The organism is Pseudoduganella sp. jia 12, assembly GCF_055502675.1.
In genome coordinates this window covers 574,246-631,916 of the sequence record NZ_JBUXKP010000002.1, presented here as the reverse complement: position 1 = coordinate 631,916, position 57,671 = coordinate 574,246, and the positions used below count along the sequence as shown (strand labels likewise).

Genomic DNA, 57,671 nt, shown 5'->3' with positions numbered 1-57,671 from the left:
TTTGGTTTCCTATTAGCGAACACTTCAATAGCTGTCCGCTTCACGTCACCCCGCGAGTTCACATGTTCGTATTCAACGAACGCCATGCTCGCTTAAAATAAGTCTAAGGTAAATCAATGCAAGATCTGGATGTCAGCGAAAATTTTGTCCGTACGAGGGATTCATTGCATACGCTGCAGATCGTTGTACCTTGCTATAACGAAGAGGCTGTGCTGGCTGAATCATGCCGCCAGTTTGAGAACCTGCTGGTACGGCTTATCGAAGCTGGGAAAATAGCTCCTGCGAGCCAGATCGTGTTTGTCGACGACGGAAGCAGGGACAAAACATGGCTTCTGATAGAAGAAGAGGCGGCAAAAAGAACGCATGTGGCAGGAATCAAGCTTTCCCGGAATCGCGGGCACCAGAATGCAGTGCTTGCCGGGCTGATGTGGACCACTGCGGACATGGTCATTACGATCGATGCCGACCTGCAGGACGACATCAACGTTATCGAGACAATGATCGATAAATACCTTCAAGGTAATGAAGTCGTCTATGGCGTTCGCAACGATCGATCCAGTGATTCGGTATTCAAGCGAAACAGTGCGGAATATTTCTACAAACTGTTAGCCTGGTTTGGCGTTGATCTCATCCACAATCATGCCGACTTCAGGTTGATGAGCCGCAAGGTGCTTGACGCATTGCGGGAGTACACCGAGGTCAATCTTTATCTGCGCGGCATCATTCCCCTGATTGGATTCAAGGCAGCGACCGTCGAGTATGTCAGGAAAGAACGATTTGCCGGCGAGACAAAATACCCTCTGAAAAAAATGCTCAAGCTGGCGGGCGAAGCGATTACATCGTTTTCAACGGTTCCTCTCCAGATGATTACCATGCTGGGATTCGTCGTGTTCGGATGCTCCTTGCTCGTCGGGGCATGGGTAATCTGGATAGCTCTTTTCACCAAGAATGCAGTTCCGGGCTGGGCATCGACAGTATTCCCGCTGACGCTTCTTGGCGGGATTCAGCTATTGTGCCTGGGTGTGATCGGTGAATATCTTGGAAAGATCTACGGCGAGACAAAATCACGTCCACGCTATTTTATCGAGAGCACGGTAACCTCTGCCCTCCACGCAAGCCGTGTGCCAACATCGGGATCGTCGAAGACGTTCCAGAGCGAGATCACTGGCGCTTGATGAAAGTGAAGGCTCGCACAGGTCGACGACATCTATCCGGATTTCCGCCTTATTAATCAGGATGAACGGCATGTCGCTCGCTGTTGTAGCGGAAACCGCTACCGCCTGGGAATACCGAAATCCATGTCAATAGATCAGTTTTCAAAACCGATGAACATCGCCGCCCCTTCCCTCAGCAAGCTGTTTACATTCACGCTTGGCAAATTCCTTACCGTCGGGATGCTCAATACAGCTATTACGATGGCTGTTATTTTCGCGACAAAGGCTTGGTTGGGCCTCAGCGATGTGGCGGCTAATGCATGCGGTTATGCCATCGGAATGCTCTGCAGTTTTTTGCTGAACAAATTCTGGACGTTTTCTCATAAAGGGAACACGCTTCAGACAGCGTTGCGCTTCGTCCTCGTATGTGGTTTTGCGTACCTGGTGAATCTTCTCGTACTGAAAATGTTCCTCAGCCTTGGGCTGAACCCCTATCTTTGCCATATGCTGGCAATGCCTTTCTATACCTTCATGTTTTACATGGGATCGAAGGCGGTTGTCTTCGTGAAGTACAACAGCAGCGATGCCTCCCCCCATGGCTCCGAAGCCAATTTATCCTCGGGTTCGGGCCGCGGTCTGGATGTTTCCAGCAATGTCGGTGAGGGCTTCAATAGCCAGTATTTCTTGCTCTTCCTGTCTGCGCTCATCGTTTCCGCAATCGTCTTTTTTTATCGCCTGACCGATGCGCCGCTCGAAGTCTGGGACGAAGCCAGGCTTGCAAACAATGCGCTGGAAATGTCGAAAAATGGCCTGTCGCTCATTACCACCTATGAATGGCTACCGGATCACTGGAACACGAAGCCACCACTCTTGATCTGGCTAATGGCCATTTGCATGCAGGTGTTTGGCATCAATGAATTCAGCGTTCGCCTGCCTTCCGTGCTTGCATCGATAGGCACCGTCATGCTCGTATTCTGGTTTATCGCCAGCCATCTCCGTCGTCCGGTGCTGGCATTCCTGGCGGTGATCATCATCCTTGCATCGCCTGGTTATGTTCTCGTTCATGGTGCACGTAGCGGCAACTATGATGCGCTGCTGACGCTATTTACCACTGCCTACGTTCTTGCCGCATTTCTCTTCTTGGAAGGAAATGACCGAAGCAGGAGAATGTATCTGATGCTGACGACAGTCGCCATCGTTCTTTCCTTTTATACCAAGACCATCCAGGGCCTGATATTCCTGCCCGCATTATTCATCTTCGCACTGTTCGGGAAGAAAGCGGGCACGCTCCTGCGTGATCCATATTTTTATATTGCATGCGTCCTGGCGGTTGCTTCGTGTGTTATTTATTATTGGTACAGGAACGAGATTGATCCGGGTTATTTTGCTGCCGTCCAGGAAAATGATCTGGGGGGCCGATATTCCAACGCGCTGGAAGGGCACCATGGCGGCCCGCTGTGGTACTTGATGCGGGTAAAATATTTTCCGTGGCTCATACCGAGCTTTATTCTCGCTGGATACATGTTGTTCAAGGGTTCGACTGCGCTGAAGCGGCTGGTTGCCTTCCTGACGACCTGCTCGCTGTTCTATCTTTGCGTAATTTCGTCTGCAGGTACGAAGCTCGCATGGTATGCAATGCCACTGGTTCCACTTTATGCGATCATCTGCGCGCTCGGAGCAGGCGAACTCATCAAAGCACTTGGCGAGAGGGCCCCGCGCGGCAGCCGGGTTTCGATGGTGATGCTCGGTGTCGCCGCCGCGATCTCGGTGATCGGTTTGAATGCCGTGTTAACGAATAAATCGATCGCAAAAAAGGAAGCGAGATCGTATGACCAGCATAGCCTTGCATTGCGTTCTCTGCACGGCACCGGCGAGCAGATCAAATCACTCGTCGTATTGCATCCGGGATATCCAGTCGCTCCAGGTTTCCCGTTCTATGTCGCGCCAACGCTCTTCTATGCGAATGCGCTGACGATTGCGGGTATTCCGACCACCATTGTCAAGAACATTGCTGACGTGAAGGACGATGCAACCTTACTCGTCTGCAACGACAAGGCGGCGATCGATGCACTGACCCTCAAGACGACGTTGACCAGCGGAAAAAACTGCGCACTGTATGCGCCAGCCAGCCAGTCCCGCTTCATCTCGAGAAACTAAAGCAATCGCTGCCGGGCTATTGCCGTTTCAGGATCGCGCCATTCGCAAGACTGGCGCAATCACGCTGCTTTCTGCCGGGCTGGCAAACATCGCCTTGCCTGGAATCTGTATCAGGGTGCACTGCCCCTGTGCAGCCGCCCCGGACATCAGGGGCTCATAAGGCTCGGGCCCGATCCCGGTTACCTCGATCTCGACTTCGCGCAGTTCCATCAGTGCCATGACCATCACCGCGTCCATGGCCGGAGAATGGCTGCCGATAATTCGTGGCAAGCCCAGCCCTGAACACGGAAATGCACGCAAGGCAATTCCCAGCTCGCGACAAGCACGTGCCAGCCGGCAGCCATACCGGACGCCGCTAACGTGAAGTACATAGTACTGTCTGCATAGACTGTTGATTTCACAGAATTGCCTTCTGGCTCCCTTGCCACCGTCTCGATTCCAGTTCCTGTGCTAACGTTGCCAGACGTCGATCCGCACTCAGGAGAGAATGATATGAGGCACGTCTTGCACGGCTCGAACCAGCTCTCGGCGCGGCTTGCGTCGATCAGTTCGAAACAGCTCGAACGGCGTCCTGCGCGTTTTTATGCCAGCAGCCTTGCGGTGCTGCTCGCAGCTGTCTCCGTCGGGGTATCCGGATCAGCGCCAGCGTATGCGGCCGACCCTTCAACGCTCATCAGCGTCGATTCAGAACGTTGCCTGGACATTGCGAGAGGCAGCCAGGAGCCCCGTACCCCCGCGATCATCTTCGATTGCCACGGCGGCCCCAATCAGCAATGGGAATTTACTGCCGAGGGAGAATTGAGAACTTTCGCCGGCGCCCGCTGCCTTGATATCCGCGGCGGAAGCATGCAGCCGCGAGCGATTGTCCAGTCATATCAATGCCATGGTGGTGCCAATCAAAAATGGACGCTGCGATCAGACAAGACGATCATCAATCCGGCTTCCGGGCTATGCCTGACCGTGAAAGGTGCAGGAACCGCCAATCTTACTTACATCGATACCTGGCATTGCGAGGGCACTCCCCACCAGCAATGGTACACAGATGAAACCACGCCTCCACCGCCCGACGTGCAGGCTCCGACACCGCCGAGCGGCCTGACGATCGACGCCCTGACCTGCCGGTCGGCTACCCTCGCATGGGAAGCATCAACCGACAATGTCGGCGTTGCCTTCTACGATATCTATCGAGACGGGCAAGCCCTTGGTACGGTCAATTCCAGCACGCTCACCACCCAGCTCGTATTAGTGCCAGGCGCGAATTGGGGCGTGTATGTCAATGCCCGCGACGCAGCCGGCAACGTGTCGCAGGCCAGCACATCGCTGCCTGTCAAGGTGCCGCAATGCCAGGCGGACACCCAGCCACCATCCGTTCCAACGGGATTGCGGGGCGAAGTCGCCGGTACCACGGCCACGCTGAACTGGACCGCCTCGACCGACAATGTCGCCGTGGCCGCCTACGACATCTACCGCAACAACATCGCGGTCGGCACGTCCAGCACGCTCGGGTACACCGACACCGGGTTGGCTGCCAACACGACATATCAGTACACGCTTACCGCGCGGGATGCGCAGGGCAACGTTTCGGCGCGCAGCGCGGCTTTGTCCCTGACCTCGGGCAATGCCTGCACCGACGTGATCTGCTCGACGGTGAAGGTGGCGGATGACACGGATATTCCATGGGGCCTGGCCGCCCTGCCCGACGGCACGGTGTTCTACACCCGTCGCGACGCACACGACATCATCGCGTTGAACCCGGCGACCGGTGTCAAGAGAAGCCTGGGAACCGTTCCGAACGTCCAGGGTACCGATGGCGAAGGCGGCCTGCTCGGGCTGGCCATACCGCCCGGATTCCCGGACAGGGACCCCTGGTTGTACATCTATCACACCAGCCCGACCGACAACCGTATTGTGCGCGTGAGGTATCGAAACGGCGCGCTGGACACGGCATCGCTCGAGGTTTTATTGAAAGGGATCGGCCGCAACAAGTTCCATAACGGCGGGCGCCTCCGGTTCGGCCCGGATGGCAAATTGTATGCCACTACCGGCGACGCCCAGAATGGCGCTTATGCGCAAGACACGCGGCACCTCTCGGGAAAAGTCCTGCGGCTCAACACCAACGGAACGCCCCCACCCGATAACCCGTTCGGAAATTATGTCTGGAGCTATGGACACCGAAACCCGCAAGGGTTGGCATTCGATTCGCAAGGCCGTTTGTGGTTGCAGGAATTTGGCGACACGCAGGATGAAACCAACCTGATCGTCAAGGGCGGCAACTACGGCTGGCCAAAGTGCGAAGGCGTCATCTCCCGCTCGGGAACCGGCTGCGGAACGACAGGCTATATTTCGCCCAAATATACGTATCGCAATACCGAAGGATCATGCAGCGGCATTGCCATCGTGCGCAATTCCCTGTACATCGCGTGCCTGGCGGGCAAGCGCTTGTACCGCAGCGATATCAGCGGCGAGAACTTGGTCAATGTCCGGCAATTCTTTGTCGGTACCTATGACCGGCTGCGCACGGTGGAGCCAACAAATGACGGCAATTTGTGGATGGCGAACAGCGATGCGGCGGGCGACAAGGACAGTATTCCCAACAATACGGAAACACAGATCTACAAGGTGACCTTGAAACCCTGACCAGCCCGACAGTACTACCGCGCGGCGATCGCGATGCAGAAGAGCATCTACGGCATCTTGCTATCGCTCGCGACGAGGACTGCGGTGGCCTCGATCTCCACTTTGGCACGCGCTTCCATCAGCGCCGCCACCGCCACGGCCGACATGGCGGGATAGTGGCCTCCGATCACCTCGCGGTAGGCAACACCGATGGCGCGCTGCGCGGCCAGGTACTCATCCCGGTCGACCACATACCACGTCATGCGCACAATGTGCTCTGGCCGTGCTCCCGCCTCGGCCAGCACCTGCACGATATTGGCCAGCGCCTGGCGGGTCTGCGCCACGAAATCGTCGCTCTCGAATTCGCCCTCGGCATTCCAGCCCACCATGCCGCTGACGAACACCATCCGCCCGCTGGCGGCGATACCGTTCGAGTAGCCCTTGGGCCGGGGCCAGCCCGGCGGTTGCAGGATTTCCATCGTCACGCCTTGCCCGGTACCGCGCGCAGCAATTCGCGCGCGATGATCAGTTGCTGCACCTCGGTCGCCCCTTCGTAGATGCGCAATGCGCGGATCTCCCGGTACAGCCGCTCCACCGTCTCGCCGCTCACGACGCCCTGGCCGCCGAACATCTGCACGGCGGCATCGATGACCTGTTGCGCCGTTTCGGTCGCCGTCATCTTGGCCATCGCCGCCTCCTTTGTCACCTTCGCGCCCGTATCGCGCAGCCACGCGGCGCGGTAGGTCAGCAATGCCGCGGCATCGGCGCCGGTGGCCATCTGCGCCAGCTTCGCCTGCGTCAGCTGGAAGTCGGCGAGCACCTGGCCGAACATCGTGCGCGACGTGGCGCGCGCCAGCGCCTCGTCGAGCGCGCGCCGCGCGAAACCCAGCGCGGCGGCGGCGACCGACGTGCGGAACACGTCCAGCGCGGCCATCGCCACCTTGAAGCCCTGCCCCGCCGCGCCGACCAGGCAATCCGCCGGAATCCGGCAGCCGTCGAACCGCAGCCGGGCCAGCGGGTGCGGCGCGATCACGTCGATGCGCTCGGCGACCGACAGCCCGGCGCGCGCGGCATCGACGATGAACGCGCTGATGCCGCGCGCGCCGGGCGCCTCGCCGGTACGGGCGAACACGGTATAGAAATCGGCGATGCCGCCGTTCGAGATCCACGTCTTCTCGCCATCGAGCACGTAATGGTCGCCGTCGCGCACCGCCGCGCAGGCCATGGCGGCCACGTCGGACCCGGCCTGCGGCTCGGACAGCGCGAACGCCGCGATCGCCTCGCCCCGCGCCACCCGCGGCAGATAAGCCTGCTTCTGCGCGGCGTTGCCGAACAGGCTGATGGCACCGGAGCCGAGCCCCTGCATCGCGAACGCGAAGTCGGCCAGGCCATCGTGGCGCGCCAGCGTTTCACGGATCAGGCACAGCGCGCGCGTGTCGAGCGCGTCGGCGTTGCCGCCATACTGCACGCCGCCCACCGCATGTCGCAGCCAGCCCGCCTCGCCCAGTTGCCGCACCAGTGCGCGGCAGGCGGCGTCCACGTCCGCACCGTGGCCTTCGCCCAGGTGCGTGCTCGCCCATGCATCCAGTTCGCCCTCCAGTGAGCGGTGCCGCGCTTCCAGGAACGGCCAGTCGAGATATGCCTTGTCCGCCACGTCAATCTCCTTCGAAGGCCGGCTTCTGTTTTGCCACGAACGCGTGGTAGGCCCGATGGAAGTCGTTGGTGGCCATGCAGATGGCCTGCGCCTGCGCTTCCGCCTCGATCGCCTCGTCGACACCCATGTTCCATTCCTGCTGCAGCATTTTCTTCGTCATGCCATGGGCGAACGTGGGGCCATGCGCCAGGCTGCGCGCCAGCGCCTGCGCGGCCGGCAGCAATGCATCGGGCTCATGCAGCGTATTGAAGAAGCCCCACCGCTCGCCTTCCGCGCCGGACATCGACCGCCCCGTGAACAGCAGCTCGGCCGCACGCCCCTGGCCGATCACGCGCGGCAGCAGCGCGCATGCCCCCATGTCGCAGCCCGCCAGCCCAACGCGCGTGAACAGGAACGCCGTCTTGCTGCGCTGCGTGCCATGGCGGACATCGGACGCCAGCGCCAGCATCGCACCGGCGCCGGCGCAGATGCCGTCGACCGCCGCGATGACCGGCTGCGGGCACGCGCGCATGGCCTTCACCACATCGCCCGTCATGCGCGTGAAGGCCAGCAGGCCCGGCATGTCGAGCTGCGTCAGCGGGCCGATGATCTCGTGCACGTCGCCGCCCGAGCAAAAGTCGTCGCCGGCGCCGGCGATCACCACGGCCTTCACGTCGTCGGCATGGGCCAGCGCGCGGAACAGGTCGCGCAGTTCGGCATACGAATCGAACGTGAGCGGATTCTTGCGTTCCGGCCGGTTCAGCGTGACCGTGGCCACGCCCTCTTCCACCGCGAAGAGGAAGTGCCGTGCCGCATAGCCGGCCAGTATTTCGCGGTGACCGGGCAGCGCATGCGGCTGCCCCTGCAGGTATTTCATGTGTGCTCCCCGCGGGCGGCATGGCCCGCGCTGTCAGGTTCGTCGGTTTGGTTTCAGCCCGGTTTCAACTCGGTTTCAACTTGGTTTCAACCCCGTGCCAGGTTGCGTTCGAGTTGCGCCTTGCCGGCCAGATACTGCTTCGGCCACGGCTGCGCGCGATAGCCGATGCGCGCCGCTTCCGCCAGCGTCCATGCCGGGTTGGCCAGGTGCGGCCGGCCCACCGCGCACAGGTCGGCGCGCCCGGCGGCGATGATGCCGTTGGCATGATCGGCCTCGGCGATCGCCCCCACCGCGATCGTCGCGATACCGGCCTCGTTGCGCACGCGGTCGGCGAACGGCGCCTGGTACATGCGGCCGAACACGGGCCGCTCCGCCTTGCTGACCTGGCCGGAGGAGCAGTCGATCATGTCCGCGCCGGCCGCCTTGAACAGCCGGCCGATCTGCACCGCGTCATCCGGCGTGATGCCGCCCGCCACCCAGTCATGCGCGGAAATACGCACGCTCATCGGCTTGTGCGCCGGCCACGCGGCCCGCATGGCAGCGAACACGCGCAACGGAAAGCGGCAGCGGTTCTCCAGGCTGCCGCCATGCGCGTCGGTGCGCCGGTTCGTCAGCGGCGAGATGAACGACGACAGCAGGTAGCCGTGCGCGCAATGCAGTTCGAGCCAGTCGAAACCCGCCTCGCCGGCCGCGTGCGTGGCGCGCACGAAGTCGGCTTCGATACGGTCCATGTCGGCCGGCGTGGCTTCGCGTGCCACCTGCGACACGCCCGGCAGGTATTGCTGCGGCGACGCCGACACCAGCGGCCAGTTGCCCTGTTCCAGCGGCTGGTCGATGCCGTCCCACATCGGGCGCGTGGAACCCTTGGCGCCCGCGTGGCCGAGCTGGATGCCGATCTTCGCATCGCTTGTCGCATGCACGGCATCGACGATGCGGCGCCATGCCAGCGTATGTTCCGGCGCGTACAGGCCGGGGCATGCCGGCGTGATCCGCGCATCGGCGGACACGCAGGTCATCTCCGCCATTACCAGCGCTGCCCCGCCCACGGCGCGGGCGCCCAGGTGCAGCAGGTGCCAGTCGCCGACCGTGCCGTCGACGGCGCTGTACTGCGCCATCGGCGACACCACGATGCGGTTCTTCAGCACCAGGTCGCGCACGCGGAGCGGCGTGAACATCGGCGGGATCGCGCAATCGCCAGGCGGCACCAGGCCGGCCTGCCCGAACGCGCGCCGTGCGAACCAGCGCTCATAGTCCGCCACGTAACCATGGTCGCGCAGCCGCAGGCTTTCATGCGACAGCCGCTGGCTGCGCGCCAGCATCGAATAGGCGAACTGCGGCGCGTCCAGCGCGGCATAGCGCGCCACGTTCTCGAACCATTCCATCGAATTGCGGGCCGCGCTCTGCAGTTTCGATACCTCGACCGAACGCTCCGCTTCGTAAGCATCCAGCGCGGCCTGCAGCTTGTCATGCTTGCCGATATTGCGCGCCAGCGCGATCGCATCCTCCAGCGCCAGCCGCGTGCCCGAACCGATGGAAAAGTGGGCCGAATGCGCGGCGTCGCCCACCAGTACAACCGGCACGGACGGAGACCGGGCGTCATCCCAGTGCACCCACCGCTCGCACGCGACGCGGGGAAAGCGCTGCCAGAGGGCCGACCCGCGCAAATGCGCCGCGTTCGACATCAGCGGATGCCCTTGCAGGCGATCCGCGAACAGCCGCTCGCAGAACGCGATCGACTCCCGCTGCGTCATGGTTTCCAGGCCGGCGGCGCGCCACACGGTTTCCGGCGCCTCTACGATGAATGTCGACGTCTCGGCGTCGAACTGGTAGATGTGCGCCTGGAACCAGCCGTGTGCCGTCTCGCGGAAGTCGAACGTGAACGCATCGAACCGTTGCGTGGTGCCCAGCCATACGTAACGACACTGCCGCGGTCCCGCCTGCATGCCGGCCTGCGAGCCGGCCCGTGGCGCGAAGGTGTCCGCATGGCGCGCGCGCACGCGGCTGCCCACGCCATCGGCGGCGATCACCAGGCCGGCACCATGGCGCACCGCCAGCTCCCGCTCGTCCGTGACCTCCGCATCGAACACCAGCGTCACGCCCAGCGCCGCGCAGCGCCGCTGCAGGATGTCCAGCAGCCGCTTGCGGCCGATGCCGGCGAACCCATGGCCGCCGGAACGCACCCGCGTGCCCTTGAAGTACACGTCGATGTCGTCCCAGTGGTTGAAGGATGCGACGATCTCCCGCGCGCTCGGCTCGTCCGCCGCCAGCAGGTTGTCCAGCGCCTGGTCGGAGAACACGACACCCCAGCCGAACGTGTCGTGCGGCCGGTTGCGCTCGACGACGACGACATGGCGGGCCGGATCGGCCTTCTTCAGCAGCAGCGCGCTGTACAGGCCGGCCGGGCCGCCGCCGATGCACAGCACGTTCATGGCTGGCGCAGCCGGAAGCGCTGCAGCTTGCCAGTCTCGGTGCGCGGCAGCGAGGTGGCGAACACCACCCGGCGCGGGTACTTGTAAGGCGCGATCTCGTCCTTGGCGAATGCCTGCAGCTCGGCCGCCAGCCCCGGCGTGGCGTCGTATCCCGGCCGCAGCACCACGTGCGCCTCGACGAGCTGCCCGCGCTCCGGATCGGGGCAGCCGACGACGCCGCATTCGGCCACGGCCGGGTGGCGCAGCAGCGCATCTTCCACTTCCGGGCCGGCGATGTTGTAACCGCTCGAGACGATCATGTCGTCGGTGCGCGCGCGGTAGTAGAAATAGCCGTCGGCATCCGTCTCGTAGGCGTCGCCCGTGAGGTTCCAGCCATTGCACACGTAGTCGTGTTGCCGCGCATCGTCGAGGTAGCGGCAGCCGGTCGGGCCCTTGACGGCCAGCCGGCCCACCACGCCCGGCCCTACCGGCCTGCCCTGCGCATCGAGCACGCAGGCGCGGTAACCCGGCACCGGCCTGCCCGTGGCACCCGGCCGCACGTCGGCCCCCGCGGCGGCGATAAAGATGTGCAGCATCTCCGTCGAGCCGATGCCGTCGATCATGGCAAGCCCCGTCGCCCGCTGCCAGGCCTCGCGGGTGGCGACCGGCAGGGTTTCGCCCGCCGACACGGTTTCGCGCAGGCTCGACAGATCATGGTCCGGTGCCAGCGCGGCCATCTGCCGGTACGCGGTGGGTGCCGTGAAGCACACGGTGGCGCGATGCCGGGCGATCGCCGCGAGCAGCGTTTCGGGTGAGAGCTTTTCCAGCAATACCGAGCAGGCGCCCACGCGCAGCGGGAACAGCAGCAGACCGCCCAGGCCGAACGTGAACGCGAGTGGCGGCGTGCCGATGAACACGTCCGACGGTTGGGTGCGCAGCGTGTGGCGCGGGAAGCAGTCGCAGATCGCCAGCACGTCGCGGTGGAAGTGCATCGTTCCTTTCGGCACGCCGGTGGTACCGGATGTGAAGCTGATCAGGCAGACGTCGTCCGCCGCGGTGTCGCATGCCGGGAACGCCGCCGGCTGCCGCGCCATCAGCGCTTCCAGGCTGTCCCCCTCGTCGGTGCCGAAACCATCGGTGCCAAAATACAGCGTCGCCGGCAGCCCGGGCACCGCATCGAGGTCGGCGCGCAGCGCGCCGGCGCACAGCACCGCGTCCACCTGCGCCTTGGCGGCGATCGCCGCCAGCTCGCGCGTGCGCAGCAATGGCATCGTCGGCACGGCGACCAGGCCGGCCTTCAGCACGGCAAGGATGGCGGCGGCCATCAGCGGTGTATTGGTGCCCCGCAGCAGCACGCGGTTGCCCGGCACCAGCCCGAGCGGGCCGCACAGCACGTGGGCGATACGGTCGACGCGTTCCTGCAGCTGGGCGTAAGTCCAGCATTCATCCGCGCCGCACAGCGCGGTACGTGCCCCGGCACCGGCCGCCACGTGGCGGTCCAGCAGCTCGGCTACGCAGTTGATGCGGGGCGGGTAATGCAGTTCGGGCAGTTCGAACAGCAGGTCGGGCCAGAGCCCGGGGGGAGGCAGGTGGGCCCGCGCGAACGGATCGGCGTGCGCGCTGGCGGCGCCTTGCGTGGAGGGATCCATGTTCACCATGTGGTGGATGGTCGGACTGGCCATTGGCTGCAAGCTTGAACGATCCGGGGGACAAGCGGCGAACAGGCCCGCGCTGCCTTCAAGCGCTCAGCCGCCGTGCCTGGCGGCGCACCGCGTCGCGCACCGTGGCAAGCAACGGCACCAGCGCGGCCGTGGTGGCGGGCAGCGCGGCCAGCGTGCCGGCGGCCCCGAACAGGCCAAGCGTGGTACAGCCGCCACGCAGGCGCTCCAGCCGCGTTGCGGCCTCGTCACGCTCGCCACGCAGGAGCAGTGCTTCCAGCTCGGCCTCGGCAGCCAGCAACTGCGCCTCGAGTCCGGCCAGGTAGGCGCCCAGGCGCGCGGCATCGATGCCCAGCCGCGCCAGCGTGACGGCGGGCTCCTCGGCTTGCAGCGGCGTCGCCAGCGCATCGAGCTGGGCGCGTACCTGCGCCGGCTCGAAGGGCTTGACGATGTAGCCGGTGGCACCGGCCAGGGTGGCACGTTCCACCGTCTCGCGGTCGTTGGCGGAGGAAACCAGCACGAACGGCATCGTGGCCAGCCCGGCCTCGCCGCGCACCTTCTGCAGCAGCTCCATGCCCGACAGGCGCGGCATGCGCAGGTCGCAGAAGCACGCGGCTGGCCGCAAGCCGGCAGCGAGCTGCTCCCAGGCATCGGCGCCATCCTCGGCCTCGACGATCTCGTAGTGGCCGCTGCTGTCGATCAGGTGCATCAGCATCATTCGCGACACGACGTCGTCGTCGACTACCAGAACTTTCATCTTTTCTATCCTCCGCCCGCCCCGCGCCGGCGCGTCGCGATTATAACCACTGCCGGCGTGCGCGGGAATCGCCGTTCAGCCGGGCGTCAGCATCCGCCCCAGCAGCGCATGCAGGCGCGGCAGCTTGAGCCGGATCGCCGGCCACAGCGCACGGTCGGCGGCGCGCTCGAGTTCGGCGCACAGCGCCTGCAGCTCCACCTCCTGCAGGTACGCGGCACTGCCCTTCAGGCCGTGGAACAGCCGGCCGGCCGCATCGGCATCGGCGGCGGCCAGCGCCGCGTCCAGCTCATCCAGCTTGCCGGGCAGGTCGGCCAGGAAGGCGTCGCGCAGCCGCAGGCGCAGCACGCCGGCCGCGTCCGCGGACGACGGGCCGGCCAGCGGCTGGCCGGCATCGATGCCGAACATCGCGTCCAGCTCCGCCACGCTGGGCCGGTTGGCGCCCGTGCGCGCCGACACCAGGTCCGGCAGCGGGTCGAGCACCACCCCGCGCGCCAGCTGGCGCTCGATGGCGCGTGCCAGCTGCAGGTGCAGCGCGCCTTCGTCGATCGGCTTGGTGAGGAAGTCATCCATGCCGGCGGCCAGGTAGCGGCTGCGGTCCTCCTCGCTGGCGTTGGCCGTCAGCGCCACGATCATCAGGTCGCGGTCGCACACGGGCGCGCCCTGCGGCCCGCCGGCGCGGATCGCCCGCGTGGCCGTCGGCCCGTCCAGCTCGGGCATGCGGCCGTCCATCAGGATCAGGTCGTAACGCGTCTGCGCGCAGGCCGCCACCGCCAGCGCGCCGTTGCCGACGATGTCCACGCCATGCCCCATGTCTTCCAGCATCATGCGGATGATGATCTGGTTGGTCGGGAAGTCTTCCGCGCAGAGCACCTTCAGGCGGTGCGTGTGCGGCGCGCGCGCCACCTGCGGCACCAGGGGCGGCGCCACGCCGTCGCACAGCGGCAGCGTGACGGAAAACACGCTGCCGCTGCCGGGCGTGCTGTGCGCGCCGATCTCGCCGCCCATCAGGTCCACCAGCTGGCGGCAGATGGCCAGCCCGAGCCCGGTGCCGCCGTAGCGCCGCGTCGTGGTGGCGTCGGCCTGCTCGAACTTCTCGAACAGGCGCGGCAGCTCGGCGGGCGGGATGCCGATGCCGGTATCCTCGACCGTGAAGCGGATCAGCGTGCAACCCGCTGCCTTGCTGCCTGCAGCATTGCCGCCCGCAGTATCGCCGGCGCGCGCCACGCGCAGCGTGACATGGCCACGCTGCGTGAACTTGAACGCATTGCCGACCAGGTTGACGAGCACCTGCCGCAGCCGGGTCGGATCGCCGACGACGAAGTGCGGCAGGTCGCGCCCGTAGTCGATGCGAAATTCCACGCCCTGCGCCGCCGACTGTTCCTCGAACAGGCTGGCCACGTTTTCCACCGTGGCCGCCAGCGCGAAGTCGATCTTCTCGAGCGTCAGCTTGCCGGCCTCGATCTTGGAAAAGTCGAGCAGGTCGTTGATGATCGACAGCAGCGATTGCGCATTGGCCTGGCCGCGTTCGATCTGCTCGCGGGTGACCGGCTGCAGCGAGCGGTCGCGCAGCGCGAAGCCCAGCATGCCGATCACGCCGGCCAGCGGCGTGCGCATTTCATGGCTCATGTTGGCCAGGAATTCCGATTTCTGCCGCGTCGCGTCCTCGGCGCGCTGTACCGCTTGGCGGAGCCGTTCGTCGCGCTGCTCGAGCTCGTGCTTCTGCTCGATCAGCAGGCGGTTCTTCATTTCCACCTCGGCCGTGCGCAGGCTCACCTGCTGCTCCAGCCGCAGGCGCTGGCCCTGCAGCACGCGCATGCGCGCGTGGTACAGCCCGAAGCCACCGCCCAGCAGCACCAGCAGCGCCAGCGTGCGGAACCACCATGTCTTCCATACCGGGGGCAGGATCGTGATCGCCAGTTCGGTCGGCTCGCCCCACACGCCGTCCTTGTTGGCCGCCTTGACGCGGAACACATAGCTGCCCGGGTCGAGGTTCGTGTAGGTGGCGAAGCGCTTGCCGGCATCGGTGCTCACCCAGTCGCGGTCGAAGCCTTCGAGCTGGTAGGCGAAGCGGTTGTTCTGCGGCCAGGCGTAGTGCAGCGCCGCGAATTCGAGCGAAAACACGGAGTCCTCGTGGCCCAGCGTCAGCGCCCGGGTGGCCTCGATCGCGCGCCGCAGGGTCACGGCGCCATCCGGCCGCGCGGCCCCGGGGCGTACCGTGCGGTTGAAGATCTGGAAGTCGGTGATCGCCACCCGCGGGGCCATGCCGTTCGGGCGCACGGCCGCCGGGTCGAATGCGGTAATCCCGTTGAAGCCGCCGAAATACAGCGTGCCGTCCGGCGCGGCAAACGCGGAACCGTCGAAGTACGCGCCTTCGATCGTGCCGTCGGCACCCGAATAGTTGCGCACCCGGCCGGTGGCCGGATCGAGGCTGGACAGGCCGCTGTTGGTCGACAGCCATAGCTTGCCCTGGCGGTCCGGCAGCATCGCCGCGATGGCGTCGTCGGCCAGGCCATCGCGCCGCGTGTAGCGCTGGAACGAAATGCCCCTGGCATCGCGCCGCATGCGGTTCAGGCCCGACGCGGTGCCGACCCACAGCGTGCCCTGGGCATCCTCGTGCAGGTAATGCACCTCGTTGTGCGACAGGCTGGCGGGATCGTGCGGGTCGTGCTGGAAGTGCCGGAACCGCCCGCTGCGGCGGTCCAGCAAGCCAAGGCCGTTGAAGGTGCCCACCCACAGGTTGCCGCGGCTGTCTTCCAGCACGGGGCGCACGATGTCGTCGGCCAGGCTCGCGGGATCGGCGGGATCGTGGCGGAACGCGCGCATGGTGCCGCCGGCCGGGTCGATCCGGTACAGGCCCGCCTTGCTGGACACCCAGACCATGCCGGCGCGGTCGCCATAGATGTAGCGCACGGTGTCCAGTTCCGGATTGCCGCGCGAGAGCAGCAGCGGGCCGAAACGTTTTTCGTGCGGATCGAACGTGCGCACGCCGGCCCGGCTGCCGACCCACAGCGTGCCGCCGGGCGTGCGCCACAGCCCGGTCACGTTCGCGTCGCTGCTGCCGTTGCCCACGTCCGGCAGGCGGTACAGCCGCGCCGTGCCGCTGGCCGGGTCATACAGGCTGAGGCCATGGTCGTTGCCCACCCACAGCTTGCCGCCGTCGCCGTCGACGATGGCGCGGATCCGGTTGTCGCTCAACGTGCCGGGCTGGTCGGGGTTCTTCACCAGCCGGGCGAAGCCGCCGCTGGACAGGTCGACCCGGCTCACGCCGTTGAACCACGTGCCCACCCAGAACGTGCCCACGCGGTCGCGGAACAGCGCCGACACATAGTCGTCCGCCAGGCTGTGCGGGTCGCCCAGTTCATGGCGATAGCCGGTAAAGCGCTTCGCGTCCGGCTGCCACAGGTACAGCCCGTCGTTGCGCATGCCGACCCAGACGGTGCCATCGGGATCCTGGTAGAGGTTCATCACGGTGCCCGCCGGCAGCCCCGCGCTGTCGGGCAGCCGTTCGCGCCGCAGCGCGGCCGGCTGACCCGTCAGCCGCCAGTGATCCAGGCCGGCATGCGTGCCGACCCACAGCGTGCCGTCGCGGTCGGCCAGCAACGACTGCACGGCCACCGCGCCGCCCCCGCCCGGCCCGTTCACGATGAAATGCGCCATGCCGGTGGCGCCCGGCGCCAGCAGGTCGACGCCGGCCGGCGTGCCGATCCACAGGCGGCCGGCGGCATCGCGCGCCAGCGCATTGATCTGGTCGTGCGCCAGGCTGCGCGGATCGTCCGGCACATGGTGGCGGATCGTGAAACGCCCCGTCGCCGGGTCGAGGTGCTGCAAGCCGTCGGCGGTGCCGATCCACAGGCCGCCCGCGCCGTCGTCGACGATGGCGCGCACGTGCCGGTTGCCGTTGCCGCGCTGCTCCGGCTCCACCGGCCGGAAATGCGTGAAGCGCTGCGTCAGCGGGTCGAACAGGTCCAGGCCATTGTCGGTGCCGACCCACAGGCGGCCGGCCTGGTCGACGTGCAGCACGCGCACCCAGTTCTGCGACAGGCTGTGCGGGTCGGTCGGCCCATGCTGGTAGATCACGGTGCGGTAACCGTCGTAGCGTGCCAGGCCGCCCTGCGTGCCGAACCAGATGAAGCCCTGGCGGTCCTGGGCGATCGCCAGCACCGATTCCTGCGGCAGGCCATCCTGCACGCTCAACTGTTCGAAGCGCAGCGTGCGGGGCGGCGCGGCGGCCGCCAGTTCGCACAGGAACAGGAGGCAGGATAAAAGGCAAGGCAGGAGGAACAACGGCAGGTGGCGCATGCTTCGTTTCATCGCCTGCCTCAGGTGCCGAAGAATGCCAGCACGTCGGCGCGGCGGGCATGGGTATCGCGCTGGCCCAGGCGGATCAGCTCATTGGTATAGCTGGACTCGAACAGCAGGTAGGATGCCAGCGCCGCACCGCGCGCCTCGGTCGCGCCGATCCCGGCCAGCATGGCGCGGATCGGTGCCGGCAGGCTGCCCACGTGGCGTGCCGCGATGTCGTCGAGCCGCTCGGAGGGCGCGATCACGAGCAGCTCGACAGGTCGCAGCGGGGTCTTGTCCAGCAGGTCGGCGGGCAGCATCGACAAGGTGTTGTTGATGCGGTTCAGCCGTTCGATATCCATCGCCAGGCCATCGAGGAAGATCGACGACAGCGCATGGCCGGCGATCTGCGCCAGGCTGGGATAGCGCGCGTTGGCCACGCCGTTGCGCGTCTTTTCGGTCAGGCGCCCGGCACCGACCACCAGCACCTTCGCCGCGCCCAGGTGGATGGCCGGCGAGATCGGCGCCAGCTGGCGCATCGAGCCGTCGCCGCAATACTCCCGCTGGCCATCCACGTACAGCGGCGTGGCCGGGAAGATGAACGGGATCGCCGACGACGCCAGCAGGTGCTCGACGCCGATCTGGTCCTGCAGCGCCACCCGCTGCATGCGCATCCACGGCGCGATCTCGACAGCGGTCTGGTAGAACGTGATGTGCTGGCCGCCGGTGTACGACGACGCCGTGACGGCCACCGCGTGCAGCAGCCCTTCCTGCAGCACGCCATCGAGGCGCGGCAGGTCCAGCATGCGGTGCAGCAGGCTGACGAGCGGTGTGTTGTCCAGCAGCGAAGCCGGCGGCGCCGCGCGCCATTTGCGCAACAGCCAGCCGAACGACAGCAATGACAGCCAGCGTGCGCCGGAGCGCAGCACGCCCAGGGAATCGGCGCGGTACACCTGCTCGACGGTGATGTGCGACCACACATCCATCAGCTTGGCCACGCTTTCGCCGAAATTGTCGGCCCGGCAGGCCAGCGCCGTGGCATTGATGGCGCCGGCCGAGGTGCCGCAGATGATCTGGAACGGACTGCGCGCCGGCGCCCAGCCTTCATCCCACAAGATCTCCGCGATCGCCTGCAGTACCCCGACCTGGTAGGCGCCCCGCGCGCCGCCGCCGGTCAGGATCAGGCCGGTCTTTTTTTTCATTCCCATTTACTAAGGGTAACACGGCGGAAGGCGCCTTTGAACGGGCTGCAACGCGATTCAGTCGCCGCGCACGATCCCCTCGCGCCGCGGATCGGCGCCGCCGAACCACAGTTCCCGGCCATCACGCCGAACCCGTCCGATGCCCTGCAATCCCGAGTTCTGCTCGAACTCGCGCACGTCATGGCCCCTGGCCTTCAGCCGGGCGATCACGTCGGCGCCCACGCGGCCCGCTTCCAGCTCGGTCGGCCCGTTGCGGCTGCCGAAGTTGGGCAGGCTGATCGCCTGTTGCACGTCGAGGTTCCAGTCCAGCGTGCCGACCAGCACCTTCATCACGTAGTTGATGATCGACGAACCGCCCGGCGATCCCGTCGCCAGCACCAGCTTGCCGGGTTCACCGTCCGGCTTGCGCTCGAATACCAGCGTGGGCGACATGGCGCTGCGCGGCCGCTTGCCCGGCTGCACGCGGTTGGCGATCGGACCGTTTTCATCGGCCGCGTCGAACGAGAAATCGGTCAACTGGTTGTTCAGCATGAAGCCATCGACCATCTGGCGCGAGCCGAACGCGTCCTCCACGGACGTCGTCATCGACAAGCCGTTGCCATACTTGTCCACCGCCACCAGGTGCGACGTGGACGGGCGGTCCAGCGCCGTGTCCGTGCCCCAGGCCACCTGCATCCCCTGCGGCGTGCCGGCCTGCGCGCTGCCCATCGACTGCGCGCCGATCAGCGCCGCGCGCTGCGCCAGGTAACCCTTGTCGAGCATGGAGGCGATACCCTTGCCGGGCAATGGAACGAAATCGGTGTCGGCCACGTAGCGGTTGCGGTCCGCGTAGGCCAGCCGGCCCGCTTCGGAAAACAGGTGGATCGCTTCGGCATCGAGGCCGCCGGCCAGCGGCGGGTGCGCGGCGATCGCGGTGTTCTCGAGGATGCCCAGCATCTGCGCGATGGCGATGCCGCCGGACGATGGCGGCGGCGCCCCGCACACCTTCCACTTGCGGTAGTCGGTGCACACCGGATCGCGCTCCTTCGGCCGGTAGTCGGCAATGTCGCGTGCCGTCAGCAGGCCCGGATTGGTCGGATGGTTCGCCACCTTCGCGGCGATGTCGCGGGCGATGCGGCCCGTGTAGAAGGCATCGGCGCCGCCGCGCGCGATCTCGCGCAGCGCGCTGGCCAGCTCGGGGTTCTTCAGCAGGTAGCCCACCGGGCGCGGTTCGCCCTCCCTGTCATAGAAGTAGGCCGCGGCGACGGGATCGCGCGGCAGCCGCTTGCGGTCGTATCGCAGCAGCGCATTCAGCCGCGGGCTCACCGCGAAGCCCCTGTCGGCCAGCTCGATGGCCGGTTCGAACAGCTTCGCCCACGGCAGCTTGCCGTGCTTCGCATGGACCATCGCCAGCATCCGCACCACGCCCGGCGCGCCGGTGGAGCGGCCGCCGACGATGCCTTCCTCGCGCGACACCGGCTTGCCGTCCTTGTCGAGGAACAGCCGCTCGGTGGCGGCCCGCGGCGCCGTTTCACGGCCGTCGTAGGCATGTACTTTCTTGCCGTCGTACAGCATCAGGAACGCGCCGCCACCGATGCCGGACGATTGCGGTTCCACCAGGGTCAGCACCATCTGCGTGGCGATCGCCGCGTCGATCGCGCTGCCGCCCGCCTTCAGCATCCGGTACCCGGCCTCGGTCGCCAGCGGATTTGCCGCCGCCACCATGTAGTGCTGCGCCACGGCGCCCTGCTTCTCGGCATAGCCGGTGGCGATTTCGGGAGCGCGCTGCAAGGCGGCCGGTTCTTTCACCGCCTCCTGCGCCAGCGCCGTGGTCGCAGCGCACAGCATCAGCGCGGCAAGTGACATCCTCGGTGGCCATGAATAAAGTCGGGTCATCTGTTCTCCCTGAAATGCAAAACGCGCGACCGTGCGCGCGTTCTTGATGAATGGTAGTGAAGCCGCCAGTACGGGCCTCAGGGCAAGGCGCATCGTCGAAGACAGTAGTCAAGTACGGCGAGACGAATGCAACGCAACCATGGGGCTTGTGCTGGTGGCTGAATGCTACCTTATTTGGGCTGCATCCGTATCGCGCCATCGAGGCGGATCGTCTCGCCGTTCAGCATCACGTTCTCGATGATCGCCTTGGCCAGGTGCGCATACTCGGCCGGCTTGCCCAGCCGCGGCGGGAACGGCACCATCTTGCCGAGCGCCTGCTGCACCTCGTCGGGCATCCCCAGCAGCATCGGCGTCTCGAAGATGCCCGGCGCGATCGTCATCACGCGGATCCCGTTCCTGGAGAGGTCGCGCGCCATCGGCAGCGTCATGCCGGCCACGCCCGCTTTCGAGGCGGCATACGCGGCCTGGCCCATCTGCCCGTCGAACGCGGCCACGGAGGCCGTGTTGACGATCACGCCCCGCTCGCCATGCTCGAGCGGCTCCAGCCGGCCCATCGCATCGGCGGCCAGCCGGCACATGTTGAACGTGCCGATGAGGTTGATGCCGATCGTGCGCGTGAACGCATCCAGCGGGTGCGGACCTTCCTTGCCGACCGTTTTCGCAGCCGGCGCCACGCCCGCGCAATTGACGATGCCGCGCAGCGGGCCCAGTTCTCCTGCGGCGGCCACGACGGCGAGCCCATCGGCCTCCTGCGTGACGTCGCAGCGCACGAACTTGCCACCCAGCTCTGCGGCGAGCGCCTCGCCCGCCGCCGCCTGCAAGTCGGCCAGCACGACCTTGCCGCCCGCCGCCGCCAGCGTGCGCGCCGTGGCCGCGCCCAGCCCGGAAGCGCCCCCGGTGATGATGAATACGTTGTCCTGAATCTGCATGCCGTCTCCTTGTTTTACGTTTACGTAAGCGTCAATTGACGGCATTGTAGCGGACTCACATGCAGCGGACAAAGCCTCCCGTGGTCGTGCAATGCCGCCCCGTCGGCGATCGGGTCACCCCGGTGCCGCCGCCCTGGAACGTGTTGCCGGCGGCGTCGCGGCAGGTGCCGCCCACGCAGGTGGTGGGCGACGGCCGTGTCGGCGTGGGCGTGGCGTACGTGCCCGGCGCCGGACTTGTGTACGGAGAACGGGGAGAAGGATTGACGGCCGGCGGCACCGGCGCAACGGGCGCCGCCGGATACGGCGCACGCGGCTCGAGCGTGGCCGATGGCAGCACGGGCCGGGTGTCGGGTGGTACTGCGGGCGTCACTGCGGGCGTGGTGTCGGGAATGCCGATGTGCGTGTCGCGGTAGTCCTGCTGCGGTACAGGCCGGCGCGGCATGGGGCGCTGCGCGGGTGCCGTGCGGCACGGTTCGATCTCCAGGCTGCGGCCATCCGCGCCGAGGCGGCAGACAGGCAGCTTCGCGTACGCTTCACGGCCGGATGCGGCGTCCGGCTGCGCCAGCGCAAGCGCCGGCAGCAGCAGGGCAAGGAGAACGGTGGCACGGGATGGCGACATGATGAAATCCGGGCGGGCGGGCGGCGCATTCATGATACGCCGCCCTGCCCGGGTGCCGCCGCACGGCACGGCTGGCGCGGGCCGATGCCGGCGCCGGCTCAGCGTTCCGCGGCCGGTGCCGCCGGCAATGCCTGGGGCACCCCGTTCGCTACCTGGTGCGATACCTTGGCCCGGGCCTGCACCGGCCTGTCCGTCACGGCCAGCCAGCCCGTCGCCGGCAGCAGCGGCACCAGCAGCAGCGCCACGATGTTGATGATCTTGATGAGCGGGTTGACGGCCGGGCCGGCCGTGTCCTTGTACGGGTCGCCCACGGTGTCGCCGGTCACGGCCGCCTTGTGCGCCTCGGAACCCTTGCCGCCATGGTTGCCATCCTCGATATACTTCTTGGCGTTGTCCCACGCGCCACCGCCGGTCGTCATCGAGATCGCCACGAACAGGCCGGTGATGATGGTTCCCATCAGCATGCCGCCCAGGGCCGCAGGCCCCAGCAGCATGCCCACGAGGATCGGCACGATCACCGGCAGCAGCGATGGCACGATCATCTCGCGGATCGCCGATGCCGTCAGCATGTCCACCGCCTTGTCGTACTCGGGTTTGCCGGTACCATCCATGATGCCCTTGATCTCGCGGAACTGGCGCCGCACCTCGATCACCACCGCGCCCGCCGAGCGCCCCACCGCTTCCATCGCCATCGCGCCGAACAGGTAGGGAATCAGGCCGCCGATGAACAGCCCCACGATCACCATCGGGTTCGACAGGTCGAACGCGATATCGATGCCGCGCGATTCGAGCGCATGCGTGTAGTCGGCGAACAGCACCAGCGCGGCCAGGCCCGCCGAACCGATCGCATAGCCTTTCGTGACGGCCTTGGTCGTGTTACCGACCGCATCGAGCGGATCGGTGATCGCGCGCACCGATTCCGGCATGCCGGCCATCTCGGCGATGCCGCCGGCGTTGTCCGTGACCGGCCCGTAGGCATCGAGCGCCACGATGATGCCGGCCATCGACAGCATCGACGTGGCCGCGATCGCGATGCCGTACAGGCCCGCCAGCTCGAACGACACGAGGATCGCCACGCACACGGCCAGCACAGGGTACGCGGTCGATTTCATCGACACGCCCAGGCCGGCGATGATGTTGGTGCCGTGGCCGGTCGTCGACGCTTCGGCGATGTGGCGCACCGGCTTGAAGTCGGTACCCGTATAGAATTCGGTGATGTACACCATCAGCCCCGTCAGCACGATGCCGACCACGGTCGCGCCCATCATCTGCCAGCGCATGTCGTAGCTGTCCCACACCAGCCAGGTCACGACGGCAAAGCCCACCAGCGACAGGATCGCCGACCACCACAGCCCGGTGTACAGCGCCGACATGATCTTCTTGCCCGGCTTCGCCTTGACGAACAGGCAGCCGACGATGGATGCCAGGATCGACACGCCGCCCAGCAGCAGCGGATACAGGATCGCCTCGCGGGGTGCATCCGCGATCATCAGCGCGCCCAGCAGCATCGTCGCGATCAGCGTCACCACATAGGTTTCGAACAAATCCGCCGCCATGCCGGCGCAGTCGCCCACGTTGTCGCCCACGTTATCGGCGATCACGGCCGGATTGCGCGGATCATCCTCGGGAATGCCGGCTTCCACCTTGCCGACCAGGTCCGCTCCCACGTCGGCGCCCTTCGTGAAGATGCCGCCGCCGAGCCGGGCGAAGATCGAGATCAGCGAAGCGCCGAACGCCAGCCCGATCAGCGGCTTGATCACGTCGTGGTGATTCAGGTTCGGCGCCGGATACGCCGTGCTGGCGAAGGCGGTCAGCATCCAGTAGAACAGCGCCACGCCCAGCAGGCCCAGGCCGACGACCAGCAGCCCGGTGATCGCGCCGCTCTTGAAGGCCACGTCCAGCGCCTTGTCCAGGCTCACCGATGCGGCCTGCGCCGTGCGCACGTTGGCGCGCACGGACACATTCATGCCGATGAAGCCGCAGGCGCCGGACAGGACCGCGCCGATCAGGAAGCCCAGCGCCGTCTGCACGCCGAGCAGCAGGAAGATGGCGACGAGGAGGATGACGCCGACGATGGCGATGGTGCGGTACTGCCGCGCGAGATAGGCACTGGCGCCCTGCTGGATCGCCGTGGCGATTTCCTGCATGCGGGCATTGCCGGCATCCTGTGCCAGGATCCAGCTGCGCGACCACAACCCGTAAATCACCGCGATGACGCCGCACGCCACCGCAAACCACAGACCTGCTGCCATAAGTTCCCCCTTTGTGAACCAACGTTATCGAATTGGAGCAAATCGGACTTCATCACGCCGCATTGGCGGCAAGCGAAACGAAGGTAACGAAACCATGCAACGAAACGATGCAGACAAGACGATGCAGACAAGACGATGTGAATCAGACTGTCGTGGAAGCCTGTGCGGCTGCGGCCAAGGGGGCCGGCAAAAAAAACGGACCGTCGCGGTCCGTTTGTTGTTTTCTTATTCCGCCAGCGCGGCGAACGCGCGGTCGCGGATCTGATCGACGGCTCCGACACCTTCGATCTTGCGGTATTTCGGGGCTTCGGCGGCGCCCGATTTGGCCCACTCGTTGTAATAGCCTAACAGTACCTCGGTCTGGTTGTGGTACACGTCCAGGCGCTTTTTCACGGTCTCGGCCTTGTCGTCGTCGCGCTGCACCAGCGGTTCGCCGGTGATGTCGTCCTGCCCTTCCACCTTGGGCGGGTTGAACTTGATGTGGTACACGCGGCCGGAGCCGGGGTGGCAGCGGCGGCCATCCATGCGCTCGATGATCTGTTCATCGGGCACGTCGATTTCCAGCACGTAGTCGATCTTCACGCCGGCATCCTTCATCGCATCGGCTTGCGCGATCGTGCGCGGGAAGCCGTCGAACAGGTAGCCATTTGCACAGTCCGCTTCTTTCAGGCGGTCCTTCACCAGGCCGATGATGATATCGTCGGAAACCAGCTGGCCAGCGTCCATCACTTTTTTGGCGGCCAGGCCCATCTCGCTGCCGGCCTTGATGGCCGCCCGCAGCATGTCACCGGTCGAAATCTGAGGAATGTTGTATTTTTCCTTGATGAAGTTGGCCTGGGTGCCCTTGCCGGCGCCGGGTGGTCCTAACAGAATGAGACGCATGAAATTTCCTAAAACGATTTTAATAGTTTGGTGGTAAGTGTGTCATTAGTGACGAAACTTACCACAAAACGCCGGCCGAACGCCACTTCGAGAGGCCGTTCGCCGTGCAAAAACGTCAAACGCTCAACCGAAGTGAGCGCGGACCCGTTCCAGGTCTTCGGGGGTGTCGACACCGGGCGCCGGCGCCGCGTCGGTAACGTGCACGGCGATAGGATGGCCGTGCCACAGCACGCGCAACTGTTCGAGCGCTTCGATGGTTTCAAGCGGCGAGACATCCAGCCGCGGATAAGCCTGCAGGAAATCGTTGCGATAGGCGTACAGGCCGATGTGGCGCAACGGCGCGTAGCCATCGGGCAGTACCTCCTTCGATTGCGCGAAGGCATCGCGCGCCCACGGAATGGTGGCGCGGCTGAAATACAGCGCGCGGCCGGCCTTGTCCAGCACCATCTTCACCACATTGGGGTTGAAGGCATCGGCCACATCGTGCAACGGATGGGCGCACGTGGCCATCGGCACGTCCGCGCCGATGCGCGTGGCGCAGGCGGCCAGCAGCGCCGGGTCGATCAGCGGCTCGTCGCCCTGCAGGTTGACGACCACGGCGTCTAGCGGCAGGCCGAGCGCGAGCGCCACCTCGGCGATGCGGTCGGTGCCGGAAGGATGGTCGGCGCGCGTCATCAGCGCTTCGATGCCATGCGCCGCGCAGGCTTGCAGGATCGAAGGATGGTCGGTGGCCACGACGATGCGGCCGGCGCCGGACAGCGCGGCACGCTCGGCCACGCGCACGATCATCGGCTTGCCGGCCAGGTCGGCCAGCGGCTTGTTCGGCAGCCGGGTCGAGGCCAGCCGCGCGGGAATGATGACGGTAAAGCTCACGGTTTCTCGCTATCCTGGTCCGTTAGTCCGCACGCATTCAGTCGGCATGATCTTGCAGCGTGCGGGCTTCGTCGGCCCACATGATCGGGATGCCGTCGCGGACCGGATAGGCCAGGCGGTCGCCGCGGCAGATCATTTCCTGGGCTTTCTTATCGTATTCCAGCGGGCCCTTGCAAACGGGGCAGACCAGGATGTCAAGCAAACGTGCGTCCACGGCATTTCTCCACAATGTGTTCGACCAGCGCCACGTCGAGTTGCGCGCTGACCGGAACGACCCACAGCCGCGGATCGTTTCTCAGTTCTTCGATTTGTGCGCATTTTACTGCATCCTTCTCCGTCATCAAGATCGCGTCGGCGTCGATGCGGGCGAAGGGGCGGTCGAGGAAATCGTGATGGTCGGGCAGCGGCAGCTCCTCGAACGCCAGGCCGGCATCGGCCAGCATGCCGAAGAAACGCCGCGGATTGCCGATGCCGGCGGCCGCGGCGAGACGCCCGCGGCCGGCCATGCCGGACAGCGGCACGCGGTCGCGCCGGTCGGCCAGCCGCTCGGCCCAGGCGCCGGCAAGGATCATCTGGAACGGCGTGCCGCCCACGCTCGCGGCCAGCCGCGGCGTCAGCGCCGGCGCGTTGACGACAGTGACGTCGCGCCGGCGCGAGGCCGGCTCGCGCAGGGGTCCGGCCGGCAGCGTCCAGCCATTGCCGACGCCACGCCCGTCGAACAGCATCACCTCCACGTCGCGCTGCAGGGCATAGTGCTGCAGGCCGTCGTCGGTGACGATCACGTCCACTTCCGGGTGCGCGGCCAGCAGCGCCCTGCCCGCCGCGGCGCGGTCGCGGCAGACGAACACGGGGCACGCGGCCCGCGTGGCGATCAGCACCGGCTCGTCGCCCACCTGCGCCGGCGTCGACAGCGCGGTCACGGGGCGTGGCCCTTCGCCCTTGCTGCCGAAACCGCGCGAGATCACGCCCGGCCGCAAGCCCTTCGCCCGGAGCTGTTCGACCAGCCAGATCGTCAGCGGGGTCTTGCCGGTACCGCCGATGAAGATGTTGCCGACCACGACCACCGGCACCGGCAGGCGGCCCGATGCCAGCACCCCGGCGCGGTACAGCAGGCCGCGCAGGCCCGTGAGCGCGCGGAACAGCAGCGACACGGGATACAGCGCGCATGCCAGCGGACCGCGCCGCAGCCAGGCGCGGGTCAGGGTCGATTCGAGGTTCATCGGCTGCGTGCGGGCGTGTGGAACGGGGTTCGGGGCGGGCGTCGACGCGCACGTCGAAGCGTATCTCGAAGCGTAACTCGAAGCGTAACTATTTCCCGCTCCCCGTCTGCGCCGCGAACGTCAGCCTGCCGAAACCGGCGATGCGCGCGGCTTCCATCACGTTGACCACCATCTGGTGCATCGCGAACTGGTCGGCGTTGACCACCACCACCGGGTCGCTGCCCGGGCTGGCCGCGGCCTTCAGCACCGAGGCCAGCCCGGCCACGTCGCGGAACGATACCGGCTCGCCATCGATCGTGTAGTTGCCCTTGGCATCGACCGTCACGTCGATCTGCTCCGGCTGCTCCTTTGCCTTTTGCGCATCGGCCGTCGGCAGCGTGATCTGTAGTTCGGTGAACTTGCTGTAGGTGGTCGACACCATCAGGAAGATCAGGATCACCAGCAGCACGTCGATGAACGGAATCAGGTTGATTTCCGGGTCTTCGCGGCGCCGGTCCTTGCGAAAATTCATGCCACGTTCTCCCGTGCGCTCGTCTGCGCGCTCGTTGGCGCGCTCGTTTGCGTGCTCATCTGCGTGCTCATCTGCGCGCTCATTTACGTGATTCGTGGACGATGTCGACGAAGCGCACGGCCTGCTGCTCCATCTGGATCACGTAGCTGTCCACCAGCGCGCGGAAGTGGCGGTAGAACACCAGCGTGGGCATGGCGATCGCCAGGCCGAAACCGGTGTTGTAGAGCGCCACGGAAATCCCGTGGGCAAGCTGTGCCGGATTGGCGCCGGCCGGATTCTGCGAGCCGAAGATCTCGATCATGCCGACCACCGTGCCGAACAGGCCCATCAGGGGCGCCAGCGTGGCGATCGTGCCCAGCGTCGTCAGGAAGCGCTCGAGCGTGTGGGCCACGCCATTACCTGCTTCTTCGATCGATTCCTTCATCACCTCGCGCGGCGCGTTCACGTTGCGCAGCGCGGCAGACAGCACCACGCCGAGCGGCGAACTGGTTTCCAGCTTGCCGGTGATGTCCGGCGTGATGCTGCCGCTGCGGTAGACACGCACCACTTCATCGAGAAGGTTCGCTGGAATGATGCGGGCCCGGCGCAGCGTCATCAGGCGTTCGATGATGAGTGCGGTGGCGACGATGGAAGCGATCAGCAGCAGCCAGATCGGCCAGCCGGCGGCTTGAAAGATGGCGAGCAAAACTTACTCCTTGTATTGGCACAGACATTAACGCAGACGCGCAATGTAGCGTGTTGCCGTGACGGCGGCAAGTGCGGAAGGGCGTATCTTCCAGGGGTACGCGTTCTGCACAGATTCTGTGGAGAAGATTGTGAGCAATGTCAGTTCAGCACCGCAACCGTTTGAATACAAAGGGATTTTTACCGGTGCATATTTTTTGTGCAGACAGCGGCCAGCCATACCCCGTGCCTTTCTCAACAGTTTCTGTGGACAATATTGTTGGCAAAGCCGACGCTGACCATGCAAGCCTCTGATTCGATTGAACTTTTATCCCCTGCGCAAAAAACTTGCAGCCGTGTTGAAAGGGGTCGCGAACGCGACGACCCTTCTGCACAGTAACTGTTGATAAGATTGTTGGCAATGCGCCTCGTATCGCCATAAGTCGATGATTCATAAGACAAAAACAGGCCTGCCCAATTAATGCGCAAACAGCGTGCAATGGTGGCGCTGCCTGTCGCCGCAGTGCGTTTTCCCCTTTCTGCACAAAATCTGTGGACAATATTGTGCGCAAGGCGCGCAAGCACGATGAACACTATTGATTTATAAGGGAAAACCATTGTCGCTCAAAAAACAGGCAAGCTGTGCCGGCGCTTCATGACATCGTCGTGCAGCTGCGCTGCCTACGGCTTCTGCACAAGTTCTGTGGATAAAATTGTGGGGAAGCCCGAACAATACGGTCCAAGTACCTGATTTTGATGAAAAAAATTGTTTTGCGGAAATTTACGGCAACCGATGCCATGGTGCGCAATGTTCCCCACAATTTCTGTGGATATCTTTGTGCGTAAGAATGTCGCCCATCAGTGAAGTCCTTGATTTGTAAGAATATTCTTACGCTGCCCACGAATGCGGCAAGCGGTTTTATCTTTATAAATCAGTAGCTTGGAAAAACACCTTGCTGTTTTAGGCGAGATATGACATAAGCATGACCGCTTGATGACTCTGTGGACAGTCTTTCCGATGACGACCTTCGACCGCCCCGATTCCGCCCCCGGCCAGAGTGCCGTGATCACCGTAAGCGCCCTGAACCAGGCCGTATCGCGCCTGCTCGAACGCTCTTTTCCACTGACGTGGATCGCTGGGGAAATCTCCAACTTCACGCGCGCCGCGTCCGGCCACTGGTATTTCACGCTCAAGGACGATGCTGCCCAGGTACGCGCCGTGATGTTCCGCGGCCGCGCCCAGTATGCGGGCTTCGTGCCGCGCGAAGGCGACAAGGTCGAGGTACGCGCCCTCGTCACGCTGTACGGGCCGCGCGGCGATTACCAGATCAACGTGGAAGCGATCCGGCGCGCCGGCGTCGGCGCGCTGTTCGAGGCCTTCATGCGGCTGAAGGAAAGACTGTCCGCCGCCGGCCTGTTCGACGAGGAGCGCAAGCGCGCCATTCCCCTGTTCGCCCGCACGATCGGCATCGTCACCAGCCCGCAGGCGGCGGCATTGCGCGACGTGCTGATCGCGCTGCGCCGCCGCGCGCCGCACGTGCGCGTCGTGCTGTACCCCACGCTGGTGCAGGGCCAGCAGGCGGCCGGGCAGATCGCGCAGGCGATCCGCACCGCCTCCGCGCGCGCCGAGTGCGACGTGCTGCTCGTCTGCCGGGGCGGCGGCAGCATCGAGGACCTGTGGTGCTTCAACGAGGAAGCGGTGGCGTATGCGATCGCCGAGTGCGGCATGCCGGTGATTTCCGGCGTGGGCCACGAGACCGATTTCACGATCGCCGATTTCGCCGCCGACCTGCGCGCGGCCACGCCCACCGCCGCCGCCGAGCTGGCCGCCACGCCGCGCGGCGACTGGCTGGCTTCCCTGCGCGCGGACGCGACCGATCTGCGCCGCGCCATGCGCCGCATGCTGGATGACGCCTCCCAGACCCTCGACCACCACGGCCGCCGGCTGCTGAGCCCCACCGCACGCATCCGCCAGCAGCGCCTGGAATTGCTGGCACTGTCCACGGCGATGATGCATGCCAACCGCACGCCGCTGAACCAGGCGCGCCATGGGCTCGAGCGCCTGGCCGGGCGGCTCGCGGCCCGGCGCCCCGACACCCGGCCCGTGCGCGCCCACCTGGCCGCCCTGCAGCACCGCTGCGCCGTCAACATCGGCGCGCGCGTGCAGCGCGAGCGCGAGGCACTGGGCGCGCTGGCCGCGCAGCTCGAACTGCTGAACCCGCAACGCACGCTGGAACGGGGCTATGCGATCATCACCGACAGCAAGGGGACCATCCTGCGCTCGCCTGCCCAGCTGCAGCCGCGCCGCAAACTGAGCGTGCGCCTGGCCGAGGGCAGCGCCGATGTCACCGTGTCGGGGGTACAACCGGCGCTGTAATGGCAGTCGCTGTCATTCCATTCATCTATGTTAATCTTGCCCGTCGGTACACCCCACGGGATAACAATTGAATAAAACAACCGAGCCAGCAGTGGCTGCCGGGCCTTCGACCCTGCTCGACGTCGCCCGGGAGGCGGGCGTCTCGCCCTCGACCGTTTCGCGCATCCTGAACGGCACCGCGCGCGTCTCCGACGACAAGCGGCAAGCCGTCATGAAGGCGATCGAACGCACCAACTTCGCGCCGAACCTGATGGCGCAAGGCCTCAAGAAGGGCCGCACGCACACGATCGGCATCATCGTGCAGGATATCTCGTCGCCGTTTTTCGACGAAATCCTGCACGGCGTCGACGATGGCCTGAAAGGTACCGGCTATGCCTCGGTGATCGTCACCGGCCACTGGAGCGCGCTGGAGGAAGCGGACCGGATCCGGCTGCTGCTCGCGCGCAAGGTCGACGGCATCATCCTCCTGTCGGGCAACCTGCCGGACGACGAGCTGCTGCACTTCGCCACCCAGCGTCCGATCGTCGTCACCGGCCGCCCGCTCGATGCGCCGAATGCGCTGGGCTTCACGATGGACAACGAACACGGCGCCTACGTGGCCGTGCAGCACCTGATCGAACTGGGTCACCGGCGCATCGCCTTCGTGTCCGGCCCGCCGAGCCACGCCGACGCCTCGAGCCGCCTGCGCGGCTACCGCAAGGCGCTCGAAGGCGCCGGCATCCCGGTCGACCCGGCCCTGGTCGTCGAGGGCAACTTCCATGAAAACAGCGGCCTCATCGCGATCAACCACCTGTTCGAAACGCGCCAGGAATTTTCCGCCGTGTTCGCGGCCAACGACCAGAGCGCCTATGGCGTGCGCCTGGCGCTGTACCGCAAGGGCGTGCGCGTGCCTGAAGACGTGTCGCTGGTAGGCTTCGACGACCTGCCCGGCTCTGCGTTCACGACCCCGCCGCTGACCACGGTGCGCCAGCCGCTGTACGATATCGGCCTCACGGCGATGAACGCGCTGCTGCGGCTGATCAGCGGCGACCGCGTACCCACGCGGGTGCCGCCGGTGGAACTCGTGGTGCGCGAAACCACGCGGCCGAGGTAGTGATCCAGGCGGTATGTACTTTCCCGTAGCATCACTATTTACGGGGGATTTCGGCAGGGCGGCAGGCAACGCATTACAATGATGGGCGTTTTGAAAACGTTGATTCTTTAGTCCCCTCATAAGGAAATGCACATGGAACATACCCTGCCTCCGCTGCCGTACGCGAAAGACGCACTGCAACCGCATATCTCGGCTGAAACGCTGGAATACCACTACGGCAAGCACCACCAGGCCTACGTCACGAACCTGAACAACCTGATCAAGGGCACCGAGTTCGAGAACCTGTCCCTGGAAGAAATCATCAAGAAATCCTCCGGCGGCATCTTCAACAACTCCGCCCAGGTATGGAACCACACGTTCTTCTGGCACTGCATGGCACCGAACGCCGGCGGCGCACCGACCGGTGCCGTGGCTGAAGCCATCAACGCCAAGTGGGGTTCGTTCGACAAGTTCAAGGAAGAGTTCAGCAAGTCGGCCGTCGGCAACTTCGGTTCCGGCTGGACCTGGCTGGTGAAGAAGGCCGACGGCTCGGTGGACATCGTCAACACGTCCAACGCCGCGACCCCGCTGACCACCGAGAACAAGCCGCTGCTGACGGTCGACGTATGGGAACACGCGTACTACATCGACTACCGCAACGCCCGTCCGAAGTTCGTGGAATCGTGGTGGAACCTGGTCAACTGGGAATTCGTGAACCAGAACTTCGCCTGAATGACCGGATAGCCCGGTTGCTGAAAAGCTCGCCGCCTGGCGGGCTTTTTTTTCATGGAGAAACACATATGACCTACACGGCATCGCCCCACCGTTATGAAACGATGCAGTACCGCACGTGCGGCCGCAGCGGCCTGAAACTGCCGGTACTGTCGCTGGGCCTGTGGCACAATTTCGGCGACACCACGAGCACGGCCACGCAACGCGACATGCTGCGCACCGCGTTCGACCACGGCATCACGCACTTCGACCTGGCCAACAATTACGGTCCGCCCTACGGCAGCGCCGAAACCAATTTCGGCCGCCTCTTCCGCGACGACTTCCAGCCCTACCGCGACGAACTGATCATCTCGACGAAGGCGGGCTGGGACATGTGGCCGGGCCCTTACGGCCAGGGCGGCGGCTCGCGCAAGTATGTGCTGGCCAGCCTGGACCAGAGCCTGCGGCGCATGGGCCTGGACTACGTGGACATCTTCTACTCGCACCGTTTCGACCCGGACACGCCGCTCGAGGAAACCATGGGCGCGCTGGCGCATGCGGTCCAGCAGGGCAAGGCGCTGTACGTGGGCGTTTCGTCCTATTCCGCGGAAAAGACCGCAGAAGCGCAGCGCCTGCTGGCGGAGTGGAAAGTGCCCTGCCTGATCCACCAGCCGTCCTACAACATGCTGAACCGGTGGATCGAAACCGAAGGCCTGCTCGACACGCTGGGCCGCCAGGGCATCGGCTGCATCACGTTTACGGCGCTGGCGCAGGGCATTCTCACCGACAAGTACCTGGACGGCATTCCGCAGGATGCGCGCATCAACCGCCCTGGCGGCGGCTCGCTGCAGGCGGCGCACCTGTCCGAGGACAACCTGCGGCGGGTACGCGGCCTGAACGACATCGCCCGGGCCCGCGGCCAGTCGCTGGCGCAAATGGCGCTGGCCTGGGTGCTGCGCGATCCGCGCATCACGTCCACGCTGATCGGGGCGTCGAACAGCGCGCAGGTCCGCGAGAACATCGGCGCGCTGGACAAACTCGCGTTCAGCGACGATGAACTGCGCGCCATCGATGCGCTGGCCCAGGAAGGCGGCATCAACCTGTGGGCCGAATCGTCCGGCAGCGCGGCCTGATCATTGGACAACCGCGATGGCGTCGACCGCATGCGGCGGGTTGACTGAGGGAACGGTGTGCGCTGTAAAAATGCCGCCGGGTACGATAGCGCACCAACCATTGTCATCGTACCAATCACAAAGGAGCCCAGCATGCGTTTGAAACGACTCTCGGACCAGGTCATCGTCATCACCGGCGCCACTAGCGGCATCGGCCTGACCACGGCCCGGATGGCGGCCGCGCGCGGCGCCAAGGTGGTGCTTGCCGCCCGCGGCGAGGAAGCCCTGGAACAACTGGAACAACAGCTGCGCCAGCGCGGCGCCGAAGCACTGGCCGTGCCCACCGACGTGGGCAAGAAGGATGAGGTGCATGCGCTGGCGCAGGCGGCGCTGAAGCGCTTCGGCCGCATCGATACGTGGGTCAACAATGCCGGCATCTCTATCTTCGGCCGCGCCGAGGAAGTGAGCGAGGAAGACAACCACCGCCTGTTCCAGACCAACTTCTGGGGCGTGGTCAACGGCTCGCTGGAGGCGGTCAAGCACCTGCGGCAGAGTGGCGGCGCGCTGATCAACCTGGGCAGCGAACTGTCGGAAGTGGCCGTGCCGCTGCAAGGCATGTACGCGGCGTCGAAGCATGCCGTGAAGGGCTACACGGATGCGCTGCGGATGGAACTGGAACACGACAAGCTGCCGATCTCCGTCACGCTCGTGAAGCCGGCCGCCATCGACACGCTGTTCCCGGTGCACGCCAAGAACTACATGGATGTGGAACCGACGTTGCCGTCGCCGGTCTACCCGCCGGAAATGGTGGCCGAGGCGATCCTCGACGCGGCCCAGCATCCGCGGCGCGACGTCTTCGTCGGCAACGCGGCGAAGGCCAACGCCATCGGCGGCTTCACGCTGCCCAGCCTGTTCGACAAGCTGGGCTCGTCGGCCATGTGGGACCAGCAGCGCACGAAGAAGCCTTCGCGCTGGTTCCGCAACGATGCGCTGCATTCGTCCGATCCCACGCAGGAACTGCAGACCAGGCTCGGCATCCAGACAACGGCTGGCGACACGAGCTACCGCCCCGTGACCCGCTCGCCGCTGAAGCTGGCGCTGCTCGGTGGCGGCGTTCTGGCGGCCGCGTGGATGCTGACCCGGCCAGCCGGCACCGGCGAACAGGGCCGCAAGGAGTGACTGGCGCTTTGCGGGTAAAAGGCTGCCTTGGCAGCCTTTTTTTTTGGCGCTGTCACCCAAACCTGTGGAAGTTCCGCCGAGTTATCAGGTAATGCTGCCCTGCAGTGCTGCAATCAAGCAATCCGCTGGCGTTCGCCAGCGCTGCCCGTCAAGGCCGTGGCGCCATCCCAGGTAGTTCGGCAGGTACCTGCTCGCTACCCCGTTGAAACGCGCCAGCCAGCCATGGAAGCGGCTGTGGTACCCATTTACATGCTGCAGGTGAATCGCACCGCGCGTGCGCGCCCCTGCGTTCAGGTTGACAGCTTCGTGCAGGATGCCGGTACGGCGTGCAAATGTCCGGTAGGCAGCGGCGCTGTCCGATACCAGCAGCACGTCCGCGGCCAGTACCGGCGGCAGGTGATGCTCGAGCTGGCGCGCCGTGACCGGGCCACGGCCGCAAACGAAATCCCTCGTCTTGCCATCACGGTCGCGGGCCACGAGGATGCAATCGAGTTCCCTCGAAATGCCGCGCCGGCTGGCCTTGCCACCACGCTTGCGCGCCGGCCTGTCCAGGTGCCTGCTGCCCTTTTGCGATTCCAGCAGATAAGTCTCGTCCGCCTCGACGATCCCTTGCAACTGCGACGGGCGATCGTGCTTGGCTCCGGCCATGAAGCGATGGCGCCAGCGAAAGCTGGTGTTGCGATGGATGCCGGTTTTTTCGGCGGCGGCGCGCACCGTCCGCGAATCGAGCACTGTCTCCAGGAATGGCAGCCATTTGTGACGCAGGCGCAGGAACGCGAGCGGTGTGCCGGTCAAGGCATTGAAGGTTCGGCCGCAAGCCAGGCAGCGATAGCGTTGCAGGCCATACGAGAAGCCGTGACGATGGATGCGCGTCGCCGCGCAATGCGGGCAACTGCTGCAAGGGCGCCCGAATCGTTCGATCAGTTCGAGGCAGGTCGCCAGTGACGAGGCCGACCCGAGCAAAGCGCGCAACGCCGCCAGTTGCGCACTTGAGCATTCAGCGACTTGCCTGCGCAGCTTTTCCAGCAAGGTAGTGAACAGTCCGTCATGCATCGCCGCCTCCGTCGTCAGTACTGTTGAGACAGCGATTTCGGCGAATGGTTCAGTTCAGTCCACAGGCTCGGGTGACAGCGCCAAAAAGAAGCCCGCTGAAAGCGGGCTGAAGTTCCGATTCGTTTATCCGAACAACCGGAGGAGACGGGAACCATTATGGCGCCCGCTACTCATCCACGCCAATTGCCAATACTGATAGGCATTATCTGTTTTATGCATGATTTTTTCCGTGTTGAATCGTGCAAAAACGTGCAAAAGTACGCGTTTACGTGTAATCTCATGCTTTTCCGATAGCCTGGAGGCACGACATGAAACCGATGACCATCCTGATCGCGGGCCCGTACCGCAGCGGCACCGAAGGCGACCTGCTGCACATTGCGCGCAACCTGCGCGCACTTGAACAAGCGGCATGGCAGGTCTATGCAAAGGGCCATGTGCCCCTGATCGGCGAGTGGCTGGCGCTGCCGCTGGCGCAGCATGCCGGACATGGCCGGGTTGCCGAGTACGTGCCGGCGGAGTTCCTGTACGACGTGGCGCGGCGGGTCATCGGCCAGTGCGACGCGGTCTACCGGATCGCCGGGGCGTCTCGCGGCGCGGACGGCGATGTCCGGCAGGCGCGCGAGCTGGGCCTGTCCGTCTATTTCACCCTCGACGACATTCCCGCGGCCTGACGGCCGTGCGGCGGCGCGGCCCGCAAAATCGCCATGCGGTTGACGAATTTCGCCATTGCGGCTGTCGCCACTGGCCTGCAGAATTGCCGGAAACCGGCAATTCACCCAGACCGTTCAGGAGACCCATGCATTCAACCGACAGCCGCGTCGCGCCACGTTCGACACGGACCCCACCCCGATTACTCGCCGCCATCCCGCTGGCCGTGGCGCTGGCCTGCCTGGCCGGCGCGACGGGCGCCAACGGCGCGGCCAATTCCGCTGCCGATGGCGCCAGCAATGCCGACGCGGCATTCCGCGATACCGCGCTGTCGCCGGAGGCTCGCGCGCAGGACATGGTGGCGCGCATGACGCTGAAGGAGAAGGCGGAGCAGATGCAAAGCGGCGCACCGGCCATCGAGCGCCTGGGGCTGAAGCGCTACGACTGGTGGAACGAGGTGCTGCACGGCGTGGCACGGGCCGGGCACGCGACCGTGTTCCCGCAGGCGATCGGTCTCGCGGCCACCTGGAATACTGCGTTGACGGAGCGTCTCGCCGATGCGATCGCGCTGGAAGGCCGCGCCAACTTCAATGCGGCCCTGCGGCGCGACGGCGGCACTGCGCGCTACTTCGGCGTCAATTACTGGACGCCCAACATCAACATCTACCGGGATCCGCGCTGGGGCCGGGGGCAGGAAACCTATGGCGAGGATCCGCACCTGACCGGGCAGCTCGGCATGGCCTTCATCCGCGGCATCCAGGGCACCGACCCGGCACTGTACAAGGGCATCGCGACGCCGAAGCATTTCGTCGTGCATTCCGGCCCCGAGCCGGAGCGCCACAGCTTCAACGTCGACGTGTCGCCGTTCGACCTGGAAGACACGTACCTGCCGGCGTTCCGCAATGCGATCGTGGATGCCAAGGCCTATTCGCTGATGTGCGCCTATAACGCGGTGGACGGCATTCCCATGTGCGCGCACCCGCTGCAGAACGGCCTGGTGCGCCGCGACTGGGGCTTCAAGGGCTTCATCGTGTCCGATTGCGACTCGGTGCGCGACCTGGTCACCGGCCACAAGACGTCGCCCGACATCCCGCATGCGGCGGCCACCGCGGTCAAGGCGGGCACCGACCTGGTATGCGGCCAGAGCTACCTGGGCCTGCCGGACGCGGTAGCCAGGGGCATGATCACGGAAGCCGAGATCGACACGTCGCTGGTGCGCCTGCTGGCCGCGCGCATCCGCATGGGCCTGCTCGACGGCAGCGTGCATGACAAGGTGCCGTACAGCGCCATCAATTCGGCGCGGCACCGCGCGCTGGCGCAGCAGGCCGCCGAGGAAGCGATCGTGCTGCTGAAGAACGACGGCGGCACGCTGCCGCTCGCGAAAGGCGCCCGCATCGCCGTCATCGGGCCGAACGCGGCGCTGCTGCAAAGCCTGGAGGGCAACTACAACGGCACGATCGCGCATCCGGTGCTGCCGGTGGACGCGCTGCGCAAGGCCCTGGGCGCCCACCGGGTGGACTATGCGGCCGGCGCTCCGCTCATCGACGGCAAGCGCATGCCGATCCCGGAAACGTACCTGAAGGTGGCGGCGGACAGCGACCAGCATGGCTTGAAAGGCGAATACTTCGACAACCTGGACTTTTCCGGCACGCCGAAGATGACGCGCATCGACCCCGTCATCAACTTCAACTTCGAGCACAGCGCGCCGCAGGGCTTCGAGCCGAAACGGTTCGCGATCCGCTGGACCGGCGTCATCGTGCCGCCGCGCCCGGGCAAGTACGAGCTGGGGTTTCGCATGATCGTGCCGCGCGACCGGCCGCTGCCGAACATCCGGGTATGGATCGACGACGAACTGGTGGTCTCGCCGGAAAAGGCCGGCATCGGCGCCGGCAACACGGCCGAATGCGTGGCCGGCAACTGCCAGCAGCGGATGGAAAAGATCCACTTCACGTTCGGCGACACGACGCCGCGCCGCGTGCGCATCGACTACGCGCGCACGGAAAACGACCGGCATAGCGCGCTCGAATGGGTGGCGCCGCAGGATGCCCTCGTTGCCGATGCCGTGGCGGCCGCCCGCGCGAGCGACGTGGCGGTGGCCATGGTCGGCCTGTCGCCGGACCTGGAAGGCGAGGAAATGAAGGTGGACTATCCCGGCTTCCGTGGCGGCGACCGGCTCACGCTGGCGCTGCCGGATGCGCAGCGCCGCATGCTCGAAGCCGTGAAGGCCACGGGCAAGCGGCTGGTCGTGGTGTACCTGACGGGCGGCCCGATCTCCGACCCGTGGGTGGAAGCCAACGCGGACGCCATCGTGCATGCCTGGTACCCGGGCGAGGGCGGCGGCGCCGCGATCGCGCGCGTGCTGTCCGGCGCCGTCAGCCCGGCGGGCCGCCTGCCGTACACGATCGTGCGCTCGGAGGCGGACCTGCCGCCGTTCGCCGATTACTCCATGCACAACCGCACCTACCGCTATTTCGACGGGCCGGTGCTGCACCCGTTCGGCCATGGCCTCGGCTACACCACGTTCAGCTACGCGGCGCCGAAGCTCTCCGCCACGCGCCTCCAGGCGGGGCAGGCGGTGCAGGCCACCGTGACGGTGCGCAATACCGGCAAGCGCGACAGCGACGAGGTGGTGCAGCTGTACCTCGCCAAGCCGGGCGACCGCTCGAATCCCGTGCTGGCCGGCTTCCGCCGCGTGCACGTGAAGGCGGGCGCCAGCCGCACCGTGACGCTGGACATCGATGCCCGCGCGCAGTCGCAGGTGGACGAGAAGGGCGCGCGTTCGGTACGGGCCGGGGAGTACACCGTCTATGCCGGCGGCGGGCAGCCGAAGTTTGCCAGGGTCGGGCAGGCGACGTTGCAGGTGGACGGCGAGGTTTCGTTGCCGAAGTGATCAGCGCCGGCCCGCCGCCCCCGGCCGCGCCGGCCGCCGGTCGTCCATCCCGGCCTCGTCGACATCGGACGACGTCGACCGCGAGCGCTGGTACTGCAATTCGCCGGCCTCGTCGGGCAGCGCGGGCCCCGTGTACGACACGGCCACGTCGGCCAGCGCGCTGGCCCGGTCGGCGCCGAAGCCGGACAGCGCGGTCAGTTTCAGCCAGCGCGCGGTCATGGTGCCGAAGCGGATCGTTTGCGGATCGAAGGTGGAGCCCAGCGTGGCCCTCGTCACATCGCGCCATTGCCGGCCATCGTCGCTGGCCTGCACCAGCCATTCGCGCACGTCGCCCTCGTGGTCGCGGTGGTTCTGGCGCGGCATCAGCACCAGGCCGTCGAACGGCACGGCGGCCGGGAAGGCGATGGTCAGCGCCGGTTGCGGCCGGGGGGCGTCGCCCCGAACCGTTTCCAGCGCATAGGTGTTCGGATCGCCATCGATCGCCTTGTCGGCATCGCGCCAGCCGGTGGCGGTGGCGCCCAGCTTCTTCATCACGCGCGTGTCGAACAGCGATGCGCGCATGGCCGCTGGTTCGATCGCGGTGCGGGGTGCGAAAGCGGCGCTGGCCATGTAGTCGAGCACGGACTTGCGCAACTGGCGCGCCACCACGCGCCCGTCCAGGTCGCTGTCCAGGTCCGCCGTGGAGACGACCAGCCGGCCGTTGCCGACCTTCGCCTCGAACAGCAGGCCGAGCTTGTAGTTGCGGTTCCAGTCGTCGATCGGCTGGACGATCGGCTGCAAGCCGCGCGGCAGCCTGCCCAGGTTCATGCCGCGCGCCTGCGCCGCCACCTCGCCCCATTGCCAGTCGTAGTGGTCTTCCGTGGGGAAGCCGGCGAGGGCAGGGTGGGCCTTGTCGATCCACAGGCCCAGCATGCGGCTCCAGCCGGGGTTCATCAGCCGGTTCCAGAACACGGGCACGTCCGCCAGCGGCGGCGACGTCCAGTCCAGGTCCGCCTTGCGCGGCAGGTACAGCACCTTGCCGCCGGCGGCCAGCCGTGCCTCGGCCTCCGGCCACGTGCGGGTAACCAGCACGTCGGCCGGCACGTCGGCCCGCAGCGTTTGCGGATACAGCCAGAAATTCCAGTCGTTCTCGATCGTCGTACCGGCCAGGCCCACCACCAGGCGGTAGCGCGCCGGCGCCTTCAGGCCGGCCAGGGGCAGGGCGATGCGGCCCAGCTGCGCGTTGCGGCCGACCGGCAGGTCGGTGGCGGCGAAGCTGCCGCCGGCCACGCTGTTGCCGGCGCCGTCGACGATCTTCCACCATGGGCGCGCGCCGCGCAGCACGTCCTTGCCGTAATGCGCGATCTCCACCGGCACGTCGAGCGTGTCGCCGGTGGTGAGCACGAGTCGGGTCACGCGCGCCAGCGGCACGGTCTCGCCGTTGAAACGCCTGAAACCCTCGGCGGATGCGTAGCCCTTCGATTCCCAGAACGTGTCCAGCAGGCCGACGAGCGCCGTGCCCTGGCCCAGGTAGTCGTGCAGGTCCAGCAACTGGTAGCCGCTCATGCCCGGCGTGCGCAGGATCGCTTCGATTTCTTCCTTGTAGCAGGCCAGCTGCCAGCGCCCGGACGCCAGCGCGAAATCGCGGTTCTTTTCCAGCACGCCGTGCGCCTTCGCGGAATCGCGGAAGATCTCGTAGTTCCCCGGCTTAAGGTAGCCGGTGAACTTGTCGATCACCGAGTAGTCCGGGTAAGCCACCCACTGGCCGTTCTCATGCGACAGCACGGGAACGCCGATGCCCTCCAGGGAGGCCGAATAATCGCGGCCGAACCACCCCGTCTTGTTGCGCAGCGGTTTCGGTCCGATGCGCTGGATGGCCAGGTAGTCGGTACCCTTGTCCACGTCCGGCACGCGTGGCTCCGTATGGCCGGTGCCGTTCGTGTACAGCCGGCGCGGGTCGGCCTTGCGGTAGTGGGCGATCCATTTGTCGAACGCCTCCTTCCAGTTGCCCTTCGGTTCATTGCTGGGGCTGAAGAGCAGGAACGACGGGTGGTTGCCGTAGGCGCGGATCATCCGCTCGGTTTCCTCGTACAGCATCGTCTCCATCGGCGTGCCGGGCGATACGGCGTTCCACATGCCCGGTTCGGGCTGCAGGTAGATGCCCACTTCGTCGGCGGCCTGGAATGCCGCTTCCGGCGGGTTGAACGAGTGGAAGCGCACGTGGTTGATGCCCCATGCCTTGTTGATGCTGAAAATCTTCTTCCAGTAGGCCACGTCGGTCGGCGGATAGCCGGTCAGCGGGAAGTCGCCGCCGTGGTGCGTGCCGCGCATGAAGGTGGGGCGGCCGTTGACGAGCATCTGCGTGCCGGCGGCCCTGATTTCCACGAAGCCGAATTTCACGTCGCGCCGGTCGGCCGCCTGCGGGCCCTCGAGCTCCAGCCCGAGGGTGTGCAGCGTGGGGTTCCACTCGTCCCACAGCGCGGCATTGCGCGGATAGCGCACGGTGAACTCGGCCTCGCCGCCCTGTGCGGACCAGGTGACGCCGATGCGCTGGCCATTGGCGCGCACGGTGCCGCTGCCGGCGGTGCCGCCGGCATTGCCGATCTTCAGCCGGACGCGCGCGGTGCGGTCGGCCACGTTCGGGAAGACCTGGGCATCGTCGATCCATACCGGCGACGTGGCGCGCAATTCCACCTTGCCGACGATGCCATTCCAGCTCATGCCGAGCGAATCGGACACGCTGTGCGAATCGGGCCGGTAGTTCATCAGCATGCGGTTGTCCACGCGCACCGTGATCCGGTGCCGCCCGGGCGCCAGCAGGCCCAGGTCGTAGGCGTGTTCGGCGACCAGGCTGCGGTTGCTGCCGATCTCGCGGTCGTCCAGCCACAGCGTGGAGCCCCAGCGCGGGCGTTCCATGTGCAGCACCACGCGCTTGCCGCGCCATGCGGCCGGCACGTCGATGTCGCGCTGGTACCAGGCCGCGCCCAGGTAATGGCGCGGCGGCTGCGACAGGAACGGCACCTTCACGTTGCCCGGCTGCGTATAGGCCTTGTAGTCCTCGCGCTGGTGCCAGTCCTTGTCGTACAGCGACAGCACCCAGGGCGTCTTCGTGGAGATCTCGTCGCCGAAGCCCTGCGCGTTCAGGATGCCGGGCAGCGCGATCCTTTCGCCCAGCGCGCGGCCGTGCCAGCGCGCGGCGACACCCTCGTCGTTGCGGTCGAGGGCAAAGCGCCAGGTACCTGCAAGGTCGCGCACTTCGGTGGCATGCGCCGGCGCTGTCGCGGCGATCGCCGCGATGGTGAAGGAAACGGCGAGGGGAACGGCGTGGCGGGAGATCGGCGAGGAAGAATGTGTCATCGGCGGCAGGGCGGGTAACAGGACCGCGCATTATCGCCCGCGGCCGGGGCGCGACGGCCGTTCGGATGACAAGCAGTCAACAAGATGAGCAAGGCGCCGCCGCGGGACATGCGGGCCCTGGCGGAATGCTGGCATAGCGTCATCGCCATGATGAGTATTGATGTTGCTTATGCGCACAAAACGTTACATATAAAATACTTTATGACACATTCTGTTCGCCTTGGCGGTAACATATTGCCTTAGGTAAATTATCTGCCGGCAGGATTCGTGCCGGGACCAGCGGCGTCAGCCGAACAACAATGTCCAGCAAAATTCTCCGCCGTAACACGATCCTTGCGCTTGCCCTGCAAGCCGTCCTTGCCCAGGCCTTCGGGCAGGAAGAAGCCGCCGGCGACCTGGCCGCGATGCCGCTCGAAAGCCTGATGGGCGTGACGGTCGTCACTTCCGCCTCGCGTTTCGCCCAGCGCGTCAGCGATGCGCCGTCGGCCGTGTCGGTGCTCACCTCGCAGGACGTGCGCGAGCATGGCTGGCGCACGCTCGCCGCGGCGCTGGCCAGCCTGCCGGGCGTGTTCATTTCCGACGACCGCAATTACACCTACATCGGCGCGCGCGGCTTCCAGCGCCCGGGCGACTACAACAGCCGTTTCCTGCTGATGATCGACGGTGTGCGCGTCAACGACAGCGTGTACGACCAGGCGTCGATCGGCACCGAGGGCCTGCTGGACATGGATCTCGTCGAGCGCATCGAATACGTGCCGGGCCCCGGCGCCGCCGTGTACGGCTCGAACACGATCTTCGGCGTGATCAACGTGGTCACCAAGTCGGGCAGTGCGCTGGCCGGGCCGCAGGTCGCCGTGGCCGCGGGCAGCAAGGGCGAGCGCCGCGGCCGCGCCAGCTATGGCTACCATGCGCAGGATGGCACCGACGTGCTCCTTTCCGTCAGCGGATTCACGCGCGACGGCGGCAACGTATACGCAGCCGAATTCGATACGCCCGACCAGAACAACGGCATTGCCGAGGGCCTGGATCATGACCACTCGCGCAGCGCGTTCGTGAAAGCCTCGCGCGGCCCGCTGTCGTTCAGTGCCGGCCACGTGACGCGCGAGAAGGGCGTGCCGACGGCATCGTTCGGCGCCGTCTACAACATGGCGAACCGGACGCGCGATGCGCAGAGTTTCGCCAGCCTCGGCTACACGAAGGATGTGTCGGACACGCTGGAGCTGTCCGCCCGCGCGGACTGGGGGCGCATCGCCTACGTGGGCACGGGCTCGTATCCCGACGACGAAGGCAATCCGCGCACCAACGTGGATGGGGCGCAGGCCTCGTGGTATGGGATGAACGCGACCGCCACGTACAGCGGACTGGCCGGGCACAAGCTGCTGGTCGGCGTGGATGCGCAGCGCAATGCAAGGCTCAAGCAATACAATTTCGACCTGGATCCCTACGAAGTGGCGATGGACGACCGCCGCGCGGTCAGCCGCGCCGGCGTCTTCATCGAGGACGAAGCGCGGCTCGCCTCCAGCCTGATCCTGAATGCCGGCGTGCGCTACGACCACGACAACATCACCGGCAGCCGCGTCAACCCGCGCGCCGCGCTGATCTGGCATGCCGGCGCGAAGGATACGCTGAAGCTGATCTACGGCACCGCCTACCGCTCGCCGAACGCCTACGAGCTGTACTACGACGTGGAGGCCTATGCGGAAGCGAATCCGCACCTGCGCGCCGAACAGATCGCAACAAGCGAACTGGTATGGGAACGGCAGCCGGATGCGTATACGAAGCTGTCGCTGTCGGCGTTCCACTACCGGCTCAAGGACCTGATCACGGAAACGCTGCGGCCGGACGGCATCCTCATGTTCGACAATACCGAGCGGGCTTCGGCCGACGGCGTCGAGCTGTCCGGCGAACGCCTGTTCGCCGGCGGCACGCGGGTGCGCGGCAGCTACACTTACCAGCACGCGGAAGACGAGGATGGCGCCTGGCTCGTCAACTCGCCGCGCCACCTGCTGAAGGTGAACGCCACCTGGGCCCTGCCGGGCGACGCGCTCCGCCTGGGCACGGAAGGGCAGTGCATGTCGCGCCGCCTGACGGAGAACGCCAGCACGGGCGGCTTCTGCCGGTGGAACGTCACGCTCGGTCCGGCCAGCCGCAACGGCAGGGTGGACTGGTCGGTCAGCCTGTACAACGCGACCGGCCGCCGCTACGAGGACCCGGCCGGCCCGGCCTTCGTGCAGGAAGCGATCGCGCGCGAGGGCCGTGTGGCGCTCGTCAAGATGGGCTATGCGTTCTGAATATCTTGCCGCCACGGCGCTGGCGCTGTTCGTCTGGGCGCTGCCTTGCCGCGCCCAGACGGACGGGTCCGTGCTGAAAGCCGCCTATATCTACAACATCGCCCAGTTCACGGTGTGGCCTGCGAACGCGGGCGCGCGGCCGTTGAACGTGTGCGTCGCCAGCGGCCACGCGCTGTGGCAAAGCCTGCGCCAGTTGCAGGGCAAGCCGGTGGGCGAGCGCAAGGTCGCCGTCGTCGAGCCCGCGGCCGGCATCGCCTGCGACGTGGCCGTGCTGCGCGCCGGCGCCGCGCGGCCGGCCCCTGACGGCGCCGGCACGCTGGCCGTCGTCGACGAACCGGTGACCGGTTACGCCGGGGCCGTGGCGCTCGTGGAGGAAGACCAGCGCCTGCGCTTCGATATCGACACCAGGGAAGCCGCGCGCGCCGGGCTGCGCTTCAGTTCGCGCCTGCTGCGCCTGGCAAGGAACGTCCGATGAAACTGCTCCCTTCCCGGGCCGGGCCGAAAGGCCGCATGCCGATCGCCGCGGCGCTGCGCAGCGGCCAGTTGCTGGCGGCCGTTGGGGCGCTGGTGATCGCCGGCGCCGTGCTGGTGGCCTACCAGCTGCTGGAGATCCGCCAGGCGCTGGCCGACGGCGCCCGCGTGCAGGCCGCCATCGTGGCCGACAGCGTGACCGCGCCGCTGATGTTCGGCGACCGCGAGTCGGCGCAGGAAACGCTGCGCGCGTTCCGCTACGCCCAGGGCCTGAAGGCGGTGGGCATCTATGACCGGGATGGCCGCCGTTTCGCGGAATTCTCGTACCCGGACAGCCGCCTGCCGCTGACGCTGCAAGCCGCCCTGGGCGAGCGCGACGGCCGCATCGTGGTGACGGACACGGTGCGCTACCGCGGCAACGTGATGGGACACACGGTGCTGCACGTGGGTACCGACCGGCTGCGCGGGGCGATGCTGCGCTACGTGGGGCTGCTGGTGGTGGCTTCGCTGGGCGCGATGCTGGTCGTGGCCACGCTGGGCCGCACCACGCGCGCACGGGTGGCCGCCGCCGAGCGCAAGCTCGACTACATGGCGCACACCGACCACGTGACGCAGCTGCCGAACCGGCACGCCACCTATGCGCGGCTGGAAGGCGCACTGGAGGAGGCCGCCGCGGCCGGCGCGCAGGTGGCGCTGCTGCTGGTGGACCTCGACAATTTCAAGATCGTCAACGACACCGCCGGCCACGCGGCCGGCGACGAACTGCTCACGAAGGTGGCGGCCGCGCTGGCCGGCGCGGTGCGCACGACGGACCTGGTGGGCCGCATCGGCGGCGACGAATTCGCCATCATCGTGACGCCGGTGCCGAATCGCGCCTGTGCGGTGGCGATCGCCGACAAGGTCACGCAGGCGCTGCGCCATCCGTTCGCCGTGGAAGGAGGCGAGTTCTTCGCGACCGCCAGCGTGGGCGTCTGCCTGTATCCGGACGACGCGTCGACGATGAGCGAACTGGTGTCCAGCGCCGACACGGCGCTGTACCACGCCAAAGAGTCGGGGCGCAACCGGCTGGCCGAGTTCGTGCCGGCGATGACGGCCGCCACGCAGCGCCGCGCCATGCTCGAGCGCGAGCTGCGCCGGGCGATCGACGGTGGCCAGCTGGCCGTGCATTACCAGCCGCAGTTCGATTGCGCCAGCGGCGCGCTGCTCGGCGTGGAAGCCCTGCTGCGCTGGCGCCACCCGGAACACGGGCCGATCTCGCCGGCGGAATTCATCCCGATCGCCGAAGAGAGCGGCCTGATCGTGGAGCTGGGCAGCTGGGTGCTGCGGCACGCCTGCGCCGAAGTGGCGCACTGGCAGCGCGCCGGCGGGCCGGCCCTGGCGCTGGCCGTCAACATGTCCGCGCGGCAGTTGCGCGAGCCGGGCTTCATCGAGGAGGTGCAGCGCGCACTGGCCGCCAGCGGCCTGGCACCGGGCCAGCTGGAGCTGGAACTGACGGAGAGCGTGCTGATGGAAGACGTGTCCGGCGCTGTCGCGTTCATGCAGGCCGTGCGTGCGCTCGGCGTGCGCCTGGCGATCGACGATTTCGGCACGGGTTACTCGTCGCTGTCCTACCTGCAGACGTTCCCGATCAACCAGCTGAAGGTGGACCGCAGCTTCGTGCAACTGCTGCCGCAGCGCGGCGAAACCATCATCCACGCCGTGCTGGCGCTGGCCCGCGGCTTCGGGTTGACCGTGGTGGCCGAGGGCGTCGAGGAACCGTGCCAGCTGGAATGGCTGCGCGACGCCGGCTGCGACGTCGTGCAGGGCTACCTGCTGGGCATGCCGATGGCCGCGGACGCGTTCAAGGCGCGCTTCCTGGCACCCGTCGCGGCGTAATGCCCGGGCGCCATTAGGACTCCTTGACATGGCGCCGCGGCCGCACTACGCTGCGGCATGGACATTACCCCAGAGACGCCGTGGGACGCGACCCCGGACCTGTCGGCCCGCGTCGTCACCGCGATCGCCCGCCTGGCCAGCGTGATGCGGGCCGGCATGTGGGCCGCTTCCACCGCCGAGCATCTCAATCCGGCGCAAGCGGAAATCGTGCAACTGCTGCACCGCCGCGTGCGCGGCATGCGGTTGTCGTGGCTGGCGCAGCAACTGTCGATCTCCACCGCCAGCGCCAGCGATTCCGTGGCCGCGCTGGTTGCAAAAGGCTACGTGCGCAAGACCCGGGCCGCCGACGACGGCCGCGCCACCGCGCTGCTGCTGACGCCCGAGGGCGAGCAACTGGCCGGGCGCCTCGAGGGCGCGCTGGACTTCGCCGACGACGCCGTCTCGGCGCTCCCTCATGCGCTGCAGGTGGCCTTGCTGACGGGCCTGTTCAAGACGATCGCCGAACTGCAGAAGACCGAACGCTTCCCCGAACTGCGCGCCTGCCTGTCGTGCCGCCACTTCGAACCGAACAGGTTCCCCGGCGCCGACGCCCCGCACCACTGCGCCCTTGTCGGCGCGCCGCTGCCGATCGCCTTCCTGCGCATCGACTGCGCCGAACACGAACCCGCCGACCCTATCGCCGCCCAGCGCAACTGGCTAACCTTCGCGTGAATCACCAGTGCCGCGGCCGCGCTCACCGCTTACTGCCGAACTCGTGTCCACCATGGGGCCAGGCCTTTTTTCGGACACGAACTCGACACTAAGTGGCAGGGAAAAAGCTCAGCCCGTGTCCGATTTCGGGGTTGACCCCAGGGCGGACACGGGGTGGGCCGTCGCGGCGGACAGCGCGACAGCGGAGGTCAGTGCCTGGACGACGACGCCAGCAGGCCCGCCGGCCTGCGCGTGCCGGGTACGGGCGCCGGGGAGCCCGCGGCTGCATCCCCGCCGATCCGGAACACCGCCACCGCCTCGGCCAGCCTGCGTGCCTCCTCCTTCATCGACTCGGAAGCCGCGGCCGCCTGTTCGACCAGTGCCGCATTCTGCTGCGTCACCGCATCCATCTCCACCACGGCCCGGTTGATCTGCTCGATGCCGGCCGACTGCTCGTTGCTGGCCGCGGAGATCTCGGCCATGATGTCCGTGACCCGCTGCACGCTGGCGACGATTTCGCCCATCGTGGCGCCGGCCTCGCCAACGAGCTGGCTGCCGGCTTCGACCTGCCCGGTGGAGGCGCCGATCAGTTCCTTGATTTCCCTGGCCGCGGCAGCCGAGCGCTGCGCCAGCGCGCGCACCTCGGAAGCGACGACCGCGAAGCCGCGCCCCTGTTCGCCGGCGCGCGCCGCTTCCACCGCGGCGTTCAGTGCCAGGATATTGGTCTGGAACGCGATGCCGTCGATGACGCTCGTGATGTCGCCGATCCGGCTGGCCGAGGCACGGATCTCGTCCATCGTGCCGACGACGCGGCCAATGATGTCGCCGCCGCGCGCCGCCACTTCCGACGCGGCCCCGGCCAGCGTATTGGCCTGGCGCGCATTGTCGGCGTTCTGCTTCACGGTGGACGCCAGCTGCTCCATCGACGATGCCGTCTCTTCCAGTGCGCTGGCCTGCTGTTCGGTGCGGGACGACAGGTCCTGGCTGCCGGTCGCCACCTCGGCCGCTGCCGTGGCGATGACGTCGGTACCCTGGCGCACCGTGGCCACCGTGGCGGCCAGGTTCTCGTTCATGCGGCGCAGCGCGCGCAGCAGTTCGCCCATCTCGTCGCGCGACGCGGCATCGATGCGGCTGGTGAGATCGCCCGCCGCCACCGTGTTGGCCACGCCGAGCGCCTGCCCGACCGGCCCCGTGATCGAGCGCGTGATCCACCATGCCACCAGGGCCGCCAGCGCGACGGCGATGAAGCCCAGGATCCACATCAGGTTGCGCGTGCTCGTATAGGTAGCCTCCGCCTGCTCGGCAGCGGCCGTGCTGATCTGCTTCTGCAACGCCGCCTGCTCGCGGGTGGCCTGCTTCAGGCGCGCCAGCAGGGGCCGCATCTCGCCCACGAGGTAGGCGCGCGCCGCGTCGGCGGCCCCGCTGTTGACGTGGCCGATCAGCGTGTCCTGCGCGGCGGCGTACCGGTCGGTGTCCGCGCGCATCTGGCGCAGCAGGTCGCGCGCTTTCGGATCCTGCAGCGTGGCCTCGAGCTCGCGCATCACGTCGTTGATCGCCTGCCGCGACGCCATCACCTCGGCATGCTGCTGGCGCCGGTCTTCGGGATGGTCGTTCAGCATCATGTTGCGCAGCGCAATGGCGATGTCGTTCACTTCTTCCAGCATGCGGCCGGTCGCCTGGATCTTCGGCATGCGGTTGTTCACGATCTCGCCAGTGCCGGTGTTCACCCGCGACAGCATGGCGTTCGACAATTGCACCATCGCAATCAGCATCACGCACACGATCGCAAAGCCGAGCGCCAGCCGTTTTCCGATGGTGAGATTCGCTATAGTCATCGTCGTCTCCTTGTGATCAGGTTTCGGGCCGCTGCCGCCGGCTTTCGTGCCGCCAGTTATACCGTAGTGAAAGCATGGCTGGCGCACAAAGAACTTTGCAGTCGCGGGAAACGATGGTAAAAGCTGGAAGGCCAAATTCGTGTTGGCGTTTTCGTAACCTTTTCGTCCAGGACATCCATGAAACCAAGCATCACCCCGGACATTGCCCGCCGCTTCGACCTCGTCGGCCTGGGCGAATGCATGGTCGAGTTCAATGCCACAGAGCCGCTGGCACACGCGCAGCGGTTCGCCAAGGCGTATGGCGGCGACGTGCTGAACGCGCTGGTCGCGGCGGCGCGGCAGGGCGCGCGCACGGCATTCGCCAGCCGGGTGGGCGACGACCCGTTCGGCGCCGGCCTGCGCGCCGCGTGGGAAGAAGAAGGGATCGACGTTTCGCACGCGCCGCTGGTGCAGGGTGAAAACGGGGTGTATTTCATTTCGCTCGATGCGCACGGCGAACGGTCGTTCACGTACCGCCGGGCCGGCAGCGCCGCGTCGCAGCTGGCCGCCGCCGATATCGATGCGGCGTTCATCGCGTCGGCCCGCTGCATCCTGCTGTCCGGCATCACGCAGGCCATTTCGCCGGGTGCCCGTGCCGCCACGCTGGCCGCGGCCCGCATCGCCCGCGAACACGGCGTGCTGGTGGCCTATGACCCGAACTACCGCCCGCGCTTGTGGAATGACGAGGATGCCGCCCGCGCCGCCTGTGCCGAGTTGCTGCCGTATGTCGACATCCTGGTCCCGAGCCTGCCCGCCGATGGCGCCATCCTGCCCGGCCCGCCGCAGGCGCTGGTGGAGCATGTGGTGGTCAAGCATGGGGAAGAGGGCTGCGAAGTGTGGCTGCGCGGCGAGCGCACGGCGGTGCCGGCGGTGGCCGCGAACGTGGTCGATACCACCGGCGCCGGCGATGCGTGGAATGGCACCTATCTCGCCGCCGTGCTGCGCGGCGAGGCGCCCGCCGACGCCGCGCGCCTCGCCAATCGCGTCGCCGCCGCCAAGCTGGCGCACCGCGGCGCGATTCCGCCGCGGGATTTTTTTACGCCGTCGACCTGACCGGCGCCGCCGTCACCGCCACGCCGCGCACGCAATTGCGCCCGCTCCGCTTGGCTACATAGAGCTGCGCGTCGGCCGCCTCGACCAGCATGTCCGGGCGGTCCGGCGCATCCGGGTCGAGCGCCCGCACCGCGGCGATGCCGAAGCTGGCGGTGGCCGTCACGAACTGGCCCAGCTCCACGGCGCTGCCGGTGCTGCCGAACGCGTGGCGGATCCGTTCGGCGAGCGCACGGGCGCCGTCCAGGTCCGTTTCGGGCAACACCATGAGGAATTCCTCGCCGCCATAGCGCACCACGCTGTCGACGGTTTCGCGCGTCATCGCCAGCAGCAGGCCGCCGAATTCGTGCAGCACATGGTCGCCCGCCGCGTGGCCATACGTGTCGTTGATGCGCTTGAAGTGGTCGATGTCGCACAGGATCACGGACAGCGCCGTGCCGTAGCGCCGCGCCCGCGCCAGCTCGGCATCGAGCAGTCCCCGCTGCAGCACGCGGCGGTTGAAGCAGCCCGTCAGCGGGTCGCGGTCCGCCAGTTGTTCGAGCAGGATGGCGGAGCGGTATTGCTCGCGCTGCGCGAGATGGAACCGGCGCGCGCCGATATAGCCGAGCGTATTGCCGAGCATGAGCAGCAGCACCAGCGCCACCTGGTCGTCCATCCTGAGGGTGCCCTGGACAAGGAGCATCACGCAGAACACGGCCGACGAGCCGCAGGCGATCCATACCGCGTAGATGAACCGGTTCGGGATATTGACGTAGACGGCCATCAGGATCAGCGCCTGCGACATCACGTTCCACGTCATGGCGGCGGGCTGGTACCAGCACAGCACCATGAACACCGCCAGGCCGATGATTTCGACGCTGCAGGCCGCCAGCACCGTCACGCGCACCGATTCGGGCCGGCGCGTGATCGCCAGCAGGCCGGCGCCCGCCACCAGCGCCACGAGCACGCGCAGCGCGATCATCACGCCGGCCGTGGTCGTCGGGCCCAGTGTGGCCACGTCGGTGGCGCCGAACGCCACGTAGAACGCGGCGCAGAAAATCAGGCTGATCTTCAGCTGGGCGGAACGCTCGGGCAGGTGGTGGCGGTTGAAGCGGTCTTCGGCGGCCGCGTCCGCGAACTCCGCGCGCTGGCGGTCGATCTCGAGGCGGGGATGGGGCAGGTCGCGGTGCGGCACGGGGTCTTTCAGGCATGAACGATGCGCACCGGACGTGCGTAACGCCCCGGCATTGTACATTTAAATTCTTGTAAGTATCAATCTGTCATGCACTCCCGGTTTCGCCGCGCGCCGAAAGGGGAGGCCAGGGATGCCGGCGCCGTGCGCGCCATGAAAAACGGGCCGTCCAGGGACGGCCCGCCGGGAGCGCGGCGCTGCGTTGCGCCGCGACGGTCAACCCGTCATCAGAACTTGTACCGCGCGCCCAGCATGTAGCGCGGGCCGCCCTGCGTGGCGGTCAGCACCATGTTCTTGGTGCGGCCATGCACGCGCTGCGTTTCGTCGTTCAGGTTGATGCCTTCGAACTGCAGGGTCAGGTTCTTGGTCAGGTTGTAGCCGATCGACAGGTCGACCTGGCCATACGGTTCCACGTACTGCGGATTCGGCCCCGCCTGGTCGGTGACCGAGGACAGGAATTCGTCGCGCCAGTTGTACGCGGCACGGATCGACCACTTGTCGTTCTCGAAGATACCGATCACGTTGGCCGAATCGGACAGGCCGACCAGGGCGAACTGGTTGCCCGAGCCCGCGTTGTCGAAGCTCAGGTTCGACTTCACGTACGTGTAGTTGGCCTGGATGCCGAAGCCGCTGGTGCCGAACATGTGCTGCCAGTTGACTTCCGCGCCTTTCACGTTGGCCGACTTTTCGTTGACGAACGACGTGATCTGATACTGCACGGCCGGATTCCCCGCGATGCCCGAGATGGTGCCGGTCTCGTTGCCCAGCGCGTTCGGCGCGCCCCGCACCACGCCCGGCTGGCCGGCGTAGTTGCGGAAGATGAAGTTGCGGATGCAGGTGGTGTCGGTATTGATGCAACCCGATGCCAGCGCCGCGTTCCAGTAGGCGCCGCCCACCGGCGTCGTCACGTTCGGCGACGCTTCCATGTTCACGCTCTGGCCAGCGTAGTTCGACAGGGACTTGTGGAACAGGCCCAGCGACACGGTGCTCTGCTGCGAGTAGTACCACTCGGCCGACAGGTCCAGGTTCTTCGACTTGACCGGTTCCAGCGCCGGGTTGCCGCGGGTGCCCGTACCATAGTTGATGTTGCCGGTCGGGTTGATGTTCGTGCCGCCCTGGATCTGGTCGTAGCGCGGCCGGCCGATCGTCCAGCCATAGCTGGCGCGAACCTTGAAGTCGTCACGCACGTTCATGTCCCAGTCCAGGCTCGGCAGGAAGTGGTGGTACTTGCCCTTCAGGCTCGTGAAGTCCTTGCCCGAGAAGACGAACGGCAGCTCGTTCTGCGCCACCCAGTTCACGCCGGCCACGGTCTGCGACAGCGCGGTCGACAGCACGTCGGTCTTTTCGTAGCGGAAGCCAATGCCTGTGTGCATCGGCATCGCCGTATCCCATTCGGTATTCAGCTGGAAGTACAGCGCGCGGCTCTTTTCCGTCGTGCGGCGGTCGTAGTCCGGATTGGACAGGCTCGGCAGGTACAGGGACGGCTTGCCGGTCGCATCCGATACGCGCTGGCGCATCGCGGCGAAGTCGAACAGGTGGATCTGCTGGAACAGGGCCGGGTTGTCGTGGCCGCCCAGCTTGTCGAAGTACTGGCCCAGCGAATCCGGGCGGAACATCGATTGCGGGTAGTCGGCCGGCGACGTGGCGCCGCCCCACGAATCGCTCTGCACCTGCTGGAAGGCCGAGCGGTTCTTCACGTTGGTGAGCGACAGGCCGAAGTTCAGCTCCGACGCTTCCCACAGTTTCAGGCGGCCGCCGGCCTGGGCCTGGTCGATCTCCATCCGCTGGTAGCCATCCTGGAACCACGAACCGGACACCTGCATCGGCGCGCGGTTGAAGTCGGCGCCTTCGATCGACAGCACCGGCATTTCGTTGTCGAACAACACGCGAGTATTGCCGCGGCTGAAGCTGACGGTGGCCAGGTCGTTGTTCGAGCCGAACGGGCTGTCCTTCTGCGATACGGCGGTGGAGTGGTGCGCGTCGAACGTCAGGCGCAGATCATTCGATACCTTCCACTGCGTGTTGAAGCCGAGCGACTTGTTCTCGGACTTGGTGGCGAAGTCGCCGCCATTCATCGCGATATCCTGGTTGGCCACGTTCTCCTGGTAGAAGATCGGCGCCGCCACCGGGCCATCGGTCCAGCTGGAGACGGACGGACCGTGGTTGAACCAGGCCGACAGCTCGTGGTACTTGGTCTGCACCTTGTTCAGCGAGTACGTGTAGTCCAGCGTGGTGGTCAGGTCCTTGTTCGGGCGGAACTGGAACGTCAGCTGGCCGTTCGTGCGCTGGCGCTGCGAACCGCGCATGAAGTACGAGATATTCTGCGGCACGGAATACACGTCGCTGCCGTCCGGGCGGTTCGTGATGTTTTCCGAGCCGGGCGCGCCGGGCAGGGGGATCACGCCGGTGACGCCGGTCTGCGTGGCCGTGTACGGGCCTTTCCAGCCATTGGTGATCTGCGCCTGGTTCACGCCCAGGTTGCGTTCCTGGTAGCTGGCGCTGACCGACACGCCGAACATGCCGTCGGCCCACGTGGTGCTGTAGATGCCGGACACTTCCGGGGTGTACGAGCGCTTCGCCGCGTCTTCCTGCGGCAGGTTGTCGTTCGACGTGTCGTACACCAGCTTGCCGCCGATGCTGGCCATGTTGCCCAGTTCCAGCGGACGCGCCGTCATGATGTTCAGCGTGGCGCCGATGCCGCCCGGCGGCGTGTCGGCGCGCGAGCTCTTGTACACCTGGATCTGCGACACGGCTTCCGACGCCAGGTTCGAGAAGTCGAATGCGCGGCCGGCCAGGTCGCCCAGGTTCGACGTCGGCATCTGGCGGCCGTTCAGCAGCACCATGTTCAGGTCCGGACCCACGCCGCGCACGGTCACTTGCGAGCCTTCGCCGCGGTTGCGGTCGATCGACACGCCGGAAATGCGCTGCAGCGATTCGGCCAGGTTAGTGTCGGGGAACTTGCCGATGTCGTCGGCCACGATGCCGTCGACGATACCGTCGGAATTGCGCTTCAGGTTCAGCGTCGACTGCATCGAGGCGCGGATGCCCTTGACGACGACGGTGGCTGGTGCGCTCGAATCGGCCACGTTGCCGGCGACATTGCCGGCGACTTCCTGGGCCGACGGGCCCGTTGCGGCCTGCGCGACGGCCGGAGCGGCCTGCGTGGCGTCCTGCGCGAAGGCAGGGGCCATCAGCGTGGCGCAAGCCCCGGCGACGGCGATGGCGATCAGGCGGTGCCTGGTATTGGGGGATGCATTGAGTTCCTTGGAACTCTTCAGACTGTACAGCACGGTGTCTCCTCTCTGATGTGGAACGCCGCGTCCCTGGGCGGTGGATGCGGCATCATTGGTCTTGCCAAATCACACGTCCCGTCGTTCCGATCACCGCGGGACTTCGTCGTGTCGCATGCTGTCTTCGCAACATTGCTCACATGACGTAATTTACGCAAGAGTAAGAAAATTACGGTAATTGGTCAATCGCGCGAACAAATAAAATTTCATCACGAAATGGTAAAAAACCCTGTTGTGGCAGGCATTTACGTTATCCCAAACCATTACATACGTTACGTAATCCTTTGGAAAACGGTTTCCAAGAAATCGTTTTCATAGCAAAATCAACGACTTCTGAAAACGTCTCCATCACTGTCTCGATGTTGCTGTTGCGCATTGGCGTGCCGGACTGCCCAGGCGCCGGCCGTCATGGCTGTTGCAAATTCTTCACAACATGCGGCATAAAACCAACGGTTTGTGGAAACGTGTCCATCGGCGGCCGAATCCAGGCCGGCCGCGCGGAGGATCGCGCGGCCTTTTTTTGGCGCGAGCCCCACCCGTGCTGCATAATCCGCCCACTGCAATCGACCCAGAACCGCCATGCCCGTTACCGGTGACCAGCAACTCCTGAAACAACTGAACCGGATGGCGCTGGTGCGCCAGGTCAGCGCACAGCCCGGCCTGTCGCGCGCGGCGCTCGCGGACGAGCTGCGCCTGACGAAATCCACCGTGAGCCAGCTGGTGCGCGAGCTGATGGATGAAGGCTGGCTCGCCGAGAGCGAACTGCTGGTGACGGGCGAAGTCGGGCGCCGCGCCACGCCGCTGCACCTGGACACGGGCCGGCTGGCGCTGATCGGCGCCGAAGTGGGGGTCGACGAGGCGCGCGTGCTGGCGACGAACCTGCTGGGCGAAGTGCTCGACGTGCGCGTCATCGACTACGACGACGCGCACGATCCCGCCTCCTGCATCCGGCTGACGGCGCAGGCGATGGTGCGCCAGGCGCGCCGGCTTGCCCGGCCGGCCGGCGGGGAAGCGCGGCGCGTGCTGGGCCTGGGCATCGGCCTGCATGGCGCCGTCGACGAGCACACGGGCTGCCTGCGCCACGCGCCGCACCAGGGCTGGCGCAATGTCGACGTGCGGGCCCAGGTGGAGGCGCATTTCGCCGGCACTGTGCTGCACGGCCTGCCGCTGTACATGCAGAACGAGGCAAACGTGGCGGCGCTGGCGGAGTTCGAGTTTTCCCGCGAAACGGCGGGCGATCCGCTGATCTACCTGTCGATCAGCTATGGCGTCGGTGCCGGCATCATCGTCAGCGATCGGCTGTTGACGGGCATGGGCGGCTTCGGCGGCGAAGTCGGCCACGCGATCCTGCAGGCCGACGGCCCGCGCTGCTCGTGCGGCCGGCGCGGCTGCGCCGATGCGCTGATCGGCCTGGCCGCGCTGCTGGGCGACGAACGGCCCAGCTACGCGGCGCTGGAGCGGCTGTACAAGCGGGTGGCCGACGGTGCCCCGTCGACCTGCGCCGCCGTGGCGGCGGCCGGACACCAGCTGGGCATCCTGCTGAACAACCTGTGGGCGGGCTTCGACCCGATGGCGATCGTCATCGGCGGCCCGGCGCTGCGCCTCGGCGACGCGCTGATCGGGCCGGCGCGGCAAACGCTGGCCGGCTACGCGCAGGCGGCGCTGCTGACGCCACCGGAAATCCGCACGTCGCACTTCGGCATCGACGCCGTGGCCGTGGGCGCCGCCGCGCTGGCGCGCTACCGGCTCACCCGCCCGCTGGACCTGCAAACGCTGGAACGGCGCACGGCGCGCGGATCGTAGGCGGGTCTCTGACACTTTAGCTGGTGTCGGACACTTTTTTCCGGATGCCTTTCCCGGAAAAAGGTGTCGGACACCGTTCTCGCATGCGCTGGCACCGGGCTGCCGAACACCGGTGTCCGACACATTTTCCGGATGAGACGCCCGGAAAAATGTCCGGAAGGAGAGAGGGCCTGCAGGCCCCCTCTGTTACGCAGGCAAGGAGCCGTGCTCC

At 66.3% G+C, this 57,671-nt stretch carries 40 protein-coding genes; 16 read left to right on the top strand and 24 right to left on the bottom strand.

Features of this window, described 5'->3' with window-relative positions:
- Positions 1 to 116: 116 nt before the first annotated feature.
- Both ACY65G_RS05615 and ACY65G_RS05610 read left to right on the top strand, forming a co-directional pair.
- Positions 117 to 1,175, top strand: a complete 1,059-nt coding sequence (locus ACY65G_RS05615) for a glycosyltransferase family 2 protein (protein WP_464996372.1) — start codon at positions 117 to 119, stop codon at positions 1,173 to 1,175.
- 150 nt (positions 1,176 to 1,325) lie between these two features.
- Positions 1,326 to 3,311, top strand: coding sequence for a GtrA family protein (locus ACY65G_RS05610; RefSeq protein WP_464996371.1), 1,986 nt, complete (start codon positions 1,326 to 1,328; stop codon positions 3,309 to 3,311).
- Between the two features lie 27 nt (positions 3,312 to 3,338).
- Here ACY65G_RS05610 and ACY65G_RS05605 read toward each other — a convergent pair whose 3' ends face one another.
- The gene (locus ACY65G_RS05605; protein ID WP_464996370.1) at positions 3,339 to 3,530 is read right to left on the bottom strand and encodes a hypothetical protein; all 192 of its coding nucleotides are present in this window, start codon (positions 3,528 to 3,530) and stop codon (positions 3,339 to 3,341) included.
- Positions 3,531 to 3,803: 273 nt separating this feature from the next.
- Between ACY65G_RS05605 and ACY65G_RS05600 the strand changes: the two genes are divergently transcribed.
- Positions 3,804 to 5,948 carry a PQQ-dependent sugar dehydrogenase gene (locus ACY65G_RS05600; RefSeq protein WP_464996369.1) on the top strand — a complete coding sequence of 715 codons (2,145 nt, stop codon included), beginning with the start codon at positions 3,804 to 3,806 and terminating at the stop codon, positions 5,946 to 5,948.
- 47 nt (positions 5,949 to 5,995) lie between these two features.
- On the opposite strand, the gene ACY65G_RS05595 is transcribed toward ACY65G_RS05600, so the two are convergent.
- From ACY65G_RS05595 to ACY65G_RS05510, 18 genes are all read right to left on the bottom strand, one after another.
- The gene (locus tag ACY65G_RS05595) at positions 5,996 to 6,406 is read right to left on the bottom strand and encodes a RidA family protein (RefSeq protein WP_464996368.1); all 411 of its coding nucleotides are present in this window, start codon (positions 6,404 to 6,406) and stop codon (positions 5,996 to 5,998) included.
- A gap of 2 nt (positions 6,407 to 6,408) precedes the next feature.
- On the bottom strand, positions 6,409 to 7,581 hold the full coding sequence (locus tag ACY65G_RS05590) for an acyl-CoA dehydrogenase family protein (RefSeq protein WP_464996367.1): 1,173 nt from the start codon (positions 7,579 to 7,581) through the stop codon (positions 6,409 to 6,411).
- 1 nt (position 7,582) lies between these two features.
- Complete coding sequence (locus ACY65G_RS05585; RefSeq protein ID WP_464996366.1) at positions 7,583 to 8,437, bottom strand: enoyl-CoA hydratase family protein; 855 nt, start codon at positions 8,435 to 8,437, stop codon at positions 7,583 to 7,585.
- 86 nt (positions 8,438 to 8,523) lie between these two features.
- Entirely contained in the window at positions 8,524 to 10,866 is a 2,343-nt protein-coding gene (locus ACY65G_RS05580; RefSeq protein ID WP_464996365.1) for a bifunctional salicylyl-CoA 5-hydroxylase/oxidoreductase, read from the bottom strand.
- Entirely contained in the window at positions 10,863 to 12,527 is a 1,665-nt protein-coding gene (locus tag ACY65G_RS05575) for an AMP-binding protein (RefSeq protein ID WP_464996364.1), read from the bottom strand. Before ACY65G_RS05575 ends, ACY65G_RS05580 begins: the two co-directional genes overlap by 4 nt.
- A 55-nt stretch (positions 12,528 to 12,582) precedes the next feature.
- The gene (locus ACY65G_RS05570) at positions 12,583 to 13,260 is read right to left on the bottom strand and encodes a response regulator (protein ID WP_464996363.1); all 678 of its coding nucleotides are present in this window, start codon (positions 13,258 to 13,260) and stop codon (positions 12,583 to 12,585) included.
- Positions 13,261 to 13,335: 75 nt separating this feature from the next.
- Positions 13,336 to 17,571: a two-component regulator propeller domain-containing protein gene (locus ACY65G_RS05565; protein ID WP_464996362.1), complete on the bottom strand. Its 4,236-nt coding sequence runs from the start codon at positions 17,569 to 17,571 to the stop codon at positions 13,336 to 13,338.
- Between the two features lie 8 nt (positions 17,572 to 17,579).
- Positions 17,580 to 18,749 (bottom strand): patatin-like phospholipase family protein, encoded by a 1,170-nt coding sequence (locus ACY65G_RS05560; protein WP_464996361.1) that lies wholly within the window; start codon positions 18,747 to 18,749, stop codon positions 17,580 to 17,582.
- A gap of 51 nt (positions 18,750 to 18,800) precedes the next feature.
- On the bottom strand, positions 18,801 to 20,618 hold the full coding sequence (ggt, locus tag ACY65G_RS05555; protein WP_464996360.1) for a gamma-glutamyltransferase: 1,818 nt from the start codon (positions 20,616 to 20,618) through the stop codon (positions 18,801 to 18,803).
- A gap of 170 nt (positions 20,619 to 20,788) precedes the next feature.
- The gene (locus tag ACY65G_RS05550) at positions 20,789 to 21,547 is read right to left on the bottom strand and encodes a 3-hydroxyacyl-CoA dehydrogenase (RefSeq protein WP_464996359.1); all 759 of its coding nucleotides are present in this window, start codon (positions 21,545 to 21,547) and stop codon (positions 20,789 to 20,791) included.
- 55 nt (positions 21,548 to 21,602) lie between these two features.
- Positions 21,603 to 22,166: a hypothetical protein gene (locus ACY65G_RS05545; protein WP_464996358.1), complete on the bottom strand. Its 564-nt coding sequence runs from the start codon at positions 22,164 to 22,166 to the stop codon at positions 21,603 to 21,605.
- A 98-nt stretch (positions 22,167 to 22,264) separates the two neighbouring features.
- The gene (locus ACY65G_RS05540) at positions 22,265 to 24,418 is read right to left on the bottom strand and encodes a sodium-translocating pyrophosphatase (protein ID WP_464996357.1); all 2,154 of its coding nucleotides are present in this window, start codon (positions 24,416 to 24,418) and stop codon (positions 22,265 to 22,267) included.
- A 225-nt stretch (positions 24,419 to 24,643) separates the two neighbouring features.
- A complete protein-coding gene (gene adk / locus ACY65G_RS05535) occupies positions 24,644 to 25,300 on the bottom strand; it encodes an adenylate kinase (protein ID WP_464996356.1) in 657 nt (218 codons plus the stop codon).
- 123 nt (positions 25,301 to 25,423) lie between these two features.
- Positions 25,424 to 26,173, bottom strand: a complete 750-nt coding sequence (kdsB, locus tag ACY65G_RS05530; protein ID WP_464996355.1) for a 3-deoxy-manno-octulosonate cytidylyltransferase — start codon at positions 26,171 to 26,173, stop codon at positions 25,424 to 25,426.
- A 37-nt stretch (positions 26,174 to 26,210) separates the two neighbouring features.
- On the bottom strand, positions 26,211 to 26,387 hold the full coding sequence (locus tag ACY65G_RS05525; RefSeq protein ID WP_464996354.1) for a Trm112 family protein: 177 nt from the start codon (positions 26,385 to 26,387) through the stop codon (positions 26,211 to 26,213).
- A complete protein-coding gene (lpxK, locus tag ACY65G_RS05520) occupies positions 26,368 to 27,393 on the bottom strand; it encodes a tetraacyldisaccharide 4'-kinase (protein WP_464996353.1) in 1,026 nt (341 codons plus the stop codon). Before lpxK ends, ACY65G_RS05525 begins: the two co-directional genes overlap by 20 nt.
- Positions 27,394 to 27,481: 88 nt before the next feature.
- Positions 27,482 to 27,904 (bottom strand): ExbD/TolR family protein, encoded by a 423-nt coding sequence (locus tag ACY65G_RS05515; RefSeq protein WP_464996352.1) that lies wholly within the window; start codon positions 27,902 to 27,904, stop codon positions 27,482 to 27,484.
- 79 nt (positions 27,905 to 27,983) lie between these two features.
- On the bottom strand, positions 27,984 to 28,589 hold the full coding sequence (locus ACY65G_RS05510; RefSeq protein WP_464996351.1) for a MotA/TolQ/ExbB proton channel family protein: 606 nt from the start codon (positions 28,587 to 28,589) through the stop codon (positions 27,984 to 27,986).
- A 996-nt stretch (positions 28,590 to 29,585) separates the two neighbouring features.
- Here ACY65G_RS05510 and xseA point away from each other — a divergent pair.
- The 5 genes from xseA (at position 29,586) to ACY65G_RS05485 (ending at position 35,018) form a co-directional block, all read left to right on the top strand.
- Positions 29,586 to 30,944: an exodeoxyribonuclease VII large subunit gene (gene xseA / locus ACY65G_RS05505; protein ID WP_464996350.1), complete on the top strand. Its 1,359-nt coding sequence runs from the start codon at positions 29,586 to 29,588 to the stop codon at positions 30,942 to 30,944.
- A gap of 67 nt (positions 30,945 to 31,011) precedes the next feature.
- Positions 31,012 to 32,037, top strand: coding sequence for a LacI family DNA-binding transcriptional regulator (locus tag ACY65G_RS05500; protein ID WP_464996349.1), 1,026 nt, complete (start codon positions 31,012 to 31,014; stop codon positions 32,035 to 32,037).
- A 132-nt stretch (positions 32,038 to 32,169) separates the two neighbouring features.
- Positions 32,170 to 32,748 (top strand): superoxide dismutase [Fe], encoded by a 579-nt coding sequence (gene sodB / locus ACY65G_RS05495; RefSeq protein WP_464996348.1) that lies wholly within the window; start codon positions 32,170 to 32,172, stop codon positions 32,746 to 32,748.
- 68 nt (positions 32,749 to 32,816) lie between these two features.
- The gene (mgrA, locus tag ACY65G_RS05490) at positions 32,817 to 33,860 is read left to right on the top strand and encodes an L-glyceraldehyde 3-phosphate reductase (RefSeq protein ID WP_464996347.1); all 1,044 of its coding nucleotides are present in this window, start codon (positions 32,817 to 32,819) and stop codon (positions 33,858 to 33,860) included.
- Positions 33,861 to 33,992: 132 nt separating this feature from the next.
- Positions 33,993 to 35,018 carry an SDR family oxidoreductase gene (locus tag ACY65G_RS05485; protein ID WP_464996346.1) on the top strand — a complete coding sequence of 342 codons (1,026 nt, stop codon included), beginning with the start codon at positions 33,993 to 33,995 and terminating at the stop codon, positions 35,016 to 35,018.
- Positions 35,019 to 35,102: 84 nt separating this feature from the next.
- On the opposite strand, the gene ACY65G_RS05480 is transcribed toward ACY65G_RS05485, so the two are convergent.
- Positions 35,103 to 36,071 carry an IS1595 family transposase gene (locus ACY65G_RS05480; protein WP_464996345.1) on the bottom strand — a complete coding sequence of 323 codons (969 nt, stop codon included), beginning with the start codon at positions 36,069 to 36,071 and terminating at the stop codon, positions 35,103 to 35,105.
- Between the two features lie 308 nt (positions 36,072 to 36,379).
- On the opposite strand from ACY65G_RS05480, the gene ACY65G_RS05475 reads away from it, so the two are divergent.
- Complete coding sequence (locus tag ACY65G_RS05475) at positions 36,380 to 36,742, top strand: DUF4406 domain-containing protein (protein WP_464996344.1); 363 nt, start codon at positions 36,380 to 36,382, stop codon at positions 36,740 to 36,742.
- 125 nt (positions 36,743 to 36,867) lie between these two features.
- Positions 36,868 to 39,609 carry a glycoside hydrolase family 3 C-terminal domain-containing protein gene (locus ACY65G_RS05470; RefSeq protein WP_464996343.1) on the top strand — a complete coding sequence of 914 codons (2,742 nt, stop codon included), beginning with the start codon at positions 36,868 to 36,870 and terminating at the stop codon, positions 39,607 to 39,609.
- Here the strand turns inward: ACY65G_RS05470 and ACY65G_RS05465 are convergent, their stop codons facing one another.
- Positions 39,610 to 42,945, bottom strand: a complete 3,336-nt coding sequence (locus ACY65G_RS05465) for a discoidin domain-containing protein (protein WP_464996342.1) — start codon at positions 42,943 to 42,945, stop codon at positions 39,610 to 39,612.
- Between the two features lie 299 nt (positions 42,946 to 43,244).
- On the opposite strand from ACY65G_RS05465, the gene ACY65G_RS05460 reads away from it, so the two are divergent.
- From ACY65G_RS05460 to ACY65G_RS05445, 4 genes are read left to right on the top strand one after another with little or no spacing between them, the layout of a single operon-like run.
- Positions 43,245 to 45,236, top strand: coding sequence for a TonB-dependent receptor plug domain-containing protein (locus ACY65G_RS05460; protein WP_464996341.1), 1,992 nt, complete (start codon positions 43,245 to 43,247; stop codon positions 45,234 to 45,236).
- Positions 45,226 to 45,711 (top strand): YfiR family protein, encoded by a 486-nt coding sequence (locus tag ACY65G_RS05455; RefSeq protein ID WP_464996340.1) that lies wholly within the window; start codon positions 45,226 to 45,228, stop codon positions 45,709 to 45,711. The genes ACY65G_RS05460 and ACY65G_RS05455 overlap by 11 nt, the downstream gene beginning before the upstream one ends.
- Positions 45,708 to 47,582 (top strand): putative bifunctional diguanylate cyclase/phosphodiesterase, encoded by a 1,875-nt coding sequence (locus tag ACY65G_RS05450; protein WP_464996339.1) that lies wholly within the window; start codon positions 45,708 to 45,710, stop codon positions 47,580 to 47,582. Before ACY65G_RS05455 ends, ACY65G_RS05450 begins: the two co-directional genes overlap by 4 nt.
- 57 nt (positions 47,583 to 47,639) lie before the next feature.
- A complete protein-coding gene (locus tag ACY65G_RS05445) occupies positions 47,640 to 48,293 on the top strand; it encodes a MarR family winged helix-turn-helix transcriptional regulator (RefSeq protein WP_464996338.1) in 654 nt (217 codons plus the stop codon).
- A gap of 188 nt (positions 48,294 to 48,481) precedes the next feature.
- On the opposite strand, the gene ACY65G_RS05440 is transcribed toward ACY65G_RS05445, so the two are convergent.
- Positions 48,482 to 50,107 (bottom strand): methyl-accepting chemotaxis protein, encoded by a 1,626-nt coding sequence (locus ACY65G_RS05440; protein WP_464996337.1) that lies wholly within the window; start codon positions 50,105 to 50,107, stop codon positions 48,482 to 48,484.
- A gap of 177 nt (positions 50,108 to 50,284) precedes the next feature.
- Between ACY65G_RS05440 and ACY65G_RS05435 the strand changes: the two genes are divergently transcribed.
- Positions 50,285 to 51,199: a sugar kinase gene (locus ACY65G_RS05435; RefSeq protein WP_464996336.1), complete on the top strand. Its 915-nt coding sequence runs from the start codon at positions 50,285 to 50,287 to the stop codon at positions 51,197 to 51,199.
- On the opposite strand, the gene ACY65G_RS05430 is transcribed toward ACY65G_RS05435, so the two are convergent.
- Complete coding sequence (locus ACY65G_RS05430; RefSeq protein WP_464996335.1) at positions 51,183 to 52,370, bottom strand: GGDEF domain-containing protein; 1,188 nt, start codon at positions 52,368 to 52,370, stop codon at positions 51,183 to 51,185. The genes ACY65G_RS05435 and ACY65G_RS05430 overlap by 17 nt on opposite strands.
- Positions 52,371 to 52,594: 224 nt before the next feature.
- Positions 52,595 to 55,657: a TonB-dependent receptor gene (locus tag ACY65G_RS05425; RefSeq protein WP_464996334.1), complete on the bottom strand. Its 3,063-nt coding sequence runs from the start codon at positions 55,655 to 55,657 to the stop codon at positions 52,595 to 52,597.
- A gap of 579 nt (positions 55,658 to 56,236) precedes the next feature.
- On the opposite strand from ACY65G_RS05425, the gene ACY65G_RS05420 reads away from it, so the two are divergent.
- Complete coding sequence (locus ACY65G_RS05420) at positions 56,237 to 57,460, top strand: ROK family transcriptional regulator (RefSeq protein ID WP_464996333.1); 1,224 nt, start codon at positions 56,237 to 56,239, stop codon at positions 57,458 to 57,460.
- The last annotated feature ends 211 nt before the right edge of the window (positions 57,461 to 57,671 follow it).

What these genes read in the sequence shown, in the direction of transcription:
- ACY65G_RS05435 (WP_464996336.1), top strand. Translation starts at nt 50,285, where the DNA reads ATGAAACCAAGCATCACCCCGGACATTGCCCGCCGCTTCGACCTCGTC.
- ACY65G_RS05595 (WP_464996368.1), bottom strand. Translation starts at nt 6,406, where the DNA reads ATGGAAATCCTGCAACCGCCGGGCTGGCCCCGGCCCAAGGGCTACTCG.
- ACY65G_RS05570 (WP_464996363.1), bottom strand. Translation starts at nt 13,260, where the DNA reads ATGAAAGTTCTGGTAGTCGACGACGACGTCGTGTCGCGAATGATGCTG.
- ACY65G_RS05460 (WP_464996341.1), top strand. Translation starts at nt 43,245, where the DNA reads ATGTCCAGCAAAATTCTCCGCCGTAACACGATCCTTGCGCTTGCCCTG.
- ACY65G_RS05560 (WP_464996361.1), bottom strand. Translation starts at nt 18,749, where the DNA reads ATGGGAATGAAAAAAAAGACCGGCCTGATCCTGACCGGCGGCGGCGCG.
- ACY65G_RS05600 (WP_464996369.1), top strand. Translation starts at nt 3,804, where the DNA reads ATGAGGCACGTCTTGCACGGCTCGAACCAGCTCTCGGCGCGGCTTGCG.
- ACY65G_RS05565 (WP_464996362.1), bottom strand. Translation starts at nt 17,571, where the DNA reads ATGAAACGAAGCATGCGCCACCTGCCGTTGTTCCTCCTGCCTTGCCTT.
- ACY65G_RS05580 (WP_464996365.1), bottom strand. Translation starts at nt 10,866, where the DNA reads ATGAACGTGCTGTGCATCGGCGGCGGCCCGGCCGGCCTGTACAGCGCG.
- mgrA (WP_464996347.1), top strand. Translation starts at nt 32,817, where the DNA reads ATGACCTACACGGCATCGCCCCACCGTTATGAAACGATGCAGTACCGC.
- ACY65G_RS05475 (WP_464996344.1), top strand. Translation starts at nt 36,380, where the DNA reads ATGAAACCGATGACCATCCTGATCGCGGGCCCGTACCGCAGCGGCACC.
- ACY65G_RS05540 (WP_464996357.1), bottom strand. Translation starts at nt 24,418, where the DNA reads ATGGCAGCAGGTCTGTGGTTTGCGGTGGCGTGCGGCGTCATCGCGGTG.
- ACY65G_RS05440 (WP_464996337.1), bottom strand. Translation starts at nt 50,107, where the DNA reads ATGACTATAGCGAATCTCACCATCGGAAAACGGCTGGCGCTCGGCTTT.
- adk (WP_464996356.1), bottom strand. Translation starts at nt 25,300, where the DNA reads ATGCGTCTCATTCTGTTAGGACCACCCGGCGCCGGCAAGGGCACCCAG.
- ACY65G_RS05550 (WP_464996359.1), bottom strand. Translation starts at nt 21,547, where the DNA reads ATGCAGATTCAGGACAACGTATTCATCATCACCGGGGGCGCTTCCGGG.
- ACY65G_RS05455 (WP_464996340.1), top strand. Translation starts at nt 45,226, where the DNA reads ATGCGTTCTGAATATCTTGCCGCCACGGCGCTGGCGCTGTTCGTCTGG.
- ACY65G_RS05545 (WP_464996358.1), bottom strand. Translation starts at nt 22,166, where the DNA reads ATGTCGCCATCCCGTGCCACCGTTCTCCTTGCCCTGCTGCTGCCGGCG.
- ACY65G_RS05445 (WP_464996338.1), top strand. Translation starts at nt 47,640, where the DNA reads ATGGACATTACCCCAGAGACGCCGTGGGACGCGACCCCGGACCTGTCG.
- lpxK (WP_464996353.1), bottom strand. Translation starts at nt 27,393, where the DNA reads ATGAACCTCGAATCGACCCTGACCCGCGCCTGGCTGCGGCGCGGTCCG.
- ACY65G_RS05515 (WP_464996352.1), bottom strand. Translation starts at nt 27,904, where the DNA reads ATGAATTTTCGCAAGGACCGGCGCCGCGAAGACCCGGAAATCAACCTG.
- ACY65G_RS05465 (WP_464996342.1), bottom strand. Translation starts at nt 42,945, where the DNA reads ATGACACATTCTTCCTCGCCGATCTCCCGCCACGCCGTTCCCCTCGCC.
- ACY65G_RS05480 (WP_464996345.1), bottom strand. Translation starts at nt 36,071, where the DNA reads ATGCATGACGGACTGTTCACTACCTTGCTGGAAAAGCTGCGCAGGCAA.
- xseA (WP_464996350.1), top strand. Translation starts at nt 29,586, where the DNA reads ATGACGACCTTCGACCGCCCCGATTCCGCCCCCGGCCAGAGTGCCGTG.
- ACY65G_RS05470 (WP_464996343.1), top strand. Translation starts at nt 36,868, where the DNA reads ATGCATTCAACCGACAGCCGCGTCGCGCCACGTTCGACACGGACCCCA.
- ACY65G_RS05485 (WP_464996346.1), top strand. Translation starts at nt 33,993, where the DNA reads ATGCGTTTGAAACGACTCTCGGACCAGGTCATCGTCATCACCGGCGCC.
- sodB (WP_464996348.1), top strand. Translation starts at nt 32,170, where the DNA reads ATGGAACATACCCTGCCTCCGCTGCCGTACGCGAAAGACGCACTGCAA.
- ACY65G_RS05585 (WP_464996366.1), bottom strand. Translation starts at nt 8,437, where the DNA reads ATGAAATACCTGCAGGGGCAGCCGCATGCGCTGCCCGGTCACCGCGAA.
- ACY65G_RS05420 (WP_464996333.1), top strand. Translation starts at nt 56,237, where the DNA reads ATGCCCGTTACCGGTGACCAGCAACTCCTGAAACAACTGAACCGGATG.
- ACY65G_RS05605 (WP_464996370.1), bottom strand. Translation starts at nt 3,530, where the DNA reads ATGGCACTGATGGAACTGCGCGAAGTCGAGATCGAGGTAACCGGGATC.
- ggt (WP_464996360.1), bottom strand. Translation starts at nt 20,618, where the DNA reads ATGACCCGACTTTATTCATGGCCACCGAGGATGTCACTTGCCGCGCTG.
- ACY65G_RS05610 (WP_464996371.1), top strand. Translation starts at nt 1,326, where the DNA reads ATGAACATCGCCGCCCCTTCCCTCAGCAAGCTGTTTACATTCACGCTT.
- ACY65G_RS05450 (WP_464996339.1), top strand. Translation starts at nt 45,708, where the DNA reads ATGAAACTGCTCCCTTCCCGGGCCGGGCCGAAAGGCCGCATGCCGATC.
- ACY65G_RS05615 (WP_464996372.1), top strand. Translation starts at nt 117, where the DNA reads ATGCAAGATCTGGATGTCAGCGAAAATTTTGTCCGTACGAGGGATTCA.
- ACY65G_RS05575 (WP_464996364.1), bottom strand. Translation starts at nt 12,527, where the DNA reads ATGGCCAGTCCGACCATCCACCACATGGTGAACATGGATCCCTCCACG.